Source organism: Haloferax chudinovii (assembly GCF_042663345.1).
In the GTDB taxonomy this organism is placed as follows: Archaea; Halobacteriota; Halobacteria; order Halobacteriales; family Haloferacaceae; genus Haloferax; species Haloferax chudinovii.
Genome location: NZ_JBHTAB010000009.1, coordinates 57,040 through 114,710, shown reverse-complemented (window position 1 = coordinate 114,710; position 57,671 = coordinate 57,040). Strand labels below are relative to the sequence as shown.

Here is a 57,671-nt window from a genome sequence, read left to right as displayed (position 1 = left end):
CGTGACCTACGCGCTCCCGTCGGTTATCATGTCTCAAATCTGGTCGTTCGGCCTCTCGATGCTCATATACATGGCCGCGCTTTCGGGGCTCCCCTCGTCGGTCATGGAGTCTGCGTCGATGGACGGCGCGAACAAGTATCAGAAGGTTCGGTACATCATCTGGCCGCTGATGAAGCCCACGACGCTGTTCCTCGTCGTGATTCAGCTGATCGAAGTCACGAAGGTCGGGTTCGCCTCCGTGTTCGTGATGACCGGTGGCGGACCGCTGAACTCGACTATGGTTCCGTCGTTCCTGGTCTACGAACTCGCCTTCAGGTACAACGAGTTCGGCCACGCCTCCGCGGTGGCCGTCGGGATGTTCCTCATCACGGCGTTCATCGCGCTGGTTCTCTACAAACCCCTACAGAGTAACGCGGAGTACTACCAATGAACACGACTACTCTTACGATAGCCGCACCGGAGGTGCGTAACTGATGAGCGGAAGGCACGACACGATATTCGAAGAGCCGGACACGACACAGGGTCGCATCGAGCGACTGGGCGCGCACGCGTACCTGTTCGTCATCGCACTGTTGACGGCGGGGCCGTACCTGCTCATGGTCTCTATCTCGCTCATGGGTAACGGCTGGAGTCCAGTCGTTCCGCCGAAATTAATCCCTGAGGCGATGAGCCTGCAGAATTACATCGCCGTCTGGGCTGGCCAGACCGCGCTACTGGACCAGCCGTTCTCCGGGTTCTTCATCAACTCGCTCATCTACGCGATGGGCGCGACGCTGATCGTGCTTGTCGTCGACACACTCGCCGGCTACGCCTTCGCGCGGCTCGAATTCGCCGGGAGAGACATAGGCTTCCTCGCCGTCATCGCGACGCTGATGATCTCGCCGATGATTCTGTTCGTCCCGCTCTACACGTGGTTCAATCAGTTCGGGCTGGTGAACACCAGAATCGGCGTCATCCTCCCGCACACGTTCACCGGCTTCGGGGTCTTCCTCATGCGTCAGTTCATCAAGACCCTCCCGTCGGATCTCGAGGACGCGGCCCTGATTGACGGCTGTTCACGCTTTGGCGTGTTCTGGCGCGTCGTCATCCCGATGATGAAGCCGGCGCTCGTAACGCTCGGTATCATCACGTTCATCACCGTCTGGAACTCTTTCCTCTGGCCGCTCGTCTTGGCGCGGGACTCGGCCCTGTACAATCTCCCGGTCGCACTCGGGTTCTTCCAGGGTCGGACGAGCACGCTGTGGGCACCGCTGATGGCGGCCACCGCGATCACGCTCGTCCCGATGGTCATCCTGTTCATCTCGATGCAGAAGTACTACGTCAGGGGCTTCACCATCGGCGGCATCAAGGGATAGCGTCTTCCCGACGGTTCGCCGTTCCATTTTTCGCCACTTCGAATACGCCTGCTTACCACCTTGACTGCTCGGTGTCGGTGCCGTGTGGTCCGTTCGTTCCGTTATTCCGCAGATTGTGCTCTTCTGGCCACTTACTTTCTTTCATTCATTTATTGGTAGTGTTTAGTTTGGAGCGTTGAACCACGCGGCAAATGCTTGGAGCCAATTTTTGGCAGTTTGGGGCTCAACGCGGCTAAAACAGTTCGAGAACGAAGATGTATGGCGCTTGAGTTCTCAAAAAATTTGTTCGATGGCGTTCCGATTTCCATGTCGCGTAGTTTGAAATCGGAGACCAGCTCTGGCCAGTGCAGTGTGGAGGTATTGAGCGCCATCGACGAGAAACACGACGGATTCGACATCGTGTTTCTGGCGGAGTTCTCGCAGGAAGATTTCGGTTACTGTGGTTGTTGTCGTCGAAAAGAGTCGGAGATCGAGCAACTCGTTTGTATCAGGATTTGCTGCGGCGTACAGCCAGAACTGTTGATCATTGATTCGATGATTCGAATCACGGTTTCATCAATCGCGACGTGAGTCGGGCTTCGACTCTCTGTGGGCTGTAAATCGACTTTCTGTACCCAATCGTGAACGGCTTTCCGAAAACGTTCGACGCCCAACTCTTCGAGGAGCGACAGTATTCGACAGCGAGAGTCCCGCTAACTGCGGTTGACTACTAAGCTTCATTGCCGGCTCGGGTGTCCCTCCACAAACTCCAAATTAATCCAGTCTGTACATCCGTCGAGGCGGTTGATTTTTGCGATAGACCAGCACAAAATCACCGCCTCACTCTTCATCCTTAACTAAGCACAACCCGTTCACTCACCCACGAACTCTCGCCCGTTCACACACTGCCCTAACTCAGTCACTCTCCTCTTGCTTCGTCCATAGCATGTCAATCGCGTCTGTCGTCTTTGTCTGACCAGGGGCTCAGACAGTTTCACGGACCAGTTTGCCCCCGAACGGGGGTAGAAAGCGAGAAAGCGAACGACGCGCGAGTTCACCCGCCGTTTCATTTCGCAGAAATCGGTGCCAGACTCAGGCCTCTGTGGTCTCGGAGGCCGTCATCTCGTCTGTCTGGTACTCCTCGCCGGTGGGTTTCGCTTGAGTGACGAGCGCGTTTCCGGTGTCCCGGTCGAAGACGTGAATCTCGGCGGCGGGCAGAGCGACTGTGACTTGGTCTCCGGGGTTAATCTCGGTGTTGCGGTCCACGCTTATCGTGACCTCTGAACCGCCGAATTCGGTGTACAGATACGTCACGTCGCCCAGCGGTTCGACGACGTTGACTTCGATACTGAACGAGTCCGGATGGTCGACAGCCTCGTCTCCGCTCAGTATCTCCTCGGGGCGAATTCCCAGCACGAACTCAGAGTCGTGACCCGATAGTTCTGCCTTGACTGACTCGGGTAGTGTCACGGTGAAGTCGTCGGTGCTGAGTGCACCATCGCCCAGCGTGGTGTCGAAGAAGTTCATGCTGGGCGAGCCGATGAAGCCGGCGACGAATTGGTTCGCGGGCTCTTGGTAGCACTCCGCGGGCGTACCGATTTGCTGGAGTTCGCCGTCGTTGAGAATTGCGATTCTGTCGCCCATCGTCATCGCCTCGGTCTGGTCATGGGTGACGTAAATCGTCGTCACGTCGAGGTCCTGCTGGAGGTCCTGCAGCTCCGTCCGCATCGTGGTCCGGAGCTTCGCGTCGAGGTTCGAAAGCGGCTCGTCCATCAAGAAGACCTCCGGGTCGCGGACGATGGCGCGACCGAGCGCAACGCGCTGTTGTTGGCCGCCGGAGAGCTCACCTGGCTTCTTCTCGAGCAGGTCCTCGATGCCCATAAGCCTCGATGCGTTTTTGACCCGCTCGTCGATTTCTTTGGCTGGCATCTCGGTCGTCATCTTGAGGCCGAACGACATATTCTCGCGCGCGGTCATGTGGGGATACAGCGCGTACGACTGGAACACCATCGCCATGTTCCGGTCTTTCGGCTTTCGCTGGGTGACTGGCGTGCCGTTGAGGACGATGTCGCCCTTTGTCGGCGGTTCCAGTCCCGCAATCATCCGTAGCGTGGTGGACTTCCCGCACCCGGACGGTCCGACGAGGATGAGGAATTCGCCGTCTTCGATATCGATGTTGAGGTCGTCGACGGCGACAACGTGGTTCTCGCCGTCGCCGAACTCTTTAGTGATGTGCTCTAGGCTGAGTTGCCCCATGGATACCTGTGTATGTATACCATGGACATTAATGCTTTTCCCTATTACGATGATACGAGTTAATTTTCGGAACCCAGATAAACCGGCGTGTGGTGTCGGTGCAAAGACTTAATTCGAATCCAACGAAGTCGGTAGACATGGCTGATCGTTCCGCGAGAGAACTCCACTCTCCACCGAGTCGTCTTCGCGTCGAGTACGAACCGTCCCCGGCCAACGTGGACCCGACCGGCCAGCCGCGGTTCGCTTGGCGCGTCGAAACCGACCGTAGGGGCGCGAGCCAGCACGCCTATCGAGTTATCGTCGCTCACGATCGCGCCAACGCCGAAGACGGGAACGGAACGATGTGGGACTCTGGCCGTGTCGATTCGTCGCAGTCGACGAACGTCCGCTATCGGGGCCCTCGGCTCTCACCCGACGACACTTACTACTGGTCTGTGAAGTTGTGGACGGACGCGGGAGAGAGCGAGTGGGCCGATGCGGCGTGCTTTTCGACCGCGCTCGAGCCCGAAAGCTGGCGTGGCGAGTGGATTAGTCACCAACCGGACGGCGGCGACTCCAACGGCTGGCGGAGCCAGTGGCGAGACGACGACTGGGACGGCGAGGAGTGGGTCCAGGTTGATCTCGGTTCCGGGCACACGGTGGACGCTATCGAGCTTCATCCAGCGGAGCCGATAGACATCGTCCGGATGCCGGACGACACGGCTGTCACCCAGTCGTGGCGCGAGAACCCTCTCGCCGCCTTCGGCTTCCCCGACGCGTATCGAATCGAGGTTTCCGACGACCCCGACTTCGCGGACTCGACGGTCGTGGCCGATGTCACCGATACTACCGACATCGTAACTGACGGGCCAAGTCGAAACGCCGGTAACGAGACCGTCTCGACGGCCTCGTACGACAGCCTAACCGTCAAAGGACGGTACGTCCGCGTCACTGCGACGGACCTCTGTACGGTCGGTCCGTCGTCGGAACCCATCTTCCGAGACGAGGTCAAGGAGCGAAAGTCACAGCGCGTCGAAACGTGGCAGTGTTTCGCGCTCGCAGCCCTCGCGGTCCGAGATTCGTCCGGGACTGACCTCGCTCGCGGGTGTCCCGTCGACGCGTCTTCGTCGGCCAACTCCGATACATGGAGCCGAAGCCACCTGGTTAACGGGCACTCGACCTCTCGAACCGCGTCGTCCTCTCCGCTCTTGCGGACCGAATTCTCTCTCGACGCGCCCGTCGAGTCGGCACAGATTCACGTCGCCGCCGTCGGCTACGGGGAGCTCCACGTCAACGGCGACCGAATTGGCGACCGCGAACTCGACCCCGCGTGGACGGACTACGAACGCCGCGTCCTCTATTCGAGTTACGACATCTCCGACGAACTCACCGAGGGGGAGAACGCTATCGGACTGTGGCTCGGCCGCGGTTGGTTCTCGAAGACGCACGCGTACTGGCTGAGCGACGGGTCACCGAGAGGTCGCATCACGCTCTCCGTCGAACTCGAAGACGGGACACAACGACGGCTCGCGACGGACGAAAGCTGGCGTGCGTCACCGAGCCCGATCGTAGAGAACGACCTCTATAACGGCGAGAGGTACGATTCGCGGCGGGAATCGTCAGGCTGGCAGTCGCCGGGGTTCGACGACTCCGAGTGGGACTGCGCCGCGGCGGTTCGCCCTCCAGGTGGGACGCTCCGTCCGGAGCGAATCAATCCGATGGGCGTCGTCGATACCTTGGCGGTGAAGGCGGTTCACGACCACCCGGAGGGGCCCATTCTTGACTTCGGACAGAACCTCACCGGCTGGTTGGAACTCACGGTTCACGACCCCGACACAGGCGACGAAATCGAACTCCACCACGCCGAAGCACTCACCGAAGAGGGGGGTCTCTCCACGACGGACCTCCGCACCGCCGACGCGACTGATGTCTACGTCGCCCGTGGAGATGCCACGGAGACGTACGAACCTCGATTTACGTACCACGGCTTCCGATACGCCCAGATCGTCGGCTATCCCGGCGACTTCGACCCGGCGGACGTGACGGCGAAGGTCGTCCACACAGCCATGGACCGACGGGGCTCGTTCGCCTGTTCGAACGAAGATTTGAACCAACTCCAGCATAACTCTGTGTGGGGGCTTCGCGGGAACACGCACTCGATTCCCGAGGACTGCCCACAGCGTGACGAGCGGTTCGGCTGGACCGGCGACGCCCACATCTCGACTCGGTCGCTGCTGTTCAACTTCGACGCCGTTCGGTTCGACGAGAAGTGGATTCGCGACCACGAGGATGCGGCATCTCCCATGGGATACGTCCCGGACGTCATTCCGAACAAGGACCAAGAGGACCCCGCGGACCCGACGTGGTCGATTACACGCGTGATGATTCCGTGGTATCTGTATCTCCACGACGGTGACGAGGGCATCCTCCACGAGCAGTACGAGGGCATGCGCGACTACGTCGACTACTGGTTCAGCGTGACGGAGGACGGCGGAATCGTCCCCGACGACTACGGGAAGTTCGGCGACTGGCTCGCGTTCGAAAACACCGATGGCAGGCGCGGTCTCCCGCACGACCTGTACAATACGGCGTTCCTCTACCAGACGACCGACACCTTCGCGAAGATAGCCGAGACCCTCGGTATCGATGCCGACGCGGCTCGTTACCGCGACCGAGCCGACCGAATCGCCGAGCGATTCAACGACCGGTTCTTCGACGCAGAAGCCGGTGTCTACGGACCGGGAACGCAGTCCTCATACGCCGTTCCGCTGTTCCTCGGGATGGTCCCTGAGGAGTCGGTTGAGGCGGTCGCGGCCAACCTCGCCGAGAAGGTTCGGGCGGACGGTGGAAAGCTCAAGACCGGATTCCTCGGGACGCGCCCTATGATTCACACTCTCGCGCACCACGGCTACGCCGACCTCGCCTACGAGATTGTGAGCCAACCGGAACAGCCCGGCTGGGTGTACATGGCGCGGAAGGGTGCGACGACGATGTGGGAGCGTTGGAACTCCGACGAGAGTGTTGGCTCCGGCATGAACTCGCTGAATCACTCTCCGTTTACGCACGTCTCCGAGTTCTTCTACGAGGTCCTTGCAGGCATTCGAATCGAAGCGTCACCTGTCTCGGAGCACGTGACAATCGAACCCGCGCTCGTCGACGACCTCGATTGGGTGTCCGCGAGCGTCGAGACGGGCACTGGAGAACTCTCCGTCGAGTGGGAACGGCCCGACGATGCGGACTACTCACTCTCTGTGACGATTCCGTGGAACGGAAGCGCGACGATTCGGCTCCCAGCCGCAGCAGACGCGACGGTGACGGAGTCCGGTGAAGACGTCGCGCAGCGCGCACCGGACGGCGTCCGAAGCGTCGAACGCGACGGTGACGAACTCGTCTTCAAGGTGGGCGCTGGCGGCTACTCGTTCTTGGTCAGCGAATAGTCTGCCCGCATCTAACGCTTTTCTTTCGTATTTCTCGCACTCTCCCGGCAGGCGGGCCTGGTTCCAACTGCTGACGGATGTGGTTCGTGCGTCCGTCTATGTGGTGAGTCGCGATAGATTGGGTCACTCGTCGATGCGGTTCTCTTCCACCTATGAGTCCAGTACCTTGATGACGACTACCCGGGAAACATAGCATAGGATCAGAATCGATTTTGACTCGAAAATAATTGTCATCGCTCATGGACTGGTTTCTGCATGCTCACACCGGCCGACGCGTGGATTTGAATCCGCTTCGTCAGGAGCGCCTGTTTTGCGATCTTCGACTTCCGGCCATAGCGGAAAGACCTTTGAGGGATGAGGATTCACACCTAACTATGGTGAAGGACGTCCCGGTCAACGCGGTCAAAATCTCGCTCGAACTCGTCGACCTCCTGCGGGAACTCGACGGGGCGGGCGTCTCAGAGGTAGCCAAGCGACTCGACAAGCCGACCAGCACGATTCACGACCACCTGCGGACGCTGGAACAACAGGGGTACCTCGTCAAGGAGGGCGACACCTACTACGTCAGCACGCGGTTCCTCCAGTTGGGCGCTCACGCGCGGTCGCGACAGAAGGTGTTCAAAATCGCTCGCCCGGAGATAAACGAGCTCGCGCAGGTGACCGGGGAGCACGCGAACCTGATGATAGAGGAACACGGCGTCGGCGTCTTTCTGTACCGTTCGCGAGGTCCCGACGCCGTCCGACTGGACACCCACGCCGGGATGCGCGTTCCACTGCAGACGACGGCGCTCGGGAAGTCTATCATGGCGAACCGGCCGCGGGAGGAAGTCGAGCGTATCCTCGACCGCCACGGACTGGAGGCGGTGACGGACCGCTCTATCACGGACCGCGAGGAGTTGTTCGACGTCCTGGAGCAGGTCCGCGAGCGCGGCTACTCGTACGACGACGAAGAGCGCGTCAAGGGCATGCGTTGCGTGGCCGCGCCGATACTCAACGAGGACGACTACGCCATCGCCGCCGTCAGCGTCTCGGGGCCGAAAAGCCGGATGCGCGAGGAGCGATTCACCGAGGAACTGCCGAACCAGATTCTCAAGAGCGCGAACGTCATCGAGGTGAACCTCACGTACTCGTAGTCGCGCGCCGCGCCCTCCCAGTCCGTCGTCGCAATCCTGCGTAGAGCGCAACAGTTACGTATCACGCTGTGGCAGAGTGTAACGATGCAACTTGTTCGATACACTGCGGGCAGTGCCCCCGAATGGGGCGTCCGCCGGGACGACGCCGTCGTCCCGCTTTCCGGCCTCCGCGAAGACGTCACCGTCCAGAACCTCAACAGCCCCGGTTTCCTCACTGTCGTCGAGGACGCCGCAGACGCCGCCGAGGACCAGTCGGTCCCCGTCGAGGAGGTAACGCTCCTCGCGCCCGTGCCGCGCCCCGGCAAAATCGTCTGCGTCGGTCTCAACTACCACGACCACGCCGAAGAGCAGGACGAAGAGGTGCCCGAACGCCCGCTTCTGTTCGGGAAAGCCGGCACGTCCGTCACGAACCCCGGCGACCCCATCGTCCACCCGGCGGCCATCGACGAGGTCGACTACGAGGTCGAACTCGGCGTCGTCATCGGCCAGACGGCCAAGAACGTGGACGCAGAGGACGCCTTCGACTACGTCGCGGGCTACACCGCAATCAACGACGTGAGCGGCCGCGACGCCCAGTTCGACGACGGCCAGTTCTTCCGCGGCAAGAGCTACGACACGTTCGCCCCGATGGGACCGACGTTCGTCCCCGAGGGCGACCTCGACCCACACGACCTCGACGTCGCCTGCCGCGTCAACGGCGAGACGAAACAGGAGTCCAACACCGCCGAGTTCATCTTCGGCGTCGACGAGGTCGTCGAGTACATCAGCGGCATCACGACGCTCCGACCGGGCGACGTCATCTCCACCGGCACGCCCGGCGGCGTCGGCATCTTCCGCGACCCGCCGGAACTGCTCGCACCGGGCGACAGCGTCGACGTGGAAATCGAAGGCATCGGCACGCTCACCAACCCCGTCGTCGCCGAGCGCGACGAGTAACCGGCCGCCGTACAGCACAATTATTTATAGGATATCGCGGTACTTCCCACTATGAGCACGCACACAGACACTCGACTGAGAGACAGGCATATTGTCGTGACCGGCGGCGCGCGCGGCATCGGACGCGGTATCGCGGTTCGTTGCGCCCGCGCCGGGGCCGACGTATCGATTTTCGACACGAAACCCGAGGTGGCCGCGGAGACGGCCGAACTCGTCCGCGAGGAGGGCGGCGAGGCCGAGGTGTACGAGGTCGACGTGACGGACGCCGCGGGCGTCGAAACCGCCGTCGACGCCGCGGTCGAGTCGCTCGGAGACATCCACGGCCTCGTGAACAACGCGGGCGTCCAGCAGGCCGTCCCGCTCCTCGAAACGACCGAAGACGACTGGGACCTCCACTTCGAGGTGAACGCCAAGGGGACGTTCCTCGTCTCCAAGGCCGTCGCCGCCCGGATGGTCGACGGCGATATCGAGGGTAGCATCGTCAACATCTCGTCGGTCGGCGCGGAGCGACCGTTCGCTGGACAGGGCGCGTACGGCGCGTCCAAGGCGGCCGTCCTCGCCTTCACGACCGTGCTGGCGAAGGAACTGAGCGACCACGGCATCACCGTCAACGCGCTCAAGCCCGGCACCGTCGAGACGCCGATGGTCGAGGCGTGGCTCGACGAACACGCCGAGCAGTCGGGCAAGTCGCCGGACGAAATCCTCGCGGAGACGCTCGACGTGCACATCCTCGACCGAATCGGTCAACCCGAGGAAGTCGGTCACGTCGCGGTCCTGCTCCTCTCCGAGGAGGGCGACTGGATTACCGGCGAGTCCATCGCCGTCGATGGCGGCTACCTCAAACATTAGCATTCGTCTCGACTGCTTCGAGAGTCGTCCAAAGCGTCCGAAATCGGCGCTTTCGACTGCCCTAGCTATAAGCTATATCCCGAGTTTTCGGCCACAGCACTCACTCGAAGTCCGGCATTATCGGATATTGGTTGTGTAGAGCTTCGGTAGTCGGACGAACTGCAAGCACGGCGTGACCGTCGCGACGCACGCGACCGCCGTGAGGATGCGAAACCAGGGTGGCTCGGAGATGTCTGCATCGACTCGCGCCGCACCAGCGTACTTGGTGGTCTGTCGCCGACCCCGCGACATAGCCGATTCGTTTCAGAGACTCGGCGGCGGGCTCGCGGCTTTGAACCCCGAATCTCGCTCGTCTGGCAACACTGGCCACAGACATAATTTACATATTCGTATGTTGTATAGTGGTACATGGTCGGAGCAATCTGACCCCATGCATGATCAGCATCCCGTGCAACCAGCACGACAGCCATCAGTACGTCAGTCAGACTGTACGCACGGTAGCCCCCACCGAGTACGCCTGCCCAACTAGTACTCATGAACACGTGGCGCGGCTACCGACCGAGCACAACGTCCCATTGATGCTCCATTTTTCCGACTGCTTCGCGGTGAGTTGTGACTGTCTGCTCGCTTCGGAGTCTGCCCGTCAGCGACCGCTCGGTTCTCATTCGAGCCCTTTCTGTGCCCACTTCGCCGTCCGGCATCGTCGGATGGCGTGCGGACGCTCGGGTCGCCAGACCCGGCCCCGAACCTGAAGATATTTTACGCTACCGTGCGAAATCAGTGTAATGGGTACCGATCAAAGCACGAATCGCCGCCTGAGTAAGGTAGAGCGGGTTATCGAGATGTACGATTTAGACGGGTTCGGCGAGCGACTCGCCGAGCGGTGGACGGCTCCCGAGGACAGCGACAGCCTCCGGGACCTCGCGGACCTGATGAACGAGACGGTGCTCGACGCCGCGCTCCGCAAGGCGGGCGAGGACGTTCTCGAAGGCGAGGTCGAGAACCTGTACACGCTTCTCACCGGCGACGAGACCACGGAGGGGATGCGCGTGCAGGCGAAGAACACGCTCCAGTCCCGCGGCGTCGACGTCGACCAACTGCTCTCGGACTTCGTCTCTCATCAGGCGGTCTACACCTATCTGACGGAGATTCGCGGCGTCTCGAAGGACTCCTCGTCCGGAAACAGAATCGACAACGTCGTCAAGTCCATCCAGCGACTCCGCGGTCGACTGGTCGCGGTCATCGAACAGAGCCTGAACTCGCTCCGAAACACGAGCAAACTCCGGCTCGGCGACTTCGACGTCCTCGTGGACACGCAGGTGTACTGCCGCGACTGCGGGACGCAGTACGAGGTCGTCGAACTGCTCCGCCGCGGCGGGTGCGACTGCGACGAGAGCGCGTCGAACTAAACGATTACATACTTAGCACTGTCACATTCTCTCCGATTCAACGGGTGATTTTATATTGGTGTACCTATTGAGTCAAGGTATGAGCTCAGAACAAGTGTCAAAATCCAAATTCCATCTTTCGGTCGAGAACATCGGTGGCATCGACAACCTGTCAACGTCGTTCGAGCCGGGCGTGACGGTGTTGGCGGGTCGGAACGCCACGAACCGAACGTCGCTCTTGCGGTCCATCATGGCCGCACACGGGAGCGACGACGTCGCCCTCAAGGGCGACGCCGACGAGGGGTCGGTGGAGCTCACCATCGGCGACGAGACGTACACCCGGACGTTCGAGCGGCAGGGTGACACCGTCATCTCCGGCGGAGAACCCGTGCTCGACGACCCGGACCTCGCGGACCTCTTTTCCTTCCTGCTCGAGACGAACGACGCCCGACAGGCGGTCGCCCGTGGGGACGACCTCCGCGACCTCATCATGCGTCCGGTCGACGTCGAGTCCATCAACGAGCAGATCGAGTCGCTCCAACAGGAGAAACGCGACATCGCCGACGAGCTCTCGACGCTCAGCAACCTCTCCGACCGCCTGCCGCAACTCGAACGCCGGCGGACGAAGCTCGAAGACCAAATCGAGGAGAAGGAAGACGAACTCGCCGAGAAAGAACAGGAGGTCGAGGAGTACGACGCCAGCGTCAGCGAGCGTCAGGAAGTCGAGAGCGAACTCGAATCGAAGCTCGGCGACCTCCGGAGCAAGCGTCGCGATATCAACGACGTGGACCGCCGCATCGAGACGGAGAAACAGAGCCTCGACGCGCTCGAATCCGAGGAAGAGGAGCTGGCGGACGACACCGAGGACCTCCCGGAGGTCGCCGGCGGCAAAATCGACGAAATCGAGTCCGAGATCAGCCGGCTCCGGACGCGCCGGCAGGAGATTCAGTCGACCGTCAACGAGCTTCAGTCCGTGATTCAGTTCAACGAGGAGATGCTCTCGGGCACCTCTTCGGACGTCGTGGACGCGCTCCGCGACGCCGACGACGCCGGCGGGAACGTCACGGACCAACTCCTCGGCGACGACCAGGTCGTCTGCTGGACGTGCGGCTCCGAAGTCGACAAGTCAGAAATCGAGGGGACGCTCGAACGCCTCCAGTCGCTCCGCGAGGAGAAGCTCGAAGCCAACCGCGAACACCGCGAACAGCTCTCCGAACTCGAAGACGAGAAGTCCACCTACGAGCGCCGCCAGCGCGAGCGCGACCGCATCGAGCGCCGCCTGTCGGAAATCGAAAGCGAGCGCGAGACCCGCCAAGAGCGCATCGAGGAGCTCAAATCCGAGCGCTCGGACCTCGAAGCCGAAATCGACTCGCTCGAACAGACCGTCGACGAACTCGAAAGCGAGGAACACGGCGACCTGCTCGACCTCCACCGCGAGGCGAACCAGCTCGAATACGATCTCGGTCGCCTCCGGACCGACCTCGAAGACGTCGAAGACGAGATCGCCGACATCGAGCGCAAACTCGACGAGCGCGACGAACTCGAAGCGGCCCGCGAGGACATCGAAGACGAACTCGAGGAGCTTCGGACACGCATCAAGCGCCTCGAATCCGAGGCCGTCGAGGAGTTCAACAGTCACATGGACGACGTGCTCGACGTGCTCGAATACGATAACCTCGAACGCATCTGGATCGAGCGCACCGAAAAGCGGGTTCGGGAGGGCCGACGGAAGGTCACGAAGTCGGTGTTCGACCTCCACGTCATCCGGACGAGCGAAGACGGCGTGAGCTACGAGGACTCCGTCGCCCACCTCTCGGAGTCCGAGCGCGAGGTGACCGGCCTCGTGTTCGCGCTCGCGGGCTACCTCATCCACGACGTCTACGAGACGGTGCCGTTCATGGTCCTCGACTCGCTGGAGGCCATCGACTCGAACCGCATCTCGCGGCTCGTGGACTACTTCGCGGACTACGCCGACTTCCTCGTCGTCGCCCTCCTCGAAGAGGACGCACAGGCGGTCGACAGTTCGTACCCGCGCTACTCGCCGGCGTAACGTCGCAGACAGCGGTCGAATCCCTCGTTTTCGGACCCGCGACAGTCGCGTCGCGAACGGCACGTCTCGTTTCGAGTTACGCTATCAGGTGTGTCACGAGAAGGGGGACCGACGGCGACTGGATGGCGCGCTCAGGACAGCGCGATGCTCAGTTCGAGTTCCTCGGCGATGCCGGGGAGGAGTTCGGTGAGACGGTCGAACTGCTCGCCGTTCATCGGTTAGCGGGGCCGGTGGCGCTCAGCGCGCCGAACGCGTCGCCGTCCGGTCCCATGACCGGGGCTCTGACCGCGCGGACGCCGCTACTCTGCTCTTCGACGCCGAGCGCGTAGCCGTGCTCTCTGATTTCGGCGAGTTCGTCGAACAGCGTCTCCTCGTCGTGAATCGTCTGTTCCGTTTCCTTCGGGAGGCCGACTCGCTCGGTGATTTCGTGGACCCACGCTGTCGGCACGTGGGCGAGGACGGCCTTCTCGCTCGCCGAGTACGCCGCTGACTTCCCGCCCGAACGCATCGGAACGCCCGACGAAGTCGCCGACACGGTCGCGTTCCTCTGCGACGGCGCGAGCTACGTGACCGGCACGGTGTTGCCCCGTCGACGGTGGCTCGATGCTCCGGTGACGTGCTGTGCGACTGCGGCCACGGGCGACTCCGTGTCGCGCCGACTGAGCCAGACAGGTATCCAAACATGACAGAAAAAATTTCATATACGAAATACTGTACTTACTGTTCCTTAATCGATGGTTGTCGTCGGTGGGTCTCTCCGGCGGTTTCGAGACGTCTCGCGTATCGGTCGCGGTAGCTCTGCCCGGCGAAAGAACGCGCTAACTCGTCTTCTATCGGTTCCTGAACCGCTCTCTAACTTCTCGTGCGTCCGAGGTGACGACCGGCCGAGCGTGGTCGGACTGGGTTACTGGGTCCGCGGTCGTCCGAGATTTCGACGACGACTGCTGACTGTCCCCGTTTCCCTGCGTGTCAAGCGGTCTATCGCGGGCAGGTAACCCGCCGAGACTGGCGAATGGGGAGCGATGACCGCGGTCACCGGTTCGATGCGAAATCGGCCGGCCGCGATGTCGAGAGAGGATTCGATTCAAATACATATAGAAATTGATTATTTTATAGTTTACTCGGAATATAGAACAATCTAATACCGTCGTTCGTCCCGCAACGTTGAGCCTTTCAAAACATATTACGCCGCCGGCGCTGTACCGAACGTTCGGGCACAACCATGGACTACGTCAACGAAGGCGACACGGTCGTCGTCAGGCTGGACCCCGGCGAACAGGTTCTCGACTCGCTCGCGACGGTGCGCGACGAGCTCGACATCGAACACGGCTTTCTCACGGGTATCGGCGCGGTCGACTCCGTCACGCTCGGCCACTACGACGTGGACGACCAGGAGTACTTCGAAGAGGAGTTCACGGGCCAGTTCGAGGTGACGAGTTTCCTCGGCAACATCGGCCCCGACAAGATTCACACCCACATTCAGGTCGGCACGCGCGACTTCGAGACGCTCGGCGGCCACTGTTCCGGCGCGCGCGTCTCCGGGACGTTCGAGGTCGTCATCCATCTCGGCGAGACGCCGCTGACCCACCACCTCGACGAGCGGACCGGCCTCGACGTGTTCGACATCTGAGCTGGTCTGCCCCGCCTCGTGCCGGACCAAACCGACCCGGACTGACCCGGACTGACCCGGACTGACCCGGACCGAGCCGAGCCGAACCGAGCGATTCGCGGTGCGGACACTCGGTCGCTTTTTCGTGCGCGCCCTGTGGTTCGAGAGCGCCGCGCTCGTCGGATGCTGTGAGACGGTTCGGAGAAAGAAAAGGCGGCGCTGTCGGGGCGTCGGCCGGTGGTGGAGGGCCGAAGCGTGGGTGGCTGGAGGGCGAGGGCGAGGGCGTATGTCGGCGGACTGGCCGACGCCCCGAGCGCACCGAGCGAGGGTTCCGGGGGTCGTCCGCCGACGCGGGTTCCGCCGCGGGGACGCGACCGGGGACCGCTGGTCGCGCCGCCGTCGGCGGGTCGCAACCGCCGGTCCGTGGAGCGCGGCCGGCGGCAACTATTCGTAGTCGGCAACCCATATTGGCGGTTCCTCGGTTACTGCCGTAAGTCACGTGAGTAGCATGAATAGCGTGTGTTTCTCGGAATTTATCCCTTACAGGCGTTTTCTCGTTCGTCTACGGGTGACGTACCCAATCGAATGACTTTCGACGCGGGGGGCCGTGGCCGAGAGTGACAGATGAAACGACATCTCCGCGTTCACATCGTCCCCCTGTGGCGCGAACACGACCGCATCGTCGGCCCCATCGAGGACGACCGACCGGACAAGGTCTACCTCCTCGAACACGAGGACCCCGCGGTCGAGCGCCCGACCTACCACGAGGCGGTCGTCGACCGCATCGCCGACGTGGTCGGCTCTCCGCCCGACGTCGAATACTTGGACCTCTTCGATATGTACGAGGTGATGGGCGCGATTACGACCATCGCCGACTGGCACCCCGACGACTTCGTCCGCGTCAACGTCACCGCCGGCACCAAACGCGCGGCCGTCGGCGCGACGATGGCCTGCATGGACGAACACACCGACGCCGAACCGTACGTCGTCGACCCCGAGGTCCGGCCGCACGGCCTCGACGCGCCGGTCACGGAGGGCTTCGCGCAGGCGTCGCTCCTGACTACCTACCAAATCGACTCGCCGTCGCCCGACCAAGTTGCCGCGCTCGCCATCATCGAGGCCCACGACACCGACGCCAAACACGCGAAGAAGAAGACGCTCATCACCGAGGCGGCCCGCTACGGCCTCGACTTCATGCGCGGCCGCGTCGACGGCGACGCCGAAGACTACGACCCCGTCACCGGCGATTACAACGTCCTCGACAACCGCGTCACCGCGACGCTCGAACATCAGGATTACGTCGCGGTCACGCGGCGCGGCACCCGCCGGTATCTCGAACTCACCGAGGAGGGGAGACAGACGCTCCGCGCGTTCCGCCACCGCGCCGAATCGGTCGTCTCGGACCTCGAAGCGCGGACCGACGACCCGTCCGAGAACGTCGATTTCGCTCTCGACAACCCGGTCGACGCGCTCGTGGAACACCGGTAGGGCGAGGTGCTACCCCCGTGGTTGCCGCCGTCGCCGCGACCACTTGTCCCTGCCGCTCCGAGGGCAACTGTTAGTACGGTCGCGACAAGAGCCAGATATGTATGCCCTCCAACATGCAGACGCGCAGAGCCGTCCTCGCGGCCGGCGGTGCGACCGCCCTCGCGTCGCTCTCTGGTTGTGTCGCCCGCGCACTCGGTGCCCTCGATCTCGAACGAGACTACCGGCGCGACGCGCCCGTCGGCGACGTGACGGGCGCGTGGCCGACCTTCCAGCGCGACTTCGCCAACACCGGTTACACGACCGACCCCGGCCCCTCGGCGGACGCGACCGTCGAACGAATCGCGGCGGGCGACGCGGCGCTCGCCACGTCGGTCGCACTCGCCGATGGGCGCGGCGTGCTCGGCTACAGCGACGGCGACGGGGAGGACGGCGTCTACCGCGCGCTCGACCTCGATTCCGGAACCCAACCCGCCGAATCCGCCGACGCGTGGACCGTCGACTACGCGCACGGCAAGTCCACGCCCACGCTCGCCGGCGACGCGATGTTCGTCTCGACCGCGGAGTTCGTCGCGGCCTACGACGCCCGGACCGGCGAGCGGTGCTGGCGGACGAGAAACGGCGGCTACGGAACCCCGGAAAACGCGCCGGTGCTCGCCGCGGAGACGCTCGTCGACGGCGGCGGCTCGACCGTCTTCGGGCGCGACCCGGCGACAGGGGAGGAGCGATGGACCTACGATGCCTCGACGGCGTCGCCCGGACTCGTCGCCCGCGACGGCGTCGTCTACACGCCAATCGGCGTCGACCACGAGCAGACCGGTGTCGCCGCGCTCGACGCCGCGACCGGCGAGGAGGTGTGGCGACGTGAGGACCTCCGGCAGAGCGGCGTCCCGCTCGCGGTCGGCGACTCTCACCTCTACTACAACGCCCACCGCGGGAGCGTGTTCGCCCTCGCTCTCGAAGACGGGTCGACGCAGTGGCGGGCGTCGGTCCCGCTCCCGGAGAACGGAAGTCCGCAGACCGCCGTCGCGGGCGACACGCTTCACATCCAGTCCTCGCGGGGGAGCCTCGCCGCGTTCGACGCCGCCGACGGCGCGACGAAGTGGACGCTGTCGCTCGATGCCGATACGTTCGCCCGGCCGCCGGTCGTCGCCGGCGACACCCGCTTCGTGGCGAGCGACGACCACCTCTCCGCCGTCTCGGCGGCGTCCGGCGAGGAACTGTGGTCGAAGGCGCTCGAGGCGCGGCCTACTGGCGGGCTGTCGGTCCGCGATTCCGAGATTTACTTCGCCGGTATGGGCAGGAACCCCGGCGTGTTCCGCGTGGCGGACTGACGCCAGCGGGCCGTCGCCGCCGCGATTGGGTTTCGCGCCGACCGATGACGCCATCTCGCGTCAGTCGAACGTGTACGTCCGATATCGCCGAATCGCGTAGCGGTACGAGCCGTAGGAGACGCCGCCGGTCACGAGGAGGTACAGCCCGAGTCCGCCTGCGAGAAGCGGCGTCGCCGAGAGGTGCCCGGTGACGCCGAACCACGTGGCGACGAGGCCGATGACGGTGCCGGGGCCGACGACGAACATGAACCCCATCAGCACGAGCGTCGAGGGGACGACCGTCGTCGCGCCCCAGAACTCGCGTTCCTCGTATATCGGATAGGCCGCGCCGATGCCGACTGCGAAGGCCGCGGCGGCGAGGCACATGAGGACGCCGACGAGCGCGAACGCGACGGCCGACAGCGGCGACGTGCCGAGGGCGACGGTCGCCAGCGGGAGCGCCGCCGCGACCGGAACGCCGAGAATCACGCCGGCGAGGACGCGACCGCGGACCAGCGCCCGTGGCGCAGTCGGGGTCAACAGCAACATCGGAAACTGCGGGCGGTCGTCGCCGAGGGGGTTGAGGCCGAACGTCGCGCCCGCGAGGTAGGTCCCGAGACCGGCCCCGCTCGCGGCGAGTATCGGTCCGAGGCCGTCGGCCGAGGACTGGACGATGGTCGTGCCGAGCGGGCCGAGGAAGAACACCAGCATGACGAGATGCGTGAACTTCTGCGGGTGGCGGACGCCGCGGACGAGCAGGCCCCACGCGACGTGGCCGCCCTTCGTCGCCGACAGCGGCTTCGGCGTCGAGAAGCCGCCGGGCGAGCCGTCTGCTTTCGCGACCGTCGCCGCCGAGTCTCGGTCGCGTCCGCTCGCGCGGTCGGCGAACCAGAGCGCGCTCGCCTGCCGGGTGGCGACGACGAGGCCAACGGGCGTGAGCGCGACGATGGCCGCAAGGGTGGCGACGGCGGCCACCGAGAACGGTCGAGCCAGCGGCGTTCCGACGAACGCGAGCGCGAGGAAGTCGGCGAGTGGGCCGAACGTCAACGTCGCCGCCAGTGTATCGACCGGGAGCGAGCCGTCGGCCAGCGACCGGCCGACCGACTGCGAGACGAGGACGACCCCCACCATCGCGACGAAGCCGACGACTTTGAGCGTGCGCCGGACGCCGGGCAGGCGCTCGAATCCGCGGAGCACGGCGATGCCGACCGCGTAGCCCCAGACAGTCGTACAGCACGCGAGCGGGACGACGACGGCGGTCGCCGTCATCAAAAGCGACGGCGCGCCGAGACCGGCTGTGAACGTCGCGGCGACGACCGCGAACGGGAGTCCGAACCAGAGGGCGATTCGGCCGACTTCGGCGGTGATGAGTCCGACGACGACGGCCCGCGGGTGGACCGTCGTCAGCACGAGCGACTCGTGTTCGACGCGACCGATGCGTTCGAGCGTTCGGAACGTCGCGAGCAGGGTGAGCACCACCGGTATCGCGGTGGCGACGGGGCCGAAGAAGGGAATCTCGGTCACTGATTGCGCGCTCTGGCCGGCGACGTAGACGACCGGGAGCGAAACCAGGAGGTTGCCGCCGAAGAACAGCAAGAGCAACAGGAGGCCGACGATTCGGCGCGTCTCGGAGGCGTACCCCCGGAGGCTCCGCACGAACTCGGCGCGCCCGATTCGCAGGCCGTGGCGAACGTCTCGTCGGAGGCTCATTCGTCGGCGACACCCGACAGTCGCGTCTCGTCGCTCGTGACCGCGAGGAACGCGTCTTCGAGCGAGCCCTCGCCGCCCGTCTGGGCGCGCGATTTCACCTCGTCGGGCGTCCCCTCGGCGACGACGCGGCCGTCGAACAGGACGCCGACCTCGTCGGCGACGGCCTCGACGACGGGGAGGATGTGCGTCGAGAGGAAGACGGTCGACCCCGAGTCGGCCACGTCGCCGATTGACGTTCGAATCTGTCTCGCCGCGCGGGGGTCCAGCCCCGAGGTCGGCTCGTCGAGAAACAGCACGTCCGGCTCGTGGAGCACGCTCTGGATGAACGCGGTCTTCTGTTTCATTCCCTTCGAGTACGTGCCGATGCGCTTGTTCGCGTCGTCGACGAGGCCGAATGCACCGAGCAGGTCGTCGATGCGCGCCTCGGCGGTCTCCGACGGGATGTCGCGGAGGTCGGCGACGTAGTCGAGCTGTTCGCGGGCGCTGAACTCGTCGTACAACGGCGGCGTCTCCGGGAGGTAGCCGACGTGCGGCGCGAGCTTCTCGCGGTCGCTCACGTCGAGCCCGCAGATGCGGACCGAACCGCTCGTGGGCCGTGAGAGCCCCGTCAGGATGCGCATCGTCGTCGTCTTCCCCGCGCCGTTCGGCCCGAGAAATCCGTACACCGTTCCGCTCGGAATCGACAGCGAGACGCCGTCGAGCGCGACCTCGGAGCCGTAGGTCTTCCTGAGGTCGACCGCTTCGACCGCGGCGTCCGCGTTCGTGGAGGGCATGGGACGACTCCCAGTTTTCTCTCCTGACGCCTAACGGTTGCGACTTGATACACGAGCGACAGAAACGAGTCGATTCGCCCGCCGTCTCAGGGAGTCGTCGTCTCGGGATTCGTCGGGCGAATCGACCGATAGAACGCCGTCGAATACGCGGCGAAGAAGCCGCCGATGAGACCGCTGACGAGCACGAGTCCGACCGCGAGGGCGACCATGCCGACGACGCCGACCGTGGGCAGGCCCGAGAGGGTCGAGGCGGCGGGAGCGCCGGCACCCGACCCGGTCATTGCGGCCCCCTGATGTCGAAGCGACGGGGTGAGCAGGAGCGAGATGACGACAGCGAACCCGCCGGCGAGGAGACCGCCGAGGCCGGTGATGACCGAGTAGCCGAGGACCGACACGAGGTTGTTCCTGACGCAAGAGACGCTTCGCTTGATGCCGTCGACTGCGCCGAGGTCGTCGATGACGATGGCGTGGCCGAAGAACTGCACGACGAACACCACGGCGAGGTAGGTGAGGACCACGGCGAGGACGACGACACCCAGCACCGCGAGCGCGACGGTACTCACATCACCGTCGCTCCCGAGGATGGCGATACCCGCGAACACCGAGACGAAGACGCCGACGAACGACAACACGAGATTGACGGCCAGCAGGGAGAAGTACACCACGAGCAGTGAGACGTAGTGTGTCTTTCCCTCGCTGACGAACGTGCCGAGCGAGGTGCGACCGTCGATGGCCTCGTTCGCCATGCCGAGGACGCCACCGAGGAAGAACGGGACAATAAATATGGTGAGTCCGCTGAACCCCAGCGAGATGATGCTCCCGATGAGCGGGCTGACCGCCTGCGCGAACGCCGACGGGAGTTGGACGAGGCTGAACGCCGCGGCGACGACGAACAGTACCGGGTTCCGTCTGAGGGACCCGGCGGCCGTGCCGATGGATTGGAGGGCTGCCATACCGGCCACGTCTCGGCACCGCGTAAAGAATGTTTGGTTGACAGGTCGTCTCACGTCGTCCGCATCCCGAACCGCAAGCCGGCCGCAGACGACCGCGACACGCCCCGTGGCTCCGCGGTTGTCGTTACACGAGTCCTCCCGTGGTCGGCGTCTTCACGGGCGACCGACCCGGTCACGAAGGAACGCGTCGACCGCGGCCGCGACTCGTTCGGGGTCGTCGCCGGGGCCGCCGTGGCCGAGCGCGTCGAACTCGACGAACCGACTGGTCGGCAGGGCGTCGTGGACGTTCCGGGCGCTCTCGCGGAGGAAGTCGGGGCCGTCGGTGCCGGCCAAGACCACAGCGGGCGCGTCCACGTCCAAGCGGGCCGGAAGCCGGTACTGCTCGACGGCGCGGTTCATCCGGACGACCTCCTCGGCGAGGGCGACGCAGTCGGGCCAGACGGGCCATTCGTCGAGCCACGCGTCGAGGTCGTCGATGCCGTCGGGGTGGAGCACCTGCTCGACGTAGCGTTTGACCGCCTCGCGCCGCTCTCCCGCCTCGACGAGCGCGGCCATGCGGTCCGAGAGGGCCGCCTCGCGTCGGTACGCCTCCGGGAGCACCGCCGGCTCGTAGGCGGCGACGGCGGCCACCCGCGCGTCGGTCGCCGCTTCGAGAGCCGTGAGCGCGCCGTAGGAGTGACCGAACAGCGCCGGGTCGCGTCCGGTCGCCTCGCGAATCTCGTCGACGAGTTCCCGGACGTACTCGACTTCGCGCTCCAGCACCGCCTCGGCGGGCGTCGTCTCGGCGTCGTCCAGACAGGTGCCGAAGCCGGGTCGCTCCGGGACGACGACCTCGTAGCCGTCGAGATGCGGGACGACCGGGTCCCAGAACGCCGGCGGTGCCATCCCGCCGTGACAGCACAGGAGCGGCGTGCCGCTCCCGAATCGTTCGTCGGACAGTTCGGTTCCGCGTTCGAATGGAATCGGTTGCATCGCAGTTTCGCTTGTCGCCGATGCCGGCTAAGTCGCACTCTCAGCCGTGCGGCCGTTTATGTGGGGGCCGAAGACGGAGACCGTCTCGGCCGCTTCGACACGCCCTTGACCGACCGCCGAGAGAGCGGACGTATGGGTCTCATCGCCGAGTTCGACATCGACTGCGACGCGCTCCCGCTGACCGGGGTCGCGGCGGCGGTCCCGGAGGCGACGCTCGCGCTGAAACTCCAGTACAACCACGGCGAGCGACCGATGTTCGTCGTGACGGTCACGGGGGGTTCGACGCGGGCGCTCGAAAGGGCCATGGATGACTCCCTCGACGTGGCCGACTGGACCCGAATCGGCGAGTCGGGCGAGACACGCCGGTATCAGGCCGTCCCGGCGCTGAGCTTCGAAGCACAGCTCGGTGACAGCCTCGACGACCTCGCCGGGCTGGAGGCCCTCGCCACCGCCGACGCCATCATCGAGCGCATCGAAGTCCGGCCGACGGGCTGGCGACAGACCGGCTGGTTCGCGGACCGCGACGCATTCGGGCGGTTCGCGTCGTTCTGGCGGCGGAACGCCGGCTTCGAACTCCGACGCCTCGCCCGCGACGGCGACCCCGAACCGCCGGGCGAGGGGCTCACCGACCGACAGGACGAGGCGCTCCGGACGGCGTACGAACTGGGCTACTTCGACATCCCCCGCGGGGCCACCCTGCGGGAGGTCGCCGACGAACTCGCTATCACCGCCTCCTCGGCCTCCGAGCGACTCCGGCGGGCACAGACCCGACTCATCGCCGAGACGGTGGCAACGACGTGGCCGCCGCTTCCGAACTGACGAACCAAGGAACGGACTACCCGACCAGCCGAGCGACTCGCCGACGAGGAGGAGTTCTACCACGTCCACGCTCGGTCGGCCGAGGCGCTTAGCTACGTCACGCTCGAGCATCCCGACGCAGTCGCCGAGATTACGTCGCCCGACGCGGGGGGTGTGTACCCCACTGCGGTATCGACCTCCCCAGAGGACGCGCCACCGATGTGTCCGAGTTGCGACGTTCCGTACTGAACTCCGCGACCGGCGTGGCGAACTCCGTTCTTCTCGACTTGCCACTCTCGAACTAAATACTGAACCTGACTGGAACACCTTTCGACGCCCTCGGAGGCGCCTACGGCGCGTGTCTCGACTGTCTGACCGACGGCGAAACCGGTCGACTGACGGGGTCGGCTACTCCGGGGCGGACCGCAGATAGTCGTAGAGTTCGTCCATCACCTTCTCCTCGGCGCGTTTGAGGTGTTCCCACGCCGTCGTCGACGCGACGCCGACCTTGTCGGCGAGGTCCTCGACGGACGTGCCGCGGTTGCGCTGGTAGTAGCCCTCGCTGATGGCGAGCGTTAGCACTTCTCTCTGTCTCGGCGTCAACTCTTGGACGAAGTCGAACATATCCAGTTGTGCGGGTGCGTCGAGTTCGCTCAACTCGACGGCGCGGACCAGTTCTGTCTCGTTGCCTGCGGCCTCCAGTGAGGCGCGGATGTCGCCGATGCTCTCATGGTCTTCGAGATACAGCGTCCATCGCTCCCAGCCGGCAGTGATGGTTGTCCCGTTTCGGTAGTAGACTTCCATATCCGAGAGGCGCTCGGAGATGCTGTCCCACTGGTAGGCGTCGTACGTCATCGCAACGTACGTGCGAGAGCGGCCGACCGGCGAGAGTGGCTCGAGATCGAGAACCGGGCTCGCGTCGCCGAATTCGTCGAGGAACTCCGGGATGACCTCAGGGTCCCCCGAGACTTCGATGATGCGTTTGCGGTTCGACGTCCGCCCCGTCATCGACGAGCGCGACCGGAGCGTCACATCTGGATAGTTGGCACTCACGTCGCTCTCGGGTGTGTCGTGGTGTCTGATGAGAAGAGTCACCTCTCTCATCGTTCAATCCTGGTACCGTATCTGCAACTTGGTTGGTGAGTGGGCATCATTTATCTAAATTTGTGGTGGATTGTTGCGTCGTTCAACGTCTACCGGATATATTCGGGTACTCTTATTTGATATATGTTCTCATACATCCCACTGTAATGACGGTATCCGACGACCCTCAAGGGTTCACGGACGAGGAGCTCAGCGGACCGAGAATCGACCGGCGGACGACGATGAAGTTGCTCGCGGCAGCGGGCGTCACTGGCCTCGCCGGTTGTGCCGGTGGTGACGGTAACGGCGGATCCGGCGGCGACACCGAAACCGGGGAAACCGAGACCGAGGAGACCCAGAACGAAGAGACCCAGACCGAGTCGGGGAGTTCGACGGGCGGCCGGCTTAACGCCGGTTGGTTCACGGGTAGTATTGACGTGCTTGACCCGCCGTACATCAGCGTCGGTCAGTACTTCCAGATCGCCGCTAACGTCTTCAACGGTCTCGTCACGTTGAACGAGGATCTGACCGTCCGCGGCGATCTTGCGACCGACTGGACGGTGGCGGACGGAGGCACCAGTATGACCTTCCAGTTGCGAGAGGGTGTCACCTTCCACAACGGCGACGACTTCACCGCCGACGACGTTCGCTACACTATCGCTCGAACCATCTCGCAGGAGGCTCCCGCGGCCTCGAAGCTCAGTACGCTCCGGCCTCTCGACGAGGACGGCGTGGTCGTCGAAGACGACTACACGGTGACGCTCAATTTCGAGCAGGCGATGGCTCCCGCACTCATCTACCTGACCCGCGGGCCGGGACGGGCGGCCACCATCGTCTCACAGGGCGCTATCGAGGAGATGGGTGAGGAGGCCTACCGGACCGAACCCGTCGGGACGGGCCCGTTCATGGTCAGCGAGCACGAACTCGGCTCAAGTCTCACGCTCGAGGCCAACCCCGACTACTTCGAGACCGACGACGAGGGTACCCAACTTCCGTACGTCGACGGCGTCGACGTCCGTCCCATCCCGGAGGCGGCGACGCTCGTCAACGCGCTTCGGTCGGGCGACATCGACTTCGCGAACCTGATTCCGCTTCAAAATCTCGATCGCATCGAGGAGACCGACAGCACGACAGCCTCCGTCGCCCCAGGGGTTAACTGGTACGGGCTGTCGATGAACCAGACGCGCGACATCTTCAGCTCCCGCGAGGCGCGACTCGGCATCGCGAAGGTCATCGACAACGAGCAGTTCATCGAGACGGCCTACTTCGGCAACGCGCTGTCCGCCCGCGGTCCCATCAACAGGGCGACCAACTGGGTCTACCGCGAGGACAAACCCGACGATCAGACCTACGACCCAGAGGAAGGTCAGCGGCTCATTGAAGAAGCCGGTATCGCCGGCGAGAGCTTCAGTATCCTCGTTGCGCAGGGTGACACCCGAGCCGCGCAGGCAATGCGCCAACAGCTCAACGCCGCCGGATTCGAGGTCGAAATCGAACAGGTCACGTCTTCGACCTACTGGGAGCGCTACGAGACACTCGACTATGACACGACTATCGCTGGTAGCGTCGGCGACCCAGACCCCGACCAGTCACTCTACAATTTCTATCGGCTCCCCGACGAGGGCGGCGTCTGGAACTGGACGGACTTCCGGGACGAGCAGGTCCACAGTTTGCTCGACGAGCAGCGTCGCGCGCTCGACCGCGACGAGCGTCGAGACCTGCTTCACCAGCTCGAAGACCGTCTCATCCAGCAGGTCCCCCACGCCTATCTGGTCCACCAGAACGACATCGCCGCCTACACGGACGCGGTGTCGAACTTCACCCACATCCCGTTCATGCGTGACCTCTCGCGCGTGATGGTCGACCGATAGAATGCGCCGATATGTCCTCAAGCGGGTCGCACACGCCGTCTTCATCATGTGGCTCGTCGCCACAACGGTGTTCTTTGGTCTCCGAGCCATCCCGGGAGGACCGGTCTCGGCGATGCTTGGCCAGGAGTCGACGCCCGAGGCGGCGCAGGCCCTGCGCCAACAGTTGGGACTCAACGACCCGTGGTACGTGCAGTACAGCGACTGGATGGTCGATCTCGCGACGTTCGACTTCGGCCAGAGTTTAACGACGAGCCAGCCCGTCGCCGAACTCGTCATGCAGGCGGCCCCGCGGACGGCTTCCATCGGCGCGGTCGCCGTCGTCGTCGGTCTCGGCGTTGCCGTCCCGGCGGGAATCGTCAGCGCGACGCGGAAGCGCGAATCCGTGGACTATCTCGCCACCGTGGCGGCGTTTCTCGGACTGTCGATGCCCGCGTTCTTCGTCGGCATCCTGCTCGCGCTCGTCTTCGGCGTCTGGTTGGACCTGTTACCCGTCTTCGGGTACACGCCGCTCGCTGAGGGCGTCGCCCCGTGGCTCGAGAGCATCCTCCTGCCCGGGGTTGCCGTGGGGCTTCCCTACGGCGCGGTCGTCATGCGGATGATGCGTTCGTCGCTCTTGGAGGTCCTGGATGAACCGTACATGAAGACCGCTCTCGCAAAGGGCGTCGGGTCACGGGTGCGCCTCTACAAACACGCCCTGCAGAACGCACTCATCCCCGTCGTCACCGTCGCAGGTATCCAACTCGCGCTCGTGCTCGTCGGGAGCGTCACGGTTGAGCTCGTTTTCGGCATTCAGGGACTCGGTCGTCTGCTCGTCGACTCGATGCTTGACCGAAACTACCCGGTGACGCAGGTCGTCATCCTGCTTGTCTCCGCCGTGTTGGTCTTTACGAACCTCGCGGTCGACCTGGCGTACACTGCTATCGACCCGCGCATCCGCTACGGAGGTGAATCGGCGTGAACACCGAATTCGGCGAGAACCGCGGCACCTACGGCCCCGGCGAGGTCCCGCCCGAGTACGAACAGTCGGCGGTCGCCGAGGAGTTCACCACTACCCGCCAGCGCCTCGTCGAGGGCGTCCTCGGCGACCGGATGGCGCTGTTCGGTGCCGTCGTTATTCTCCTGTTTATCCTCACTGCCGCCTTCGCCCCCTACATCGCACCCTACGGTGAAGAACAGACCTTCGGCTTCATGAAAGAGCCGTTGTCGTCGTCACAGGGCGACTTCGACGGCGACGGCGAACTCGAACAGGCCTTCCATCCGCTCGGGACCGACTCGTTCGGCCACGATATCCTGACGCGGCTCATCTACGGCGCGCAGGTCTCCTTACTCGTCGCCTTGGCGACGCTGGCGGTCGCATTCACCTTCGGGACCGCTATTGGCATCCTCGCGGGCTACCACGGGGGATGGGTGGACAGCCTGCTGATGCGCTACGTAGACTTCCAGTGGGCGTTCCCCGAACTCATCCTCGGGGTCGCAATCATCGCCCTCTCGGGGGGGTTGGGCGTCGTCAACGTCGTCATCGCCATCGGCATCGCCTATATCGACGACTTCGCCCGGCTCATCCGCGGCGAGGTCCTCTCAATCCGCGAAGAAGAGTACATCATGGCTGCCCAAACGGTCGGGATGTCCGACGTGCGCATCATGACGAAAGAGATTCTGCCGAACGCCGTCGCCCCACTTATTGTGCAGGCGACGCTGATGCTCCCGCTTGCAATCCTCGCGGAAGCGGGGTTGTCGTTCCTCGGTCTCGGTGTCAGGCCGACGACCCCGACGTGGGGGCTTCTCCTCTCGGACGGCCGGCAGTTCATCAGTGAGGCGTGGTGGATATCGGTCATGCCCGGCCTCGCCATCATGCTGACCGTCCTCGCGTTCAACATGTTCGGCGATGGCCTTCGAGACGCCTTCGATATCGACGAAGGAGAGGTGGAAGCGCGATGAACACGATGGACTCGGTTGACACCAGTGCAGAGGCAACTTCCGCGGCCGAATCGGATGCGACGAGCCTCCTCGAAGTTGCGGGACTGCGCACGCAGTTCCCGACCTCACGGGGGACCGTCATCGCCGTCGACGACGTCAATTTGACAGTCGAACGCGGCGAAATCGTCGGTCTCGTCGGCGAGTCGGGTAGCGGAAAGAGCGTCTTCGCTCAGAGTATCATGGGCATCGTCGACCACCCCGGCGAAATCGTCGGCGGCGATATCCGACTTGACGGCGAATCGCTGCTCGATAAGTCAGACGCGGCGCTCGAAGCACTCCGCGGCGGTCGCCTTTCGATGATTTTCCAAGACCCGATGAACAGCCTCAACCCGACGTTGACAGTCGGCGAGCAGATCGCTGAGACGGTCCGTCTCCACCAGGACGTCGGTGAGTCGGTGTCGCTACCGGCCGAATTGAAACGCAAACTGCTCGGCGCGACGAAGAACAGCGAGGCGTGGCGACGTGCCATCGAGATGCTCGAAGCGGTCGAGATTCCGGAGGCAGAAAGCCGTGCGGGCGACTACCCCCACGAGTTCTCCGGTGGGATGCGCCAGCGGGCGATGATCGCCATGGCGCTTTCCTGCGAACCGGACCTGCTTATCGCCGACGAACCGACCACCGCGCTTGACGTGACCGTGCAGGCGCAAATCCTCGACGAACTGCGTGACCTAAAAGACGAGTTTGACACTTCCATCCTCATAATCACGCACGACCTCGCGGTCGTCTCGGAGGTGTGTGACCGCGTCGCCGTCATGTACGCCGGTGAAATCGTCGAGCAGGCCGACGCCCGCGAACTGTTCGACAACCCGCGGCATCCATACACGCAGGGGCTCATCGCCAGCACGCCGCGGCTCGACGCACCGAACGACCGACTAACACCGATCGAGGGCAACGTGCCGGACCTCATCGACATCCCCTACGCGTGTCACTTCGCGCCGCGGTGTCCCGAGGCCGAACGCGAGTGTTTCGAGATTGCCCCCGATTTCCGCCCGGTCGGCGAGGATGGCCACGAGGCCGCCTGTCTCCGGCGTGGTCCCACGGAGGAGCAGCTATGAGCGGCACCAAGCAGACGAGCGACGGTCCTCCTGCCGAGGCGGCCGGTGGCGAGGTCGTCCTCGAAGCCAGCGGCGTAAAGAAACACTTCGCGCAGGCCGACGGACTCCTCGACAGACTGCTCGGCGAAAACGCGTCGGTGAAGGCGGTCGACGGGGTTGACCTCACTGTCCACGAAGGCGAGACGGTCGCCGTCGTCGGCGAGTCCGGATGCGGGAAGTCGACGCTTGGCCGGACGCTCTTGCAACACTACGACGCGACCGCGGGTAGCGTTCGCTACCGTGGGACGGAACTGACCGACCTCTCGGACCGCGAGATGCGGGCACATCGCCGGAACGTCCAGATGGTGTTTCAGGACCCGCTGGCGTCGCTCAACCCGAGACAGACCGTCGGTCAGATACTCAAAGCGCCGATGGAGGTCCACGGAATCGGCGACAGCGACGCAGAGCGGACCGAGATAGCCAGCGATCTGCTCGAACGCGTCGGGTTGAAGGCTAACCAACTGGAGCGGTATCCGAAGCAGTTCTCGGGCGGCCAGCAACAGCGCATCGGCATCGCCCGCGCGCTGACGCTGGAGCCAGACCTCATCGTCGCCGACGAGCCCGTCTCGGCGCTCGACGTCTCGGTACAGGCACAGATTCTCAACCTCTTACAGGAGTTACAGGACGAGCTGAATCTCTCGTTGATTTTCATCACGCACGACCTCTCGGTCGTCCGTTACTTGGCGGACCGAGTCGCCGTGATGTACCTCGGTGAGCTCGTCGAGACCGCGCCAACCGACGACCTGTTCGATAACCCCCAACACCCGTACACGGAGTCGCTCCTGTCGGCGGTACCGCGCATCGACCCGACTGCTCGGACCGACCGCATCCTGTTGGAGGGGTCGGTTCCCAGCCCCCTCCATCCGCCCTCTGGATGCCGGTTCCACACGCGCTGTCCGAAGGTCGTACCGCCGGCCGACTGGGCGGGGTCTGAGGAGGCGTTCCGTCGGGCGTTCCGCTACCGGACGCGACTCGTCGCGGGCGAGGTAGACCCCGCGGCGGCGCGCGAGCGCCTTCGGGCCGAGGGCGAACCGACCGACGACAACCGCGTCGTCGACCACCTCATCGAGGGGGTGCTCGGGGAGACACGCGCGCACCTCCCGGCCGACGCGGTGACTGCCATCGACGAGGCGACCACTGCGGCCGTCGCGGGCAACGACGAACGCGCGGCCCGACTGGTCGAAGCGGCGTTTCCCTCACCGTGTGCGGGCGAGACGCCCGAGACGGTCACCGTCGATGACGCGCACACCGCGGCGTGTCACCGGATAGAGTAATCCCCGCGTTGGGTTCTCGTTCGGTTTTCACGACGTTTCACTCGCCGAGTGGGACGTCGTTCCAGAGCGGCGGTACACTCAGTCGAAGATGCGTGACTTTTTGGCTTCGGTGAACTGTTCGCTCGCCTCGCGGGCGGCTTCGTACACCCGCCTAAGCTCCGCGACCGGTGTCTCGTGTTCGTCGACCCGCAGGTCGTGATAGATGGTCGTCTCGGGGGCTTTGACTTTCAGCGCCGCGGAGGTGTGGCCGCGCTTGTCGCCGCCGGTCTCTTTGCCCGCTTCGAGTGCCGCGACGAGACGCTCGCCGACCCGTCCCTCGGTCGACCGATAGGCGTCGACAGCGGCCGACAGCGTCTGGTCGTTCGCGAGCATGTTGCCCGCGGCGGTGATGCCCGCTTCCTCGTGGACCTCGTGGCCGAACCAGCCGTCGCACTCCTCGCCGGAATGGGCGAAGGCCACGCCCCGATAGTCGAGGCCGTGGACCTGTCGGAGGTCGCTGTGGCTGTCACGCGCGAGCAGGCCAGCCAGCGCGTCGCTGACCGCGAGGTCCGAGAGCAACTCGATACCTCGGCGGCCGAGTCGAACGTTGACGAAGCTTTGGGTACTGATGACTCCCTCGTGGGAGATGCAAGGGGCGAGCGCACCGACAGCGGGTGCGTCAGTCGCGACGGCGACGCCGAAGACCGTGCCGTCGTCCGTCTCCTCGCGGACACAGATTGAGAACGTCATATTCTTCTCTGTGTGGCGAGCGGGGCTATAACGGCACCCAAATAGATTCGGTGTTCGGTATTAGAGGCTGTATTTGCTCCATTATGCTATATGGTAGATCTGGATACATACCACTCTCGCCGGTCGACAGTGTACGGCCAGCGGGGCGTCGTCTCGACGAGTCAGCCGCTGGCGGCGCAGGCAGGTATCGAAATCCTCAGACGGGGTGGCAACGCCTTCGACGCCGCCGTCGCAACCGCCGCCGTATTGAACGTCGTCGAGCCGACGAGCACCGGTCTCGGCGGCGATGTCTTCGGCCTCTACCGCACCGCCGACGGCGACGTGGGCGCGATGCGTAGCTGTGGCGGCGCGCCAGCGGAGGCGACGCTCAACAACGTCCGTCGGGCCGTCGCCGAGGAGGAAGACGTTGAGCCCGCCGAGGCCGAGATGCCCGACGTCGGCCCGCATACCGTCACTGTTCCCGGCACCGCCCGCGGCTGGAAGACCACCGTCGAAGAACTCGGCCGACTGACGCTCTCTGAGGTCCTTCAGCCCGCAATCAACTACGCGAACGAGGGCTACCCCGTCACCGAGATTATCGCTAGCCACTGGGGCTACGCGGAGGAGTTGTTCACCGACGACCACGCCCGAGAGGCCTACCTCTTGAACGACCGCGCGCCGAAGACCGGCGAGACGATGCGGTTCCCGAAGCTTGGCGCAACATTGGAGACCATCGCCGCGGAGGGCGCAGATGTCGTCTACGAGGGCGAGATTGCAGAGCAGATTGCCGCGGAGGTCCAGTCGAAAGGCGGGTTTCTCACGGTGGGTGACCTCGCCGCGTTCGAACCGGAGTTCCTCGACCCCGTGAGTACGACGTACAACGGCGTCGAGGTGTTCGAACTACCGCCGAACAACCAGGGACTCATCGCTCTGGAGGCGCTCAACATCGCGCAGGCTCGCAAGGCAGGTGAACACGGTCTCCACACGGTCGAACGCGTCCACGAGTTCGCCGAGTCGATGCGGCTGGCCTTCCACGACGGCCACCGTTACATCACGGACCCCGAATACGAGACGATTCCCCCGCTGAACTCGACTGACTACGCCGAGGAGCGCGCGGCGGAAATCGGCGACGAACGCATGTCGGACGTCTCCTTCGGCGTCCCGAGCGCCAACGCCGAGGACGCCGACACCGTCCTCCTCTGTGTCGCCGACGACGAGGGCAACGTCGTCTCGTACATCAACTCCCGGTTCGCCGGATTCGGTAGCGGCCTCGTCGCCGGCGACACCGGTATCGCGCTCCAGAACCGCGGTAGTTCCTTCTCGCTCGATGCCGACCACCCGAACGTCCTCGAACCGGGCAAGCGGCCGTTCCACACGCTTATCCCGACGGTCGCCCGCCTCGGCGAAGACGACTGGGCCGCCTTTGGCGTCATGGGTGGCTACATGCAGCCACAGGGCCACGTACAGGTCATCTCGAACCTCGTCGACTACGATATGAGCCTGCAGGAGGCGCTCGACGAACCGCGCTGGCGCTACCGAGAGGATGGCACTATCGCCGTCGAGGAACAGATGGCCGCGGGAATTCCGACGAAACTCGTTCGGAAGGGCCACGACGTGCGCATCCTCGAAGGACTCCAGTTCGGCGGCGCGCAGATCGTTCGCAACGACAACGGTACCCTTTCGGGAGCGACAGACCCGCGTAAAGACGGGCTGACCGTCGGCTACTGATGGCTGGTGACACTGGCTCGTCGTCGCCGGCCGCCGAGAACGGAGACGCCCCCGATTACGACGCGCGGGCACGCGAGGAACTGGGCTTCTCGCGGTGGTGGCTCGTCGTCGCCGCCGCGCTGGCGATGGCCGTCGTCAGCCCCTATCAGTACGTCTGGTCGTCCATCGAAGGGCCGATGGCTCGGGACCTCGGAATCCCGCTCACACAGCTCGGATTCGTCTTCACGCTGTTCGTCATCGTCCAGTCGGGGTCGCAGTTCCCCGTCGGCTGGTGGCGCGACGAACACGGCCCGCGGCTCCTGACGCTCGCGGCCGCGGTGCTCGCCGGCGGTGCATACTATCTGTTGTCGTACGCGACGGCGGTCTGGCAACTCTACTTGCTGTACTCGCTGGGTGCCCTCGGTGTTGGCGTCGTCTACACCGTCTCGGTCAACACGGCGCTGAAGTGGTTCCCCGACCGGAAGGGACTCACCACGGGCGTCGGGACGATGGCCTTCGCCGCGGGCGCGGCGCTGTTCATCCCGTACGTTCGCGCCAACGCGACGACCGGCGCGTACAACGCCGTGCTCCAGCGGATGGGACTGGTCATTGGGGCGGGCATCCTCATCGCCGCGGTCGTCTTACGCGACCCCCCACAGTCCTGGTTCGACGCGCGGCGGGGAGACCAAGAGTCCGAAGTTGAAGCAGACGGGAGCGACACGACGAGCGTCCGCGACTACCACTGGCGTGAGATGCTCCGGACGTGGCAGTTCTGGTTGATGTACGGAATGTTCGTAGCCGTCAGCGGCGCGGGACTGATGCTGACTGCGAAGGTCGTCTCGTTCGCGCAGACAGTCGGACTTGACGCTGCCACCATCACCGCGGCGGCGACGCTACTCCCGGTGGCGGGGGGCGTCGGCCGCCTCGTCATGGGCGAACTTTCTGACCGGCTCAACCGTCGGATGGCGATGGCCGCCTCCTTTTGCCTCTGCGGGCTGGGTCTTTTCGCCGTCGTCGCCTTCGGACAGACCGGGACGACCGTCGGCTTCCTCACAGCCGTCGTCATCGCGACGTTCTTCTGGAGTCCTCAGTACACGCTCTTTCCGAGCATCGTCGCCGACTACTACGGCGAAGAGAACTCCTCTGCGAACTATGCACTTCTCTACTCCGGCAAGATGTGGGGCGGCGTCTTCGGCGGCGCGGTGGCCGCTTGGGTCGTGACACAAGTCGGCTGGCCGATGACCTTCCGGCTCGGCGGGGTGCTCGCGTTCCTCGCCGGTGTGGCCGCACTGGCGCTACGTGAACCGGGGCCGGCCGGAGACGACCCACTGCGAACGGCAGCTAGCGTCGACGACGACTGACCGCGAACACCTAACAGGACCGGGGCTCCCATCCACCCTCATCTGCCGACCCGCGGGGACCGCGGCGTCGATGACGCCGGACTATTTCGACTGCGAATGAACCCCGCTTACGCCTTTCGCCCGACTGTCGTCGGTCTCAACTGTCGGCCTCAGCGAAATCGACGCCCGTAATCTCGAATCGTGCCCCGCCATCGTCCGATTCGGTGACACTGACCGTCCAGCCGTGGGCCTCTGCGACCTGCTTGACGATGGCGAGACCGAAGCCGGTCCCCGAGTGAGACGTGGTGTACCCGGCCTCGAAGACCGTGTCGCGGTGGTCGGCCGAGATGCCGTCGCCGTCGTCGGCGACGTAGAAGCCGTTCGGGAGGTCGCCGACCGTCACCGTCACGTTCGGGCCGCCGTGCTCGACCGAGTTACGGACGAGGTTCTCGATGAGTTGCTGGAGCCGGCTTCGGTCGGCGACGACGGCCGTCGTCAGGTCGTTTCGGAGGTCGGCGTCCGCCGTCTCGACGGTCCGCCAGCAGTCGGCGACGAGCGATGACAGCACCACGGTTTCGCAGTCGCCGACGTCGTCGCCGTCGCGGGCGAGCGTCAGCAGGTCGTCGATGAGGTCACCGATGCGGTCGAGCGCCTCCGCGGCGGTGGCGAGTCGGTCGCTGTTGTGTTCCTCGCGCGCCAGTTGAACGTTGCCGGTGGCGACGTTCAGCGGGTTCCGAAGGTCGTGGCTGACGACGCTGGCGAACTCGTTCAGCCGCTCGTTCTGCCGCTGGAGTTGTCGTTCGCGCTCCCGCTGTTCGGTCGTGTCGCGGTACATCCAGAGGTGGCCGGTCCCCTCGGGCAGTTCGATTGGTTCGTAGCTTCGGGCGAGCGTCCGGCCGCCCGCCAGTTCGACCGACTCTGAGTAGACGGGTTCGGACTCGGATATCAGTTCGTCGACGCGCTCGACGAAGCCCTCGGGGTCGGTGGTGAGTTCGCCGGCCTCCCGTGCCAGTTTTTGACAGTCTGCGTCGACAAGGTCCGCGGGTGACCCCGGGATGTCGAACAGTTCGAGCAGTCGGTCGTTGACGGCGAGGACGGTCCGGTCGCTGTTCTCGGCGAGGACGCCGACCGGGAGCGCCCCGACGAGCGTCGAAAGCAGGGTGTTGGTGCGTTCGAGTTCGTCTTCGTGACGGACGCGCTCGGAGATGTCGCGGCTGATGGCGACGAAGCGGTCCTCGCCGGCGAGGTCGAGCCGGCGGACGTGAACCTCGACCGGGAACGTCGAGCCGTCCTTGCGGGTGTAGACGCCCTCAGTCCGCCGTCTGTCGCCCTGCCCCATGTCGTTCCAGATGGCCGTCGTTCGCTCGGGGTCCAGCGTCTGGTCCAGGTCCCAGACCTTCATCGCGGTGAGTTCCGCGGCGCTGTAACCGGTCGCCTCGCACAGTTGCGGGTTCGGGTCGAGGATGTCGCCGTCGACGTTGTGGACGTTAATCATGTCGGGCGACTCCTCGAAGAGCGCGGTGAGCCGCGCCGTCGTCTCCCGGAGTCGCGCCTCGCGCTCGATGCGCTCGGTCACGTCCTGAAACAGCGAGAAGACCGCGACGACCTCGCCGTCGTCGTCGGTGACGACGCGGTTGTGCCACTCGCAGTGGATGTGTTCGCCGTCCTTTCGGACGTTCTCGTCGACGCTGTGGTAGCCGCCGGCGTCCGTGGCGAGCTGGTCCGTGATGGCGTCGACGTTGTCGTAACTGTCCTCCGTGACGATGGCCCTCCAGGTGTGGCCGCGCAGTTCCGCCTCGGAGTAGCCGAGAATATCTTCCGCACGCTCGTTGAGGCCGACGATGCGGAAGTCGCTGTCGTACTCGAGGACGCCGAGGGGCGACTGCTCGATGAAAAGCGAGAGCCGTTGCTCGCTGGTTTTGAGAGCGGCCCGCGAGCGGTACTGCTCGACGGCGTTCTCGATGCGGTTGGCGAGGACGGTGTATTGGCTGGTCCCGTGTTCCTTCTGGAGGTAGTCGGTGACGCCCGCGGAGATGGCGTCGCCCGCGACTTCCTCGCTTCCCTTCCCCGTATAGAGGATAAACGGGAGGTCGGGGTCGTCCTCGCGGACGGCGTCGAGGAAGTCGAGACCGTCGAGGCTGGGCATGTCGTAGTCCGAGACGACGCAGTCGAACTCCTCGTCGGCAAGTCGGTCGAGTCCCGCCGCCACCGACGTCTCGGTCTCGACTCGGAACCGACCGTGCGCTCGTTCGAGGAACGCCGCCGCCAACTCCACGAAGGCTCTGTCGTCGTCGACGTGTAGGACGGCCACCCCGTTCACCGTCTCACTCATAGCTATTCTTCATGAGAGTTCGACGGGAGATACTTAACCGTGACTGGCCCGGTCGGTCGGAGACGCGCGACTCCCTCGCCTCGATGAACCGTTCGCTTGACTCGCGGGGGTCTCGGATATCCGGGCGAGTTCCGCGACCGCCGTCTCGTGTCCGTCGCCCCGAGGACCGGGGCAGACGGTCGTCCCGCTTGCGCGAGCGGTCGAACTCTCACCCCCGAGCGAGAGACGTACCAACGGCTATCGACCACGAATCAAAATTATCACAACACAAATATTTCTTTAGAAAGATAATTTAAGTGATTACTATACGTCTTGGTTTTCTTTCAGGGGCCGTGAAACCGGTGATTGAGGTGGACTCCCGAGAGCGATGCGGTCTACACACCCACGTGTGGCCGATTCCATCGATACCGTTGATGAGACGACTCCCACGGGATGGTTTATTCCAACTGCAACTGTCGCATGAACCTCCTCGCGAACAGACGTGTGGATAAAACCGGACTCGTGACGGTCTCTGTCGCGGCAGATAGTCGGTACTGATACCCACCGAGCAGAATCAGCAGAATCGCGGTCTCGACGGCTGTGGACCCGAAGAACGGCCGTCTTAGTGTCGCTGGTCTCCGGCGACGTTCGGGTGGTGGGACGGCGCTTGACGCCAATATTATCAGATACCAGTATTATATCTGTAATTGAATGCTTGGGGTCGACTACTCGGCGACCGAGTCGGTGGCACGGCACGTGCGCCACTCTCAGTTGTCACCGCTCTCGTTCGCCGCTTACTCGACTCGTGATTCGCCCTGTCTGTGGTCGGGCGTCCGAGAGTCGAGGGCGACATCCCCGTACAACTATACTGATTGCCACCAATCAGCATGGACGATGCGCGCAGTAACTTTCACCACTCCCGGTGAGCCACTCGAAATTCGGGAGGTTGACGAACCGGAACTAGACGAGACGGGTGTCGTCGTGGAGACGGAGGCGTGTGGAATCTGTCGAAGCGACTGGCACGCGTGGCAGGGAGACCCACTCTGGGAGTCCCGGAACTTCGACGACGGACACGTCTTCGGTCACGAACCGGCCGGCGTCGTCGTCGAGGTCGGCGGCGAGGTCGAGCACGTCCGCGAAGGCGACCGGGTGACGGTCCCCTTCAACCTCGGTGACGGGACGTGTCCGTCCTGTCGCTCGGGTCGCTCGAACATCTGCGACAACCGGGTCCCGCTCGGACTCGCGCCCGAATCCCAGGGGGCCTTCGCCGAACGGTTCTACGTGCCGTGGGCGGATTACAACGTCGTCCACCTCCCGGACAGCGTCTCGTCGGTCGAGATGGCCGGCCTCGGCTGTCGGTTCATGACGTCGTTTCACGCCCTCGTCCACCGTGCAGACGTCACCCCGGGGGATTGGGTGGTCGTCTACGGCTGTGGAGGTGTCGGCCTGTCCGCCGTACATATCGCCGACGCGCTCGGGGCCAACGTCGTCGCCGTCGACCTCTTCGACGAGAAACTGTCGTTTGCGAGCGAACTGGGCGCCGACGAAACGCTCAATGCGAACGATATCGCCGACGTCCCGTCGGCGGTGAGAGCGCTGACAGACGGCGGTGCTCACGTCTCCGTTGACGCCCTCGGAATCGCCGAAACGTGCCAGAACGCGGTCGAAAGCCTCCGAAAGAGAGGTCAGCACGTGCAAGTCGGACTCACGTCGAACGAGGAGGGCGGTGAGGTCGCGCTCCCGACAGACCGGATAGTACTCAACGAACTCCAGTTCATCGGTGCGGTCGGGATGCCTCGACCGCGGTACGACGAAATCTTCAGAATGATGGACCGTGGTGCGCTCGACCCGGCCGCAGTGATATCCGAGACGGTGTCGCTCGACCAGACTCCCGAGATACTCGCTTCGATGACGGACTTCGACACCGTCGGTATCCCAGTGATCGACGAGTTCTGACGGCGGAGCGCGAAACGAGGTGCTGGCAAACGCGCCCTCCGTCCTCGCATCGACAGCCCGAACCCCTTCGACGGCCCGAATCGGTTACTCTGGAATGCCGTATACCTCCCGAGACCAATCTCGTTCGAGCGTATCGTAGACCGGTCGCTTCCGGTCCAGCCCGTCGATACGCCGTTGGTCTTCCGTATCGAGCTCCCAGTCGAACAGCGTACTGTTCTCCGCGATGTGAGTCGCGGAACTCGATTTCGGCAGGACGACGACGTCCTTCTCGACGGCCCACTTGAGAACGATTTGCGCGGGAGATTTGTCGTACGTCTCTGCGATGGCCTGAATCGTCGAATCTTGGAGCACCTCCGTCCGTCCGAGCGGTGCGGCCGCTTCGACGGCCACTCCGTTCGACTGGCAGTAGTCGACCAAATCGCGCCGCTGGAACCAAGGATGGAACTCGATCTGATTGACGGCGATGGGGACGTCGGTGATATGCAACGCGTTACTAAGCTGATAGCCGCTGAAGTTGGAGACGCCGACGTTGCGAACCTTTCCGTCGTCGGAGAGCGCCTTCATCGCGTCGAGCGTCTCTCGGAGCGAAATCGACGGGTTTGGCCAGTGAATCAGATACAAATCGAGATAGTCGGTGCCGAGTCTCTCGAGTGAGTTCTCACACGACTCGATGACGCTCCCGTAGTTGAGATTCGCCGGCAGTACCTTCGACGTGAGAAACAGGTCTTCTCGGTCGTAGTCCGCGAGCGTTTCACCGATTTCGCGCTCGTTTCGATACCCTTCGGCCGTGTCGACGTGGGTGTAGTTCCCGTCGAGTGCGGCGCGAACAGCCGCGCGAACGGTCGCTCCATCGATATCCCACGTTCCGAGGCCGACCTTCGGGAGGTCGTCTCCGCTTGGAAGCTTGACAGTCAAACTCGTCATCGGACCATACATTCGTCCGCCATCGTATCAATCTACCCCAGGGCGTGGAGACGAGAACGAACGCAGTTTCGGTCAGTGCGAGTCGGGAGGCGGCTCCCCACGGTCCGTATCTGTTCCGGGGAGGCGACGCCGGGGGCGTGTCGACGGCGAAAGAGTTTACTTGCCGATACGGAAGATACGACGTATGGTACCATCTCTGCCACCAATCGGGCTCGGAACGTGGGAAAACGACGACCCGACGCAGTGCGCCCGCTCGGTCCGGACCGCCATCGAACTGGGGTACAGACACGTCGACACCGCAGAACACTACGGGAACGAATCAGCCGTCGGCGACGGCATTGCGACGGCCGACGTGCCTCGTGACGAGCTGTTTCTCGCCACGAAAGTCCACCCGATAAGCGGTGGGCTGACTCACGACGAAGTCCTCGAAGAGGCCGAAGCGAGCATGGACCGACTCGGCGTCGACTATCTCGACCTCCTGTACGTCCACTGGCCGGTCGGGGAGTACGAGGCCGACGAGACCCTCGGCGCGTTCGAACACCTCGTCGAGGCGGACCGCGTCCGACACATCGGCGTGTCGAACTTCGACGTCGGTCTCCTCGACGAGGCCCGCGAAGTCCTCGAATCACCGCTTTTCGCACATCAAGTGGAGATGCACCCGTTTCTCCCGCAACGAGAGCTCGTCGAAGACGCACAGCGACGCGATTACACGCTCGTCGCGTACTCGCCGCTCGCACGCGGCGCGGCGCTCGCGAACCCGGTTATCTGTGACATCGCGGAACAGTACGAGACGTCGCCCGCCCAAGTGTGTCTCGCGTGGGTGACGAGCCACGAGAACGTCGTCGCCGTTCCGAAAGCCACCTCACGCGCCCACCTCGAAGACAACCTCGGTGCCGCCGCGCTCGAACTGGACGACGAAGACATCGCCCGCATCGACGACATCGACCGGCGCACGCGCTTCGTCGAGCGCGACGGTGCGCCGTGGCAATGAGTCCTCCGACGGTCTCCTCAGTGCTAGTGAGAAACGGCAGGCACGGAGCCGGCGGCCTCGTCGTCGGGAGCGTCGACTCCCCCGACTAACGGCGACGCCAATCGGGCGACTCCCTCGTACCCCACCCCGGAGAGCCGTCGGTCTCTCGAAGGGAGACGCGGGACGGCCGTCCGAGAGCTAGTCCGGAGGCGGTGGCGCGCCGGCGAGTCGGTGTGCGACGAGAGCAAACGTGCTCGCTGTTCATCGCGAGTCCATCGAGGGCTGTATTACAGGTTTACTCGTGTAATCATTCGCGGATTTCGGCGGCTCGCGTTCGGCGATAGTAAACCGGGGTACGGTGAGCGGCGGCCATGCAGGGGATTCACAGCTACGGTTCGGTCTGGTAGCCCGGTGAACGGCGCTATCGACGCCGCCGCGTCACTTCGTGCGACTGTTCAGTTGTGTCGAACGTGACTCGAACGCCCGAACACGGGGGACTTGTTAAGTCCATCCCGAACGAGACGCTCGTATGGACGTTCAATCGATGACGGACGACGGGGAGGAGGTACTCGACGGGGTCCACCTCGCACAGCTCGCCGCGGGGCGTCAGGGCAGTGTTCAACACTTCCGTATCGAGTCGGGGGCGCTCGTCGGAACGCACAGCCACGAACACGAGCAGATTGGATGGGTGTCGTCGGGGGAGTTGCTGTTCACGGTCGACGGCGAAGAGTACCTCGTCGGGCCGAACACCTCCTACGTCATTCCCGGTGGGGTCCCGCACTCGGCCGAGAACCGCGGCGAGGTCGACGCCGTCGGTATCGAAGTGTTCTCACCGCCGCGGTTGACACCGCCGTGGGAAGGTGACGACGAATAAACGGGGCTCATACCCGAAACTGACTGACCCCCGCGGACGAAACCCCGTGAGCTGGGGTGCAACGCCGGACCACCGTCGCTCCCGTCACGTCGTTATCCGCCGCTCTGAGCATCTACCAGTAATAATATGCATAGTTTTTTGTATGTGCTTGTGCCATAGGTTCTCGTATGGCATCCAATACGGATGACGATAGCCCAAGCCGTAGAGATATTTTGAAATACGGAGGTCTCGCCGGCCTCGCCAGCCTCGCCGGCTGTATGGGCGGCGGTGGCAGTCCCAGCGGGGGAAGTGGTGGCGGAGGTACCAGTGGCGGCGAGTCCAGCGGATTCATGGAGCAAGCCCGTTCAATCGGCTTCACAGACAACTGGGAGGACCGTCGACTGACGACACTCGACGAGTGGCCACTCGAACAGCGACAGGCGATACCCGATGATGGCCAGCTCGCCGATTCGAGCGCGTGGGCCGAGTCGGAGGCCGTCCAGTCGGCTCCGTGGAGTCCCCCGGAGGGCTGGGACGAAACGGCGGCCGGGGAGATCGACGAGATTCAACTCCTCAACTTCGGTTCACTGGAGTACGACCCGGGGACTGCGGCGGCACACGGCATGTTCGAGGACCGCACCGGCATCACGATAAACCCCCTCGAAATCACCGTCGATCAGGCGATTCCGAAGGAGACGGCGTTCCTGCAGGCCGGTGAGGGAGAACCCGAGGGGTTCCAAGTCGTCGTGGCCGACTCGCTGTCGTCGTTCGCACAGGCGGGCCACCTCCAAGCGGTCGACCCGCTTTTCGGCGACGACTCGATGTGGGAGCCGATTCAGCCCGTGGCCCAGCAGACGATCAATTACGACGGAAACCTCTGGGGCGGTCCCGCCTATCTCGAAGGCGACTTGGTCCACGTCAACGTCGGGATGCTCGAAGACCAGGGCGTCGACCAGGCCGTCATCGACAAAATCACGAACGGCGAGTGGTCGTGGGACGACCTCGAGACGTGCATGGAGGCGTTCGAGGGCACTGATGCGTACGCGTGGGCGTACCGGGGCGCATCGCGTACGTACACGATGCGCGACTTCAACAAGCACTACTACCAGGCCGGCGGCGAATTCGTCAACGACGACGGTTCGGTCACGGTCAACGACGAGGCCGGCTACTACGCGCTCGGAAAGATGGTCGAGTGGCTGGACAACGGCTGGGTGCCTGAATCCGTGGTCAACTTCGGGCAGGGCGACCTGGCCGACGGCTTCACCTCCGAACAGTTCGCGATGGTCCCCGTGTACGGCGACCTGACCGGACAGGCCAAGAACCAACTCGGCGACGACTACACGCCGACGCTCACTCCCGAGGGCGGTTCCGACGCTCCGAACCCGACCCGCGCCGGTCTCGCGTCACCGAACGTGATGGCCATCAACTCGAACGCCTCCGACGCGGCCAAACTGGCCGCGATGGTGTACCTCGACGCGCGAATCTCCCAGCCCACCGCGTGGTGGGAGTTCGTCGTCGAGGGGAACCAGTCGTGGCACAAGCGCGTGTACGACGAAGCGGCCGAGACGGGTGCCGCGCTCTACCCCGAGATTCGCGGTCAACAGGCCAATCTCAACAAGACCGAGGTGTTCCCGCAACAGCGCTCTATCAAACAGCGCATCAGTCAGGAGTGTCAGCAGGCCATCGCCGGATCGAAGTCCCCGGAGGAGGCGCTGGACGCCGCGCAGGAATTCATCAACACGGTCCTCGGCCAGTAACTAACGGGGCTGAATCTCAGTTACCATGTCCCTCGAATCAGAAACCAGCTTCACAATACCCGAGACGAAATACGAGAAGATACGGTATCGGGCCTCCCAGTTCGCAAACGACCACATTCTCCTGGTCTTGCTGGGCCCCGCGATACTGGCAATTACGGCCATCTTCGTCTACCCCGTCTTCTATCTCTTTCGGCAGTCGCTGTACCTGACAATCCCGGGTTCGGTCGAGCGGTTCGTCGGGATTCAAAACTTCGTCACCATGTTCCAGCGGGCGTCGTTCTGGGATTACTTCCTGAACACGCTCATCTACTCGTTCGGTTCGCTGGTGATTAGCCTCGGAACCGGTCTCGTCATCGCACTGGCGATTAACCACGTGACCCACTCGAAGCTCCGAGACGTCTACTCGACGCTTTTGATGTTCTCTTGGGCGATTCCGCTCGCGGTCGTCGCCCTCATCTGGAAGTGGATGTTCACCGGCAACCAACTCGGATTCTTCAACATGGCGTTGATGGACCTCGGTCTCATCTCGTCTCCCATCTCCTGGTTGGCGACCCAGCAGTTCGCCATGCTCGCCGTCACGCTGACGGACGCGTGGGCTCGGATGCCGTTCGCGATGTTGCTCCTGTTGGCCGGGTTGCAGTCCATCCCGGAACACATGTACGACGCGGCGAAAGTCGACGGCGCGACGACGTTCCAGACCTTCCGCGCTATCACCGTTCAGTATCTCCGCCCCTACATCGCCATCGTCGCACTGATAAACTGGATGTTCGCGTTCCGCGCGTTCGCGGTGGTGTTCCCCATGACGAAGGGCGGTCCCGGAACGTCCACGACCATCTTCAGCATTCACATCTACCGCGAGGGGATGATTAACTTCAACTACGGCTACGCGTCGGCAGTCGCGGTGTTCATCATCGGGATTACGCTCGTCGTCGCGACGTTCTACGTTACCAAGGTTATGGGAGGGATGGAAGAATGAGCAACGCAGACGAAGGCTACGAACGACTCAGCTACGAGACGCGACAGGGGTTCTGGGACCTACTGGAAAGCCCGAAAGTCATCCACTTCGTGCTTGCCATCGCCGTCCTGACCGTCATCGTTCCCATCTTCTGGGAGGTACTGACCTCGCTCAAGACCAACGAGGCGGTTTACAACCTCACCTACTTCCCGCGGAACCCGACGCTCTCGTCGTACTACGAGGTGCTCATCGGGGAGAGCTACTGGAGGGCAGTGGTGAACAGCGTCATCATCTCGACGGCGACGACTATCGCCGTCATCATCCTTGCTGTGCCGGCCGGATACGCGTTCAGTCGATACCGGTTCCGGGGCGACAACGTCCTGTTCATCGGGGTGTTGTTCTCCCGCCTGTTCCCGCCTATCGGCCTGATCGTTCCCTACTACCAGATCATGTCGTGGCTCGGCCTGTTGAACTCGCTTCCGGGTATCATCATCGCGCAGGTCTACCTGTGGTTGCCGCTTATGATATACATCATGCGGAACTTCTTCATGTCGATTCCGACGGACCTCGACGAGTCTGCGCGGGTCGACGGCTGCACGCAACTCCAAGCGTTCCGGAAGATCGCGCTCCCACTGGCGCTTCCGGGCGTGGCCGCGAGCGCAATCCTGACGTTCCTGTACTCGTGGCGAGAGTTCCTGTTCTCGCTTATCGTCACAACGGACCTCAAATCGATGCCGATTTCGGTGGCGGTCTACCAGTTCGTCGGCGACGTCTCGGTGCAGTGGGCGTCGCTGGCCGCGGCGAGTGTCATCGCAATCGTCCCCACCATCCTCGTCGTGGTGTTCTTCCAGCGATACATCGTCAGTGGACTGACGGCCGGAGCACTGAAAGAATGAGTAACCAAAACCAAACAACGACAATGAGTGATTCGGAATCGAGGCCGGTTGAAACGCCGGACACGAAAGACGGTACCGCCGGTGCAAACGAAGACATCAACGTCCAAATCGAAGGCGTGACGAAGGTCTTTGGGGACCAAGAAAGCGACGAAATCGTCGCCGTCGAGGACCTCAATATCGACATCCGTCGAGGTGAGTTCCTCGTGTTCGTCGGGCCCTCTGGGTGCGGCAAGACCACGTCACTGCGGATGGTCGCGGGGTTAGAGACCCCGACGGAGGGCCGCATCCGTATCGAAGACGAGGACGTGACGGGGTACGACCCCCGTGAGCGGGGCATCGCGATGGTGTTCCAGAACTACGCGCTCTACCCGCACATGACGGTCGCGGAGAACATGTCGTTCCCCCTTCGGATTCGGAACTACCCGGACGACGAAATCGAGACTCGGGTCACCGAGGCCGCGGATCTCCTGGAAATCGACGACCTCCTCGACCGGAAGCCGTCACAGCTCTCCGGCGGCCAGCAACAGCGCGTCGCGCTCGGTCGCGCCATCGTCCGCGAGCCGTCGGTGTTCCTGATGGACGAGCCGCTTTCGAACCTCGACGCGAAGCTCCGCGTCCAGATGCGGACAGAGCTCAACGAGATTCACCAGCGCGTCGGGAAGACGACGATTTACGTCACCCACGACCAGGCGGAGGCGATGACGCTCGGCGACCGCGTCGTCGTGCTCAACGACGGGAAGCTCCAGCAGATCGGCCCGCCGCAGTATCTCTACGACAACCCCGTAAACCGGTTCGTCGCCGGGTTCATCGGAGAGCCGCCGATGAACTTCCTCCCGGTGTCGATACGGAAGGAAGACGACGGCTATACGGCCGTCGGGGAGTTCTTCGAGTTCGGCCTCCCGACGGACGTCGAGCGGGCGGTCGACGAGTGGGACGGCTCCCTCGATAGCCTCACGCTCGGCGTGCGTCCCGAGGACCTGAGCGACCTGTCGGTCCTCGACGAGGACGAGTACACCGAAAACAGCACCCTCGACGCGCAGGTGAAAGTCGTCGAGCCGATGGGTTCGGACAAGTTCCTCACGGTGACGTCGAAGACCGACGAGGACACGGAGTTCAGCGCCCGCGTCGCGCCCGAGAGCAGTGTCGAGCCGGGCGAGCCCATCTCGCTTTCGGCCACGCTCGACAAGATTCACCTGTTCGACGACGAGACCGGCCAGAACATCACTTACTGAGCGTCGCCGGTTCTTCTCAGGCGGGTGTTTCACTCGCGGTCCACCGCTGGAGGGTGCGCCCCCAACGACGGGCACGGCGGCGACAGAGTCACCGATACCAGTCGCGCGCACCGACCGCCGCACCCGCCGCACTCGCCGTACTCCCCGTATCCTTCGTACCCCTGTACTCTCCGTACTCAGCGCGACCGTCCGGCATCGACATAAGCACCGCCGAGTCCCATGACAACAATTATCATTTCCGTCCCGCATGGTACTGCTATGGCTACCGGTACTATCGGAGAGTTCGAACGGTCGCTCACAGACGTCGGTGTCGAGTTGACGCGTGCGACCCCCGCGACGTTTTCCGAGACCCTCACGAGCGTCGTCGACGAGCCGGCCGTCGGAACCCCGCTCGGGTTCGACGGTGTCTCGCTGAAAGACACGCCCGTAACGACGGAACTCACGCCGAGAGACCTCACCGAAGCGCAGACCGGCGTCACGCCGATCGGGCGCGCCATCGCGCAGTACGGGACGCTCGTCGTCGAGTCGAACACCGCCGGGAACGAACCCGTCTCGCTCTACCCGCCGACCCACGTCGGCGTCGTCCGCGAGAGCGATGTCCTCGCGGACGTGACCGAGGCGATGCCGCACCTCGCCGAGCGGTTTTCCGACGGCGGCTCGGTCGTCTTCGCCACCGGTGCGAGCGCGACCGGTGATATGGGCGCACTCGTGAAAGGCGTCCACGGGCCGAAAACGGTGCGCGTGGTCCTCGTGGAGGGACTATGAGCCTCGAAGACCGCCGGGAGAAGGCGAGGCACATCCGTCATCTGCTGGAGACCGAAGGCGGCGCGATTCGAGAGAACACGACCGTGTTCAACGAAGACCGGTACGACGTCTCCGAGAGCTTCGACGACTACGAGGACCTCCGCAGTCGAGCGCGCCGAATCAAGGAAGACGCAATCGACCGATTACCGGAGCTCATCGACCGGCTCCGCGAGAGCGTCGAAGCCAACGGCGGAGAGCTCTACGTCGCCGACGACGCGGCGGACGCCAATCGCTACATCGAAGGCGTCGTCGACGACGAAAACGCCGAGACCGTGGTGAAATCGAAGTCGATGACGACCGAGGAGTTGGACGTCAACGACCACCTCGAAAGCGTCGGCGTCGACGTCTGGGAGACCGACCTCGGCGAGTTCGTGCTTCAGGTCGCAGACGAGTCGCCGTCGCATCTCGTCGGCCCGTCGCTCCACCGCTCACAGGAAGACGTCGCTCGACTGTTCAACGAGCGGTTCGACCCGGCGGAGCCGTTCGAGACGGCAGAAGAGCTCACGGCGTTCGCGCGGGACTATCTCGGAGAACACATCCGCTCTGCGGACGTGGGGATGACCGGTGCGAACTTCGTCCTCGCGGATTCGGGCACGATTACGCTCGTCACGAACGAGGGGAACGCCCGCAAGACCGCGGTGACCCCCAATACGCACATCGCGGTCGCGGGCGTCGAGAAAGTCATCCCGAGCGCCGACGAACTCCAACCCTTCGTCGAACTCATCGCGAAGGCGGCGACGGGGCAACCCATCTCCCAGTACGTCACGATGCTCACCCCGCCCGTGGAGTCGCCGACCATCGACTTCGCTCGGCCGACCGAACCGCTCGGGTCGGGCGACGACGACAGGGAGTTCCACCTCGTCCTCGTGGACAACGGCCTGATGGCGATGCGAGAAGACGAGCATCTCGAAGAGACGCTCTACTGTATCCGGTGTGGTGCGTGCGCGAACTCCTGTGCGAACTTCCAGCACGTCGGCGGGCACGCGTTCGGCGGCGAGACCTACACCGGCGGTATCGCAACGGGGTGGGAAGCCGGCGTTCACGGACAGGACTCGGCGGCGACGTTCAACGACCTCTGTACGGGGTGTTCGCGCTGTGCGGACGCCTGCCCCGTCAAAATCGATATCCCGTGGATAAACACGGTCGTCCGCGACAGAATCAACAACGAGTCGGACGGGGCCGCCTTCGACTTCCTCGTCGAGGGGTTGACTCCGGATGCGGAGCCCGGGAGCCTCGACGTTCAGAAGCGTCTCTTCGGGAACTTCGGGACGCTCGCACGGGTCGGCTCGGCGACGGCACCGCTCTCGAACCGACTCGCGGAACTCGGACCGGTGCGGTCGGCGATGGAGCGGTTCTTCGGCGTCGACGCCCGGCGCGCCCTCCCGACGTTCGAGCGGGAGACGCTCACCGACTGGTTCGCCGCCCGCGACTCGCCGGACAACGACGGGCGCGAGGTCGTCGTCTACCCCGACGCGTACACCAACTACGTGCTCGTGAACCGGGGCAAAGCGACAGTAAGGACGCTCGAAGCGCTGGGCGCGCAGGTCGAACTCGCGACGCCGCAGGAGAGTGGTCGGGCACCGCTCTCGCAGGGGATGATACGGACCGCAACTCGGCGAGCGTCCGCGGTTGCCGCCGACCTGACGACGTACATCGACGACGGGTTCGACGTCGCGGTCATCGAGCCCTCGGACCTCGCCGCGTTCCGCCGAGAGTACGGGAAGCTCCTCGACGAGGAGACCCACGAGCGACTCGCAGAGAACTCCTACGACGTCATGGAGTACGTCTACGGCTTACTCAACGCCGGAGCCGACGCGGGCGTGCTCGCCGAGCCGTCGGAGCCGCTGGCGTACCACAGCCACTGCCAGCAACGCACCCTCGGCGTCGAGACGTACACCGAAGCCGTCCTGACGGAACTCGGCTTCGACCTCCTCACCTCGGACGTCGAGTGCTGTGGGATGGCGGGGAGCTTCGGCTACAAAAGCGAGTACTACGAGCTCAGCATGGACGTCGGGAGCGACCTCGAAGCGCAGTTCGCAGACGAGACCGACCGCACGCTCGTCGCGAGCGGGACCTCCTGTACCGAACAGCTCGGCGACCTGTTCGAACGAGACGTCGTCCATCCGGTCGAGCTCATCGCACCCGACGGGTGAAGTAGACAGGCGCGGACGCTCACTCCCGCGGAGCGGTCACCCACGGTCTCTCGGGGGTGTCCGCGGCGGCTCCCCCGCGGAAGATTATTGACAGTGGCCCGCGACCATCACGACGATGCCTCACTCGAAGTACGAGCATCTCGTAACGGAGATGAACGCAGGAGTCGGCTGGCGAAACCTCGCGGACGACGGACTGTCCCGCGACCCGACGCGCGACGTCGAGATTACGGCCGTCGAGTGCCGAGTGCTCGGCGGGAACTTCCCGTGGAACCTCGTGACCGTCGAGACGGACGCCGGCGTCCGCGGATACGGTGAAGCGTTCGCCGGGCCGGTCAGCGAACACGTCGAGTTCCTGGAGAACGGCCTCGTCGGCGAGAACCCCTACGACGTCGAGCGCCTCACCGAGCACATGACCCAGATGCTGTCCGGACTCGCCGGGGGCGAGGGCTACTCGCAGGCGGCGGTGTCCGGTATCGAAACCGCCCTCTGGGACGCCGTCGGGAAGCTCACCGGCCTCCCCGTCTATCAGTTGCTCGGCGGGAAGTTCCGCGACTCGGTCGCCATCTACTGTGACTGCCACGCGGGCGAACACCTCGGCGAAGGTGACGACGACCCCCACGAAACGTACGACCCGGCCGTGTACGCCGATGTCGCCGAAGCGGTCGTCGGCGAAGGGTTCGACGCGCTGAAGTTCGACCTCGACGTCGCGCCGGGGAACGCCGACACGGCGACGCGGCGGCTCACGAACGCCGCCGTCCAACACAAGGTCGATATCGCGGACGCGATTCGGGAGCGAATCGGGGCGGAGCCGACGCTCGCGTTCGACTTCCACTGGAGTTTCACCGTCGAGACGGCCCTTCGACTCGCGCGCAAGCTCGAACCGTACGACCTCGCGTGGATAGAAGACCCCGTCCCGCCGGAGAGCGCCGACGCTCATCGGCGCGTCACGGCGGGGACGACGACCCCAATCCTCGCGGGGGAGAATCTCGTTCGCACGGAGGGGTTCCTCCCGTTTTTCGAGGCGGGCGCAATCGATATTGCGGCGCCTGACATCCAGAAGTGCGGCGGGCTGAGCGAGTTCCGGAAGATTGCGACCGTCGCCGACGCGTACGACGTGCCGATCACCCCGCACAACGTCGCGAGTCCGGTCGGAACCATGGCGTCCGTCCACGCCTGTGCGACGGTTCCCAACGCGTTCGCGCTCGAATACCACGCCCGCGACGTCGACTGGTGGGACGACCTGCACGCGGGCGGTCCACTCATCGAAGACGGTGAGATTGCGGTTCCCGAGCGGCCGGGCCTCGGCATCGACCTCGACGTCGGGGAAGTAAACGACCGACTCGCCGCCGGAGAAGAACCGCTGGAAGCGGAGGGCTGACGGCGGCAGACTTTTCTTCGAATGTACGAATGTAAGCTGTATGGCAGACAGTGACAACCGCCGGGACGGACCAGTCCCGATTTCGGAGGAGACCGTTCTCGAAGCGAGCGGCATGGACGCGGTCCCGGAGATGGGTATCATCGAACAGCTGTGGGAGACGGACCCGATTCCGGAATCGGAGCTTCGGGACAGCGTGTTCGATGCCGTCGAACAGCTCGAATTCGACGCGGTGCCGGACGGCGGCGAAGTCGCCGTCGGGGCGGGAAGCCGAGGTATCGCGAACATTCCAACCATCGTTAGCGCCGTCGTCGACGCGCTCGACGACCGCGGCTACGAGCCGTTCGTGTTCCCGGCGATGGGGAGTCACGGGGGTGCCACCGCCGACGGCCAACGCGAGATGCTCGAAGCGCTCGGGATAACCGAAGCGAGCCTCGGCTGTGAGATTCGAGCGACGATGGACACGGTCGTCATCGGGAAGACGCCGGACCGAGACGTCGAGGTCCACGCGGACGCGAACGCGGCGGCCGCGGACGCGATAATCCCGGTCAACCGCGTGAAACCTCACACGGACTTTCGGGGCGACGTTGAATCGGGGCTCTCGAAGATGCTCGTCATCGGGATGGGCAAACAGCGCGGTGCGAAGACGGCACACGAATGGGCCGCCGACTGGAGTTTCCGGGAGATGCTCCCCGAAATCGCGCGCCTTCACGTCGAGAACCTCCCGATTGCCGGCGGCATCGCCATCGTCGAAGACGAACACGACGACACCGCGCTCATCGAGGGCGTGCCGCCGTCGGGCTTTTTGGACCGAGAGGCGGAACTCCTCGAACTCGCCTACGAGCACCTCCCGACCATCCCGTTCGACGAGGTCGACGTGCTCGTGGTGGACCGGATGGGAAAAGACGTCTCCGGGGCGGGGATGGACACGAACGTCATCGGGCGAATCGTGTTCGGGTTCGAACCTGACCCGCCGGAGCCGGACATCACTCGGATATTCGTTCGCGGATTGACGCCGGCCTCCCACGGTAACGGCACGGGTCTCGGGTCGGCGGATTTCGTCCACGCGCACCTCTTCGAGGAGCTGAACTGGAGCGATACGCTGGTCAACGTTCTCACCGCGAGCACCCCGCGGGCCGCCCAGATTCCGCCGGCCGTCGAAACCGACCGGACCGGCCTTATCGCCTCACTCTCGACTATCGGCGTCAAAGCCCTCGAAGCGCCGCGCGTCGTCCGCATCCGCGATACGATGCGTCTCGGTCGCGTCGCCGCTTCGGCACCGCTCATCGAGGAGGCGCGCGACCGCGACGACCTGCGCGTCGTCGAAGAGCCCGCACCCGTGGAGTTCGAAGACGGCCAGTTCGTCGAAGACGTCCTCGAACCGAGCGACCACTGACGGAGTCGAAGACGAGAAACACTGATAACACTCGAACGAAACCGTGTGGTATGGAGCCATCACTCATCCTACCGCCGGAGCGCGACGAACGCTGGGACCTCGCGAAACAGGTCGGCGTCGAGACCGCCGTCGTCCACACCCTCGAAATCGGCGACGGGTCGCGCCCGTGGCAGTACGACGAACTGCTCGCGTTGACTCGGGAGTTTCGTGACTACGGCCTCGACGTCGGGGTTATCGAAGGCTGTGTTCCGATCTCCGACGACACCCGACTCGGTCGGGACGGCCGCACCGAAGAGATCGAGCGATTCAAGCAGTACCTCCGACACCTCGGTTCGCTCGACGTGCCCGTCGTCGCCTACGACTGGATGGCGGGCGAGCGGTGGGCGCGGACCTCGACGGCGCTTCCCGCTCGCGGTGGGTCGCTGACGACGGCGTACAGTGACGAGTTCATGGAGGGCGCGTCCGAACAAGACATCGCCCCCGTACGTGCGGACGAGCTGTGGGACGCGCTCGAACATTTCCTCAACGAGGTCGTCCCAGTCGCCGAGGGAGCGGGTGTGAAACTCGCCTTGCACCCCGACGACCCGCCGATTGAGAACCTCCGCGGAGTCGACCGAATCATCACGTCGCCGGAGCACTACGAGCGCGTGATGGAGATGTACGACAGCGAGCACAACGGAATCACCTTCTGTCAGGGCAACTTCGCCGCGATGGGCGCGGACATCCCGGAGACGATTCGACGCTTCGGCGACCGAATCAACTTCGTGCATTTCCGCGACGTCGAGGGAACGAACGGGCGGTTCGTCGAGACGTGGCACGACGAGGGGCCGACAGACATGCGCGCCTGCGTCCAGGCGTACCGCGACATCGGCTTCGACGGGCCGGTTCGACCCGACCACGTCCCGACGATGGCCGGCGAGGAGAACTCGAACCCGGGGTACATGACGCTCGGGCGACTGTACGCGACGGGGTATCTGAAAGGTCTGTTGGAGGCGGTCGAGTAACGGCCGGACACTCGCGGCGTGACCGCTCTGCTCTCGACCGATGTACCGCCACCAGAGACGGCGTCGGCCCCGAAACGGGCGCGTAAAGCGAGATACCGAGTGCCAGCACGCCGAACTCAGTTCCGGCTTCGGTCAGGCGATTCGATTGTCGGGGTCCGCACCGCCGATGAGGCTCTCTATCCCCTCTGCAATCATGCGGGGACCGTTCGTCACGGCGTCGCGAGTCGACCCCGCGGTGTGTGGCGAGAGGACGACGTTCTCCATTTCGAGGAACGGGTGGTTCTCCGGGAGGGGTTCGGTCTCGAAGACGTCGAGCGCCGCCCCCGCAATCGACCCCGTACGCAACGCGTCGACGAGCGCCGCTTCGTCGACGAGCCCTCCACGGGCGGAGTTGACGAGTATCGCGGACTGGTCCATCCGGGCCAACTCGTCTTCGCCGAGCAGTTCCCGCGTCTCCTCGGTCAACCGCGCGTGCAGTGTCACGGCATCTGCGCGTTCGAGCAAGCCGTCGAGCGTCGCGCGTTCGACACCGGCGTCGTCGAACGTCGCCTCGTCCTGATAGGGGTCGTACGCGAGGAGTTCGGGGCCGAACCCCGAGAGCCGTCGGGCGACCTGTTGGCCGATGTTTCCGAAGCCGACGATACCGATGGTCATCGCCTCGATGTCACGGGGTAACCTGTCCGGGTCGAACTCTTGGCTCCACTCGCCGGCGTGGAGCGCCCTCGTGTGGTGTGGAATCTCTCGGACCGTCGCGAGCAGGAGGCTGACGGCGTAGTCGGAGACCGCGTTCTTGTTCCGTCCGGGCGCGTGGAGGACGGCGACGTCGTTCGTCTCGGCCGTCTCGATATCGACGTTCTCGACGCCTCCCCGAGCGGCCCCGACGACTTGCAACGAGTCGCCCGCGTCGATTACTGACGCGGAGACGGGGGCTTTGTGAACGACGAGCGCGTCCACGCCGTCGAGGTGCTCCTCGATTATCGACGTGTCGTAGGCGGACGGCCCTCGCGACTCCATCTCCATCGTGACCTCGCGGAACCGTTCCGCGGAGACGTCGCCTTTCCAATCGATGCGGGAAAACGACACGCCTTCGGATTCGAGGAACGACGCCGCCTCGTACATGTACTCGCTCGGCTGTTGTGGGTCTCCACAGAGGAGCACGGTCTCAATTGTCATTCGTCTGGGTCTCCCGCTCAATCGACGTTAATTTTTCCCACGTGGCGGCGGTCCCGTCGGCGGCCAGTCGGTATGCGTCGTGGACCGCCCGGTACGCGTCGGTGTGCGCCGGCGTCGGGTCGTGTCGACGTTCGACCCCGACGACGTGTTCGACGGCGGATTCGACGTCGTCGTACAGGCCGACCGCGAGACCGGCGCAGATGGCGACACCTCTGGCACCCGCTTCTTGACCCGTCGGGACGACGACCCGTTCACCGAGAACGTCGGCGAACATCTGGGACCACACCGCGCTCTTTGCGCCGCCCCCGCCGAGACGGACGGTGGTGAGTCCGTCTTCGGACGCGAGTTCCAGCAATCTATCGCTCAACGAGAGGGCAACGCCTTCGTATATCGACCGTAACATCTCGCCCCGGTCGTGTTCGATTGTCAGACCGACGAACGCGCCACGCTCGTTCGGGTCGTCGGTCGACCCCTGCAGGTTCGGGAGGAACACCAGCCCGTTCGAGCCGATGGGGACTTCCGCTACCGCCTCGTTCAGCCTGGCGTAGAACGCGGCGTCGGACGTCGCCTCGTCGTGCCAATCGCGACAGCACTCTCGGGTAAACCAGTCGACTGCGGCCGCGGCAGACCTACTCCCGCGATACCGGAGCCACGCGTCTCCAAGGTACCGCCGACTCAGCCCTCCGCCGTCGGCGCTGTTCGGCTCGGCGGAGACGTAGATACTCTGTCCCCAGGTGCCGACGATGAGCGACCCCTGCCCCGGTCGGAACGCGCCCGACCCGAGTGCGACAGCGCCGACGTCGTGAAGTCCGGACGCGACGGGCGTGCCGGCTTCGAGGCCGGTCTCGTCGGCCGCCGCCGCCGTCACCTCGCCACAGACCGCCGTGCTTCGAACGACGGGTGGCAGTGCGTCAGCGCAGTCGCCGAGTCCGAGTGTGTCGAACAGCTCCGACGAGTACGCCTCGTTTTCGATGTCGTAGAAGACGCTCGCCTCCATCTGGTCCGTACAGACGACGTCTGTGAGCCGGTATTTGAGGTAGTCCTTGCAGAACAGGAGTTGGTCGATAGCGTCGTAGACCTCCGGTTCCGCCCGGCGCATCCACCCGAGGATACTCAACGGGTCGGCGACGAAGGGGTCGTACCCCGTAATCGCGCGAACAGCGTCCGAGCGGCCGCTTTCGTCCCACGACTCGACGACGTCGCTCGCACGGCTATCCAACGACGTGATACCGTCTCTGACCGGCTGTCCGCGGTCGTCGAGCGCGTACAGTCCGTGTCCGTGGCCGGCGACGCCGACTCCGGCGACGGCACTCGCCTCGACGGTGGAATCCCCGAGGACCGCGCGAATCGTCTCGCACGTCACGTCCCAGAACGTCGAGAGGTCGCGCTCGACGCGGCCAGCACGCGGGCGCTCGTTCGGGGTCGGTCGAACCGCAACTGCCCGCTCTCTCCCGTCGGTATCGAACACCGCGGCTTTGACGTTCGTCAACCCCGCGTCGACTCCGAGGAGGAGTGGGTCGTCAGTCGTCGTCATGTATCACACGTACAGGCTCTCGCCGGCACTCCCGGAGAGCGTGGCGACCTCCGCCATCACGTCGGCGATTCGGTCCTGAACCTCCCGGCAGACCCGGTGGGGCGTGAACTCGCGTTTGTTCGGCGACCACTCCGCGTCGCCGAAGAACCCCTGTCGGTCGTCGTCGACGCCTTCGGGGGGGAGGATACTCGACTCGTGCTCCCGATAGAACTCACAGGCCGTTCTGGCGAACTCGTACTGGTATCTGGTGTTCTTGTTCAGTTTACACACCCCGGTCGAGAGGAGGTCCCCGACCTGACTATCGGACAGCCCGGACGACCCGTGGACGACAAGCGGCGTCTCGAGGCCGTGGTCCGCCAGCGCCTGCCCCACGTCGCGTGCGATGTCGGGGCGGAGTTCGAGGTCGCGCCCCTTCGAAACGCCGTGTTCCGTTCCGATGGAGATTGCGAGGAGGTCGACACCCGTCCTGTCGACGAACTCGACGGCCTGTTCAGGGTCGGTGTAGTAGGCTTCGGTGGTCTCGACGCCGCCTTCGAGACCTTTTATCATGCCGAGTTCGGCTTCGACGAGCATGTCCTGTTCGCGGTTTCGAACCATTTCGACCACGTCGCGGGTGCGTGAGACGTTCTCCTCGAACGGTTCGTGCGAAGCGTCGACCATCAGCGAGGAGGGACCCCCGGAAGCGATGCACGATTCGAGGAACGCGCGGTCGTCTGCGGGAACGTGGTCGACGTTGAGAAACACGCCGACGTCGGCGTCTTCGCCGAGTTTCTCGACGTGCGTCGCTAGGATATCTAACCCTGTGACAGGGTCGCCGTTCCCGGCGAACGCGGCGGTGTCACGTTTCACCTGAACGACGAGGTCGGAATCGACGCGCTCTGCGCCGCGGACGAGTCCGGTCAGGATGTTCGTCTCCGTGATGTTGCTCGCGACGAACCCGTATCCGCTCGTTCGCGCCCGGTCGTAGACCATGGATAGCTCCGACCCGCGTGAATATGGCATTGGTTGTCATTCACAGAGTGCGCTGAAATACGTGTCGGATACCGTTCGAACGTCCCGGCGGTCACCGCGCCCGAATCGATTGGCGACCGCCTGTTCAGCGATGGTAAACACGGCGGCGATATTCCCGCGTCACCGCGTCACATCGCGTTCCGTCGCAGTCGGTCGATTTGCCCCGGTCGGTCGGTTTCCATTACGAAGGTAGTGTTGTAATTCAAACGATGCTCAATCCGCAAGCGTCCGTGCGATGATATCGAACGCGGGGCTGAGCGAAGGTTATTTCTCCGACATTTTTGTCGGTTTCTCCGGTAGTTTTGCTGAAAAACGCGGGGCGAGAGCGTGGTATCGCGTCGCTTCGAACTCCATCCGTCTCGGTCGTGGGGGCGGACTGTCCGGTGATAGGAAACGGAACTCGCGGGACGGAGTGAGTCGAGGTCGAGAACGGTACGGGGGTTCGGTCGGGGAGACGCTCCCGAACCACCCGTTCGTCAGACAGCCGTGACCGTGTTTTCGAGGACGCCGATGTCGTCGATTTCGATGCTGACGTGGTCACCCGGTTTCAGAGTGAACCCCTCTTCGGGGACGAGTGCCGTCCCCGTCAACAAGACCACCATCTCCGGGACAGCGTTGTGTCGGGTGAAGTACGAGACGAGTTCGTCGCACGACTTCACCATCTCGGACGTCGACGTCGACTCCTCGTAGAGGACGGCCCCGTCGCGTTCGATGCTCATCGACATTTCGAGTTCGTGCGGGTCGCTCACCGATTCGGTGGACGCAACACACGGTCCGATAGCACAACAGCGGTCGTATATCTTCGCCTGCGGCAGGTACAGCGGGTTCTCGCCCTCGATGGAACGACTGCTCACGTCGTTACCGACAGTGTATCCGACTATCTCACCCCGATAGAGGACCACCGCGAGTTCGGGTTCTGGGACGTCCCACGTGGAGTCGCCCCGGACGCCCACCGCCTCGTGCGGACCGACCGTCCTGCTCTCTGTCGCCTTGAAGAAGATTTCAGGACGCTCCCCGTCGTAGACGTCGAGGTAGAGGTCGGGCGTCCCGCTTTCGGCTTCTCGTGCCTGCTCGCTGATGTGGTACGTGACGCCCGTAGCCCACACCTCGTCGGGAACCACCGGACGCTCGATTCGCTCGTCGACATACGCAGAAGAGAGTCGCTCCGCGTCGTCGAGGAGTCCCTCAGCGACGTCGTCGATAGTCCGCCCAGTGATGTGTGCCGCCCGAGCGAGGTCACAGAAGGTCTCGACGCTGGCGTTCGCGCTGGTGAGGTCGTAGTAGGCGTTGTCGCCCTCGGACACAGCGAGTGCTGAACGCTCTGTCCCCGCGAGTGCG

General features: G+C 64.2%; 45 protein-coding genes and 2 pseudogenes (2 of these 47 only partly in view). 32 read left to right on the top strand and 15 right to left on the bottom strand.

Going from position 1 to position 57,671, the window contains the following annotated elements; genetic code table 11:
* Together ACFQI8_RS15215 and ACFQI8_RS15210 are read left to right on the top strand one after the other, a co-directional pair.
* On the top strand, positions 1–430 hold the 3' end of the coding sequence (locus ACFQI8_RS15215) for a carbohydrate ABC transporter permease (protein ID WP_390246245.1). Its footprint begins 539 nt before the window's first position; the window shows 430 of its 969 coding nt (coding positions 540–969); the start codon falls outside the window, past its left edge; it ends in the stop codon at positions 428–430.
* Positions 431–473: 43 nt separating this feature from the next.
* Positions 474–1,355 (top strand): carbohydrate ABC transporter permease, encoded by an 882-nt coding sequence (locus ACFQI8_RS15210; protein WP_390246243.1) that lies wholly within the window; start codon positions 474–476, stop codon positions 1,353–1,355.
* Positions 1,356–1,517: 162 nt separating this feature from the next.
* Here ACFQI8_RS15210 and ACFQI8_RS15205 read toward each other — a convergent pair.
* A pseudogene (locus tag ACFQI8_RS15205) lies at positions 1,518–2,152 on the bottom strand (IS6 family transposase).
* Between the two features lie 274 nt (positions 2,153–2,426).
* Entirely contained in the window at positions 2,427–3,590 is a 1,164-nt protein-coding gene (locus ACFQI8_RS15200; RefSeq protein ID WP_390246241.1) for an ABC transporter ATP-binding protein, read from the bottom strand.
* A gap of 137 nt (positions 3,591–3,727) precedes the next feature.
* On the opposite strand from ACFQI8_RS15200, the gene ACFQI8_RS15195 reads away from it, so the two are divergent.
* The 6 genes from ACFQI8_RS15195 (at position 3,728) to ACFQI8_RS15170 (ending at position 13,362) form a co-directional block, all read left to right on the top strand.
* Positions 3,728–7,006 carry a family 78 glycoside hydrolase catalytic domain gene (locus ACFQI8_RS15195; RefSeq protein WP_465261725.1) on the top strand — a complete coding sequence of 1,093 codons (3,279 nt, stop codon included), beginning with the start codon at positions 3,728–3,730 and terminating at the stop codon, positions 7,004–7,006.
* Between the two features lie 374 nt (positions 7,007–7,380).
* Positions 7,381–8,139 carry an IclR family transcriptional regulator gene (locus ACFQI8_RS15190; RefSeq protein WP_390246237.1) on the top strand — a complete coding sequence of 253 codons (759 nt, stop codon included), beginning with the start codon at positions 7,381–7,383 and terminating at the stop codon, positions 8,137–8,139.
* 84 nt (positions 8,140–8,223) lie between these two features.
* Positions 8,224–9,075: a 2,4-diketo-3-deoxy-L-rhamnonate hydrolase gene (gene rhcF / locus ACFQI8_RS15185; RefSeq protein ID WP_390246235.1), complete on the top strand. Its 852-nt coding sequence runs from the start codon at positions 8,224–8,226 to the stop codon at positions 9,073–9,075.
* 51 nt (positions 9,076–9,126) lie between these two features.
* On the top strand, positions 9,127–9,924 hold the full coding sequence (rhcB, locus tag ACFQI8_RS15180; protein WP_390246233.1) for an L-rhamnose 1-dehydrogenase: 798 nt from the start codon (positions 9,127–9,129) through the stop codon (positions 9,922–9,924).
* A gap of 785 nt (positions 9,925–10,709) precedes the next feature.
* On the top strand, positions 10,710–11,333 hold the full coding sequence (gene rdfA / locus ACFQI8_RS15175; RefSeq protein ID WP_390246231.1) for a rod-determining factor RdfA: 624 nt from the start codon (positions 10,710–10,712) through the stop codon (positions 11,331–11,333).
* Positions 11,334–11,412: 79 nt separating this feature from the next.
* Positions 11,413–13,362: an archaea-specific SMC-related protein gene (locus tag ACFQI8_RS15170; protein WP_390246229.1), complete on the top strand. Its 1,950-nt coding sequence runs from the start codon at positions 11,413–11,415 to the stop codon at positions 13,360–13,362.
* Positions 13,363–13,573: 211 nt separating this feature from the next.
* On the opposite strand, the gene ACFQI8_RS15165 is transcribed toward ACFQI8_RS15170, so the two are convergent.
* Positions 13,574–13,870, bottom strand: coding sequence for an IclR family transcriptional regulator domain-containing protein (locus tag ACFQI8_RS15165; protein ID WP_390246227.1), 297 nt, complete (start codon positions 13,868–13,870; stop codon positions 13,574–13,576).
* Between ACFQI8_RS15165 and ACFQI8_RS15160 the strand changes: the two are divergent.
* The 4 genes and pseudogenes from ACFQI8_RS15160 to ACFQI8_RS15145 all read left to right on the top strand — a co-directional run.
* Positions 13,821–13,977, top strand: a pseudogene (locus ACFQI8_RS15160) (SDR family oxidoreductase); the annotation flags it as partial. The gene ACFQI8_RS15165 and the pseudogene ACFQI8_RS15160 overlap by 50 nt on opposite strands.
* Before the next feature lie 607 nt (positions 13,978–14,584).
* Positions 14,585–14,992 carry a PPC domain-containing DNA-binding protein gene (locus ACFQI8_RS15155; protein WP_390246225.1) on the top strand — a complete coding sequence of 136 codons (408 nt, stop codon included), beginning with the start codon at positions 14,585–14,587 and terminating at the stop codon, positions 14,990–14,992.
* A gap of 603 nt (positions 14,993–15,595) precedes the next feature.
* Positions 15,596–16,459, top strand: a complete 864-nt coding sequence (locus ACFQI8_RS15150; protein ID WP_390246223.1) for an HFX_2341 family transcriptional regulator domain-containing protein — start codon at positions 15,596–15,598, stop codon at positions 16,457–16,459.
* Between the two features lie 101 nt (positions 16,460–16,560).
* Positions 16,561–17,790, top strand: coding sequence for an outer membrane protein assembly factor BamB family protein (locus tag ACFQI8_RS15145; protein WP_390246221.1), 1,230 nt, complete (start codon positions 16,561–16,563; stop codon positions 17,788–17,790).
* 60 nt (positions 17,791–17,850) lie between these two features.
* Here ACFQI8_RS15145 and ACFQI8_RS15140 read toward each other — a convergent pair whose 3' ends face one another.
* The 4 genes from ACFQI8_RS15140 to ACFQI8_RS15125 form a co-directional block, all read right to left on the bottom strand.
* Positions 17,851–19,479 carry a hypothetical protein gene (locus ACFQI8_RS15140; RefSeq protein WP_390246219.1) on the bottom strand — a complete coding sequence of 543 codons (1,629 nt, stop codon included), beginning with the start codon at positions 19,477–19,479 and terminating at the stop codon, positions 17,851–17,853.
* Positions 19,476–20,252: an ABC transporter ATP-binding protein gene (locus ACFQI8_RS15135; protein ID WP_390246217.1), complete on the bottom strand. Its 777-nt coding sequence runs from the start codon at positions 20,250–20,252 to the stop codon at positions 19,476–19,478. Before ACFQI8_RS15135 ends, ACFQI8_RS15140 begins: the two co-directional genes overlap by 4 nt.
* 86 nt (positions 20,253–20,338) lie before the next feature.
* Positions 20,339–21,205 carry a DUF7847 domain-containing protein gene (locus tag ACFQI8_RS15130; RefSeq protein WP_390246215.1) on the bottom strand — a complete coding sequence of 289 codons (867 nt, stop codon included), beginning with the start codon at positions 21,203–21,205 and terminating at the stop codon, positions 20,339–20,341.
* A gap of 153 nt (positions 21,206–21,358) precedes the next feature.
* A complete protein-coding gene (locus ACFQI8_RS15125) occupies positions 21,359–22,177 on the bottom strand; it encodes an alpha/beta fold hydrolase (RefSeq protein WP_390246213.1) in 819 nt (272 codons plus the stop codon).
* A 132-nt stretch (positions 22,178–22,309) separates the two neighbouring features.
* On the opposite strand from ACFQI8_RS15125, the gene ACFQI8_RS15120 reads away from it, so the two are divergent.
* On the top strand, positions 22,310–22,996 hold the full coding sequence (locus ACFQI8_RS15120) for a helix-turn-helix domain-containing protein (RefSeq protein ID WP_390246211.1): 687 nt from the start codon (positions 22,310–22,312) through the stop codon (positions 22,994–22,996).
* 387 nt (positions 22,997–23,383) lie between these two features.
* Here ACFQI8_RS15120 and ACFQI8_RS15115 read toward each other — a convergent pair whose 3' ends face one another.
* Positions 23,384–24,079 carry a helix-turn-helix domain-containing protein gene (locus tag ACFQI8_RS15115; RefSeq protein WP_390246209.1) on the bottom strand — a complete coding sequence of 232 codons (696 nt, stop codon included), beginning with the start codon at positions 24,077–24,079 and terminating at the stop codon, positions 23,384–23,386.
* 146 nt (positions 24,080–24,225) lie between these two features.
* Between ACFQI8_RS15115 and ACFQI8_RS15110 the strand changes: the two genes are divergently transcribed.
* From ACFQI8_RS15110 to ACFQI8_RS15090, 5 genes are read left to right on the top strand one after another with little or no spacing between them, the layout of a single operon-like run.
* Entirely contained in the window at positions 24,226–25,929 is a 1,704-nt protein-coding gene (locus ACFQI8_RS15110; RefSeq protein ID WP_390246207.1) for an ABC transporter substrate-binding protein, read from the top strand.
* Position 25,930: 1 nt separating this feature from the next.
* Positions 25,931–26,887, top strand: coding sequence for an ABC transporter permease (locus ACFQI8_RS15105; RefSeq protein WP_390246205.1), 957 nt, complete (start codon positions 25,931–25,933; stop codon positions 26,885–26,887).
* Positions 26,884–27,867, top strand: a complete 984-nt coding sequence (locus ACFQI8_RS15100; RefSeq protein WP_390246203.1) for an ABC transporter permease — start codon at positions 26,884–26,886, stop codon at positions 27,865–27,867. The genes ACFQI8_RS15105 and ACFQI8_RS15100 overlap by 4 nt, the downstream gene beginning before the upstream one ends.
* Complete coding sequence (locus ACFQI8_RS15095) at positions 27,864–28,961, top strand: ABC transporter ATP-binding protein (protein ID WP_390246201.1); 1,098 nt, start codon at positions 27,864–27,866, stop codon at positions 28,959–28,961. The genes ACFQI8_RS15100 and ACFQI8_RS15095 overlap by 4 nt, the downstream gene beginning before the upstream one ends.
* Entirely contained in the window at positions 28,958–30,274 is a 1,317-nt protein-coding gene (locus tag ACFQI8_RS15090) for an ABC transporter ATP-binding protein (protein ID WP_390246199.1), read from the top strand. The genes ACFQI8_RS15095 and ACFQI8_RS15090 overlap by 4 nt, the downstream gene beginning before the upstream one ends.
* Positions 30,275–30,352: 78 nt before the next feature.
* Here the strand turns inward: ACFQI8_RS15090 and ACFQI8_RS15085 are convergent, their stop codons facing one another.
* Entirely contained in the window at positions 30,353–31,003 is a 651-nt protein-coding gene (locus ACFQI8_RS15085; RefSeq protein ID WP_390246197.1) for a DUF1028 domain-containing protein, read from the bottom strand.
* Positions 31,004–31,093: 90 nt separating this feature from the next.
* Between ACFQI8_RS15085 and ACFQI8_RS15080 the strand changes: the two genes are divergently transcribed.
* A complete protein-coding gene (locus tag ACFQI8_RS15080) occupies positions 31,094–32,710 on the top strand; it encodes a gamma-glutamyltransferase family protein (protein WP_390246195.1) in 1,617 nt (538 codons plus the stop codon).
* Positions 32,710–34,050, top strand: coding sequence for an OFA family MFS transporter (locus ACFQI8_RS15075; RefSeq protein ID WP_390246193.1), 1,341 nt, complete (start codon positions 32,710–32,712; stop codon positions 34,048–34,050). The genes ACFQI8_RS15080 and ACFQI8_RS15075 overlap by 1 nt, the downstream gene beginning before the upstream one ends.
* A 136-nt stretch (positions 34,051–34,186) precedes the next feature.
* Here ACFQI8_RS15075 and ACFQI8_RS15070 read toward each other — a convergent pair whose 3' ends face one another.
* The gene (locus tag ACFQI8_RS15070) at positions 34,187–36,361 is read right to left on the bottom strand and encodes a PAS domain S-box protein (protein WP_390246191.1); all 2,175 of its coding nucleotides are present in this window, start codon (positions 36,359–36,361) and stop codon (positions 34,187–34,189) included.
* A gap of 873 nt (positions 36,362–37,234) precedes the next feature.
* On the opposite strand from ACFQI8_RS15070, the gene ACFQI8_RS15065 reads away from it, so the two are divergent.
* Positions 37,235–38,296 carry a zinc-dependent alcohol dehydrogenase family protein gene (locus tag ACFQI8_RS15065; RefSeq protein ID WP_390246189.1) on the top strand — a complete coding sequence of 354 codons (1,062 nt, stop codon included), beginning with the start codon at positions 37,235–37,237 and terminating at the stop codon, positions 38,294–38,296.
* Positions 38,297–38,380: 84 nt separating this feature from the next.
* Here the strand turns inward: ACFQI8_RS15065 and ACFQI8_RS15060 are convergent, their stop codons facing one another.
* Positions 38,381–39,220: an aldo/keto reductase gene (locus ACFQI8_RS15060; RefSeq protein WP_390246187.1), complete on the bottom strand. Its 840-nt coding sequence runs from the start codon at positions 39,218–39,220 to the stop codon at positions 38,381–38,383.
* 184 nt (positions 39,221–39,404) lie between these two features.
* On the opposite strand from ACFQI8_RS15060, the gene ACFQI8_RS15055 reads away from it, so the two are divergent.
* From ACFQI8_RS15055 to ACFQI8_RS15005, 11 genes are all read left to right on the top strand, one after another.
* Positions 39,405–40,211: an aldo/keto reductase gene (locus ACFQI8_RS15055; RefSeq protein WP_390246185.1), complete on the top strand. Its 807-nt coding sequence runs from the start codon at positions 39,405–39,407 to the stop codon at positions 40,209–40,211.
* Positions 40,212–40,719: 508 nt separating this feature from the next.
* The gene (locus tag ACFQI8_RS15050) at positions 40,720–41,064 is read left to right on the top strand and encodes a cupin domain-containing protein (RefSeq protein WP_390246183.1); all 345 of its coding nucleotides are present in this window, start codon (positions 40,720–40,722) and stop codon (positions 41,062–41,064) included.
* A gap of 212 nt (positions 41,065–41,276) precedes the next feature.
* The gene (locus tag ACFQI8_RS15045; RefSeq protein ID WP_390246181.1) at positions 41,277–42,800 is read left to right on the top strand and encodes an ABC transporter substrate-binding protein; all 1,524 of its coding nucleotides are present in this window, start codon (positions 41,277–41,279) and stop codon (positions 42,798–42,800) included.
* 25 nt (positions 42,801–42,825) lie between these two features.
* Positions 42,826–43,776 (top strand): carbohydrate ABC transporter permease, encoded by a 951-nt coding sequence (locus ACFQI8_RS15040; RefSeq protein ID WP_390246179.1) that lies wholly within the window; start codon positions 42,826–42,828, stop codon positions 43,774–43,776.
* Positions 43,773–44,651 carry a carbohydrate ABC transporter permease gene (locus ACFQI8_RS15035; protein ID WP_390246177.1) on the top strand — a complete coding sequence of 293 codons (879 nt, stop codon included), beginning with the start codon at positions 43,773–43,775 and terminating at the stop codon, positions 44,649–44,651. Before ACFQI8_RS15040 ends, ACFQI8_RS15035 begins: the two co-directional genes overlap by 4 nt.
* 23 nt (positions 44,652–44,674) lie before the next feature.
* Positions 44,675–45,883, top strand: a complete 1,209-nt coding sequence (locus ACFQI8_RS15030) for an ABC transporter ATP-binding protein (RefSeq protein WP_390246175.1) — start codon at positions 44,675–44,677, stop codon at positions 45,881–45,883.
* A gap of 258 nt (positions 45,884–46,141) precedes the next feature.
* Positions 46,142–46,648 (top strand): LUD domain-containing protein, encoded by a 507-nt coding sequence (locus ACFQI8_RS15025; protein WP_390246173.1) that lies wholly within the window; start codon positions 46,142–46,144, stop codon positions 46,646–46,648.
* Complete coding sequence (locus ACFQI8_RS15020; RefSeq protein WP_390246171.1) at positions 46,645–48,840, top strand: LUD domain-containing protein; 2,196 nt, start codon at positions 46,645–46,647, stop codon at positions 48,838–48,840. Before ACFQI8_RS15025 ends, ACFQI8_RS15020 begins: the two co-directional genes overlap by 4 nt.
* Positions 48,841–48,955: 115 nt before the next feature.
* Positions 48,956–50,218 carry a mandelate racemase/muconate lactonizing enzyme family protein gene (locus ACFQI8_RS15015; RefSeq protein WP_390246169.1) on the top strand — a complete coding sequence of 421 codons (1,263 nt, stop codon included), beginning with the start codon at positions 48,956–48,958 and terminating at the stop codon, positions 50,216–50,218.
* A gap of 40 nt (positions 50,219–50,258) precedes the next feature.
* Positions 50,259–51,611: a nickel pincer cofactor-dependent isomerase, group 22 gene (locus ACFQI8_RS15010; protein ID WP_390246167.1), complete on the top strand. Its 1,353-nt coding sequence runs from the start codon at positions 50,259–50,261 to the stop codon at positions 51,609–51,611.
* A 50-nt stretch (positions 51,612–51,661) separates the two neighbouring features.
* Complete coding sequence (locus tag ACFQI8_RS15005) at positions 51,662–52,615, top strand: mannonate dehydratase (RefSeq protein WP_390246165.1); 954 nt, start codon at positions 51,662–51,664, stop codon at positions 52,613–52,615.
* A gap of 132 nt (positions 52,616–52,747) precedes the next feature.
* On the opposite strand, the gene ACFQI8_RS15000 is transcribed toward ACFQI8_RS15005, so the two are convergent.
* From ACFQI8_RS15000 to ACFQI8_RS14985, 4 genes are all read right to left on the bottom strand, one after another.
* Entirely contained in the window at positions 52,748–53,788 is a 1,041-nt protein-coding gene (locus ACFQI8_RS15000) for a 2-hydroxyacid dehydrogenase (protein WP_390246163.1), read from the bottom strand.
* Positions 53,778–55,322 carry an FGGY-family carbohydrate kinase gene (locus ACFQI8_RS14995; RefSeq protein ID WP_390246161.1) on the bottom strand — a complete coding sequence of 515 codons (1,545 nt, stop codon included), beginning with the start codon at positions 55,320–55,322 and terminating at the stop codon, positions 53,778–53,780. Before ACFQI8_RS14995 ends, ACFQI8_RS15000 begins: the two co-directional genes overlap by 11 nt.
* 3 nt (positions 55,323–55,325) lie before the next feature.
* A complete protein-coding gene (gene fba / locus ACFQI8_RS14990) occupies positions 55,326–56,324 on the bottom strand; it encodes a class II fructose-bisphosphate aldolase (RefSeq protein ID WP_390246159.1) in 999 nt (332 codons plus the stop codon).
* A gap of 485 nt (positions 56,325–56,809) precedes the next feature.
* Positions 56,810–57,671: the 3' portion of a fumarylacetoacetate hydrolase family protein gene (locus ACFQI8_RS14985; RefSeq protein ID WP_390246157.1), read on the bottom strand. Its footprint extends 11 nt past the window's final position; the window shows 862 of its 873 coding nt (coding positions 12–873); its start codon lies off the right edge, out of view; the stop codon is at positions 56,810–56,812.

Excerpts from the sequence above, each read along its gene's own strand:
- ACFQI8_RS15210 (WP_390246243.1), top strand. The coding sequence starts at position 474 with ATGAGCGGAAGGCACGACACGATATTCGAAGAGCCGGACACGACACAG.
- ACFQI8_RS15200 (WP_390246241.1), bottom strand. The coding sequence starts at position 3,590 with ATGGGGCAACTCAGCCTAGAGCACATCACTAAAGAGTTCGGCGACGGC.
- ACFQI8_RS15195 (WP_465261725.1), top strand. The coding sequence starts at position 3,728 with ATGGCTGATCGTTCCGCGAGAGAACTCCACTCTCCACCGAGTCGTCTT.
- ACFQI8_RS15190 (WP_390246237.1), top strand. The coding sequence starts at position 7,381 with ATGGTGAAGGACGTCCCGGTCAACGCGGTCAAAATCTCGCTCGAACTC.
- rhcF (WP_390246235.1), top strand. The coding sequence starts at position 8,224 with ATGCAACTTGTTCGATACACTGCGGGCAGTGCCCCCGAATGGGGCGTC.
- rhcB (WP_390246233.1), top strand. The coding sequence starts at position 9,127 with ATGAGCACGCACACAGACACTCGACTGAGAGACAGGCATATTGTCGTG.
- rdfA (WP_390246231.1), top strand. The coding sequence starts at position 10,710 with ATGGGTACCGATCAAAGCACGAATCGCCGCCTGAGTAAGGTAGAGCGG.
- ACFQI8_RS15170 (WP_390246229.1), top strand. The coding sequence starts at position 11,413 with ATGAGCTCAGAACAAGTGTCAAAATCCAAATTCCATCTTTCGGTCGAG.
- ACFQI8_RS15165 (WP_390246227.1), bottom strand. The coding sequence starts at position 13,870 with ATGCGTTCGGGCGGGAAGTCAGCGGCGTACTCGGCGAGCGAGAAGGCC.
- ACFQI8_RS15155 (WP_390246225.1), top strand. The coding sequence starts at position 14,585 with ATGGACTACGTCAACGAAGGCGACACGGTCGTCGTCAGGCTGGACCCC.
- ACFQI8_RS15150 (WP_390246223.1), top strand. The coding sequence starts at position 15,596 with ATGAAACGACATCTCCGCGTTCACATCGTCCCCCTGTGGCGCGAACAC.
- ACFQI8_RS15145 (WP_390246221.1), top strand. The coding sequence starts at position 16,561 with ATGCCCTCCAACATGCAGACGCGCAGAGCCGTCCTCGCGGCCGGCGGT.
- ACFQI8_RS15140 (WP_390246219.1), bottom strand. The coding sequence starts at position 19,479 with ATGAGCCTCCGACGAGACGTTCGCCACGGCCTGCGAATCGGGCGCGCC.
- ACFQI8_RS15135 (WP_390246217.1), bottom strand. The coding sequence starts at position 20,252 with ATGCCCTCCACGAACGCGGACGCCGCGGTCGAAGCGGTCGACCTCAGG.
- ACFQI8_RS15130 (WP_390246215.1), bottom strand. The coding sequence starts at position 21,205 with ATGGCAGCCCTCCAATCCATCGGCACGGCCGCCGGGTCCCTCAGACGG.
- ACFQI8_RS15125 (WP_390246213.1), bottom strand. The coding sequence starts at position 22,177 with ATGCAACCGATTCCATTCGAACGCGGAACCGAACTGTCCGACGAACGA.
- ACFQI8_RS15120 (WP_390246211.1), top strand. The coding sequence starts at position 22,310 with ATGGGTCTCATCGCCGAGTTCGACATCGACTGCGACGCGCTCCCGCTG.
- ACFQI8_RS15115 (WP_390246209.1), bottom strand. The coding sequence starts at position 24,079 with ATGAGAGAGGTGACTCTTCTCATCAGACACCACGACACACCCGAGAGC.
- ACFQI8_RS15110 (WP_390246207.1), top strand. The coding sequence starts at position 24,226 with ATGACGGTATCCGACGACCCTCAAGGGTTCACGGACGAGGAGCTCAGC.
- ACFQI8_RS15105 (WP_390246205.1), top strand. The coding sequence starts at position 25,931 with ATGCGCCGATATGTCCTCAAGCGGGTCGCACACGCCGTCTTCATCATG.
- ACFQI8_RS15095 (WP_390246201.1), top strand. The coding sequence starts at position 27,864 with ATGAACACGATGGACTCGGTTGACACCAGTGCAGAGGCAACTTCCGCG.
- ACFQI8_RS15090 (WP_390246199.1), top strand. The coding sequence starts at position 28,958 with ATGAGCGGCACCAAGCAGACGAGCGACGGTCCTCCTGCCGAGGCGGCC.
- ACFQI8_RS15085 (WP_390246197.1), bottom strand. The coding sequence starts at position 31,003 with ATGACGTTCTCAATCTGTGTCCGCGAGGAGACGGACGACGGCACGGTC.
- ACFQI8_RS15080 (WP_390246195.1), top strand. The coding sequence starts at position 31,094 with ATGGTAGATCTGGATACATACCACTCTCGCCGGTCGACAGTGTACGGC.
- ACFQI8_RS15075 (WP_390246193.1), top strand. The coding sequence starts at position 32,710 with ATGGCTGGTGACACTGGCTCGTCGTCGCCGGCCGCCGAGAACGGAGAC.
- ACFQI8_RS15070 (WP_390246191.1), bottom strand. The coding sequence starts at position 36,361 with ATGAGTGAGACGGTGAACGGGGTGGCCGTCCTACACGTCGACGACGAC.
- ACFQI8_RS15065 (WP_390246189.1), top strand. The coding sequence starts at position 37,235 with ATGCGCGCAGTAACTTTCACCACTCCCGGTGAGCCACTCGAAATTCGG.
- ACFQI8_RS15060 (WP_390246187.1), bottom strand. The coding sequence starts at position 39,220 with ATGACGAGTTTGACTGTCAAGCTTCCAAGCGGAGACGACCTCCCGAAG.
- ACFQI8_RS15055 (WP_390246185.1), top strand. The coding sequence starts at position 39,405 with ATGGTACCATCTCTGCCACCAATCGGGCTCGGAACGTGGGAAAACGAC.
- ACFQI8_RS15050 (WP_390246183.1), top strand. The coding sequence starts at position 40,720 with ATGGACGTTCAATCGATGACGGACGACGGGGAGGAGGTACTCGACGGG.
- ACFQI8_RS15040 (WP_390246179.1), top strand. The coding sequence starts at position 42,826 with ATGTCCCTCGAATCAGAAACCAGCTTCACAATACCCGAGACGAAATAC.
- ACFQI8_RS15035 (WP_390246177.1), top strand. The coding sequence starts at position 43,773 with ATGAGCAACGCAGACGAAGGCTACGAACGACTCAGCTACGAGACGCGA.
- ACFQI8_RS15030 (WP_390246175.1), top strand. The coding sequence starts at position 44,675 with ATGAGTGATTCGGAATCGAGGCCGGTTGAAACGCCGGACACGAAAGAC.
- ACFQI8_RS15025 (WP_390246173.1), top strand. The coding sequence starts at position 46,142 with ATGGCTACCGGTACTATCGGAGAGTTCGAACGGTCGCTCACAGACGTC.
- ACFQI8_RS15020 (WP_390246171.1), top strand. The coding sequence starts at position 46,645 with ATGAGCCTCGAAGACCGCCGGGAGAAGGCGAGGCACATCCGTCATCTG.
- ACFQI8_RS15015 (WP_390246169.1), top strand. The coding sequence starts at position 48,956 with ATGCCTCACTCGAAGTACGAGCATCTCGTAACGGAGATGAACGCAGGA.
- ACFQI8_RS15010 (WP_390246167.1), top strand. The coding sequence starts at position 50,259 with ATGGCAGACAGTGACAACCGCCGGGACGGACCAGTCCCGATTTCGGAG.
- ACFQI8_RS15005 (WP_390246165.1), top strand. The coding sequence starts at position 51,662 with ATGGAGCCATCACTCATCCTACCGCCGGAGCGCGACGAACGCTGGGAC.
- ACFQI8_RS15000 (WP_390246163.1), bottom strand. The coding sequence starts at position 53,788 with ATGACAATTGAGACCGTGCTCCTCTGTGGAGACCCACAACAGCCGAGC.
- ACFQI8_RS14995 (WP_390246161.1), bottom strand. The coding sequence starts at position 55,322 with ATGACGACGACTGACGACCCACTCCTCCTCGGAGTCGACGCGGGGTTG.
- fba (WP_390246159.1), bottom strand. The coding sequence starts at position 56,324 with ATGCCATATTCACGCGGGTCGGAGCTATCCATGGTCTACGACCGGGCG.